The sequence below is a fragment of the Brevundimonas sp. Root1279 genome, assembly GCF_001425945.1.
Lineage (GTDB): Bacteria > Pseudomonadota > Alphaproteobacteria > Caulobacterales > Caulobacteraceae > Brevundimonas.
On record NZ_LMEB01000010.1, the window covers coordinates 169,287 to 226,957 of the forward strand.

At 68.4% G+C, this 57,671-nt stretch carries 51 protein-coding genes (1 of these 51 only partly in view); 23 read left to right on the forward strand and 28 right to left on the reverse strand.

Features of this window, described 5'->3' with window-relative positions; translation table 11 throughout:
• Positions 1-372 precede the first annotated feature (372 nt).
• The 5 genes from ASC65_RS16020 (at position 373) to ASC65_RS16040 (ending at position 11,550) form a co-directional block, all read left to right on the forward strand.
• The gene (locus ASC65_RS16020) at positions 373-3,963 is read left to right on the forward strand and encodes a beta strand repeat-containing protein (protein ID WP_056455518.1); all 3,591 of its coding nucleotides are present in this window, start codon (positions 373-375) and stop codon (positions 3,961-3,963) included.
• A gap of 167 nt (positions 3,964-4,130) precedes the next feature.
• Positions 4,131-4,919: a hypothetical protein gene (locus tag ASC65_RS16025; RefSeq protein WP_056455520.1), complete on the forward strand. Its 789-nt coding sequence runs from the start codon at positions 4,131-4,133 to the stop codon at positions 4,917-4,919.
• 110 nt (positions 4,920-5,029) lie between these two features.
• Complete coding sequence (locus ASC65_RS16030) at positions 5,030-7,360, forward strand: GH92 family glycosyl hydrolase (RefSeq protein ID WP_056455522.1); 2,331 nt, start codon at positions 5,030-5,032, stop codon at positions 7,358-7,360.
• Positions 7,361-7,449: 89 nt separating this feature from the next.
• Positions 7,450-9,795 (forward strand): arylsulfatase, encoded by a 2,346-nt coding sequence (locus tag ASC65_RS16035; RefSeq protein ID WP_056455524.1) that lies wholly within the window; start codon positions 7,450-7,452, stop codon positions 9,793-9,795.
• Between the two features lie 33 nt (positions 9,796-9,828).
• Complete coding sequence (locus ASC65_RS16040) at positions 9,829-11,550, forward strand: cytochrome c biogenesis protein DipZ (RefSeq protein ID WP_056455529.1); 1,722 nt, start codon at positions 9,829-9,831, stop codon at positions 11,548-11,550.
• 17 nt (positions 11,551-11,567) lie between these two features.
• Here the strand turns inward: ASC65_RS16040 and ASC65_RS16045 are convergent, their stop codons facing one another.
• From ASC65_RS16045 to ASC65_RS16065, 5 genes are all read right to left on the reverse strand, one after another.
• Positions 11,568-12,959 carry a glycoside hydrolase family 47 protein gene (locus ASC65_RS16045; RefSeq protein ID WP_056455531.1) on the reverse strand — a complete coding sequence of 464 codons (1,392 nt, stop codon included), beginning with the start codon at positions 12,957-12,959 and terminating at the stop codon, positions 11,568-11,570.
• Between the two features lie 35 nt (positions 12,960-12,994).
• Entirely contained in the window at positions 12,995-13,759 is a 765-nt protein-coding gene (locus ASC65_RS16050; RefSeq protein WP_056455533.1) for a hypothetical protein, read from the reverse strand.
• A gap of 73 nt (positions 13,760-13,832) precedes the next feature.
• Complete coding sequence (locus tag ASC65_RS16055; protein ID WP_056455535.1) at positions 13,833-14,660, reverse strand: transglutaminase family protein; 828 nt, start codon at positions 14,658-14,660, stop codon at positions 13,833-13,835.
• A gap of 3 nt (positions 14,661-14,663) precedes the next feature.
• Entirely contained in the window at positions 14,664-15,596 is a 933-nt protein-coding gene (locus tag ASC65_RS16060) for an alpha-E domain-containing protein (protein WP_056455537.1), read from the reverse strand.
• The gene (locus ASC65_RS16065) at positions 15,596-17,011 is read right to left on the reverse strand and encodes a circularly permuted type 2 ATP-grasp protein (protein WP_056455538.1); all 1,416 of its coding nucleotides are present in this window, start codon (positions 17,009-17,011) and stop codon (positions 15,596-15,598) included. Before ASC65_RS16065 ends, ASC65_RS16060 begins: the two co-directional genes overlap by 1 nt.
• Before the next feature lie 168 nt (positions 17,012-17,179).
• Here ASC65_RS16065 and ASC65_RS16070 point away from each other — a divergent pair, with 168 nt between their 5' ends.
• Positions 17,180-17,932, forward strand: a complete 753-nt coding sequence (locus tag ASC65_RS16070; RefSeq protein WP_056455540.1) for a hypothetical protein — start codon at positions 17,180-17,182, stop codon at positions 17,930-17,932.
• 79 nt (positions 17,933-18,011) lie between these two features.
• Here ASC65_RS16070 and ASC65_RS16075 read toward each other — a convergent pair whose 3' ends face one another.
• The 9 genes from ASC65_RS16075 to ASC65_RS16115 all read right to left on the reverse strand — a co-directional run bounded on the left by ASC65_RS16075 (position 18,012) and on the right by ASC65_RS16115 (position 28,516).
• A complete protein-coding gene (locus ASC65_RS16075) occupies positions 18,012-18,554 on the reverse strand; it encodes a hypothetical protein (protein WP_156459717.1) in 543 nt (180 codons plus the stop codon).
• 448 nt (positions 18,555-19,002) lie between these two features.
• A complete protein-coding gene (locus ASC65_RS16080; protein ID WP_056455544.1) occupies positions 19,003-21,438 on the reverse strand; it encodes an alpha/beta hydrolase family protein in 2,436 nt (811 codons plus the stop codon).
• Positions 21,439-21,506: 68 nt separating this feature from the next.
• Positions 21,507-22,319, reverse strand: a complete 813-nt coding sequence (locus ASC65_RS17275) for a hypothetical protein (protein WP_056455546.1) — start codon at positions 22,317-22,319, stop codon at positions 21,507-21,509.
• The gene (locus tag ASC65_RS16090; protein ID WP_056455549.1) at positions 22,316-23,563 is read right to left on the reverse strand and encodes a tyrosinase family protein; all 1,248 of its coding nucleotides are present in this window, start codon (positions 23,561-23,563) and stop codon (positions 22,316-22,318) included. Before ASC65_RS16090 ends, ASC65_RS17275 begins: the two co-directional genes overlap by 4 nt.
• A gap of 189 nt (positions 23,564-23,752) precedes the next feature.
• Entirely contained in the window at positions 23,753-24,682 is a 930-nt protein-coding gene (locus tag ASC65_RS16095; RefSeq protein WP_156459720.1) for a hypothetical protein, read from the reverse strand.
• Positions 24,683-24,831: 149 nt separating this feature from the next.
• Positions 24,832-25,323: a hypothetical protein gene (locus ASC65_RS16100; RefSeq protein ID WP_056455552.1), complete on the reverse strand. Its 492-nt coding sequence runs from the start codon at positions 25,321-25,323 to the stop codon at positions 24,832-24,834.
• A gap of 15 nt (positions 25,324-25,338) precedes the next feature.
• Complete coding sequence (locus ASC65_RS16105) at positions 25,339-26,754, reverse strand: MBOAT family O-acyltransferase (protein ID WP_056455554.1); 1,416 nt, start codon at positions 26,752-26,754, stop codon at positions 25,339-25,341.
• Positions 26,754-27,536: a GDSL-type esterase/lipase family protein gene (locus ASC65_RS16110; RefSeq protein ID WP_162245689.1), complete on the reverse strand. Its 783-nt coding sequence runs from the start codon at positions 27,534-27,536 to the stop codon at positions 26,754-26,756. The genes ASC65_RS16105 and ASC65_RS16110 overlap by 1 nt, the downstream gene beginning before the upstream one ends.
• Positions 27,537-27,634: 98 nt before the next feature.
• Positions 27,635-28,516, reverse strand: a complete 882-nt coding sequence (locus ASC65_RS16115; RefSeq protein WP_056455558.1) for an SGNH/GDSL hydrolase family protein — start codon at positions 28,514-28,516, stop codon at positions 27,635-27,637.
• 330 nt (positions 28,517-28,846) lie between these two features.
• Between ASC65_RS16115 and ASC65_RS16120 the strand changes: the two genes are divergently transcribed.
• The 3 genes from ASC65_RS16120 to ASC65_RS16130 all read left to right on the forward strand — a co-directional run bounded on the left by ASC65_RS16120 (position 28,847) and on the right by ASC65_RS16130 (position 31,148).
• Positions 28,847-29,551 carry a CoA transferase subunit A gene (locus ASC65_RS16120; RefSeq protein ID WP_056455560.1) on the forward strand — a complete coding sequence of 235 codons (705 nt, stop codon included), beginning with the start codon at positions 28,847-28,849 and terminating at the stop codon, positions 29,549-29,551.
• Entirely contained in the window at positions 29,551-30,204 is a 654-nt protein-coding gene (locus ASC65_RS16125) for a 3-oxoacid CoA-transferase subunit B (RefSeq protein ID WP_056455563.1), read from the forward strand. The genes ASC65_RS16120 and ASC65_RS16125 overlap by 1 nt, the downstream gene beginning before the upstream one ends.
• Positions 30,205-30,302: 98 nt before the next feature.
• Positions 30,303-31,148 (forward strand): hypothetical protein, encoded by an 846-nt coding sequence (locus ASC65_RS16130; RefSeq protein WP_056455565.1) that lies wholly within the window; start codon positions 30,303-30,305, stop codon positions 31,146-31,148.
• Here ASC65_RS16130 and ASC65_RS16135 read toward each other — a convergent pair.
• The 8 genes from ASC65_RS16135 to flgK all read right to left on the reverse strand — a co-directional run bounded on the left by ASC65_RS16135 (position 31,145) and on the right by flgK (position 40,504).
• On the reverse strand, positions 31,145-31,777 hold the full coding sequence (locus tag ASC65_RS16135) for an ABC-type transport auxiliary lipoprotein family protein (protein ID WP_056455568.1): 633 nt from the start codon (positions 31,775-31,777) through the stop codon (positions 31,145-31,147). The two genes, ASC65_RS16130 and ASC65_RS16135, sit on opposite strands and share 4 nt — an antisense overlap.
• Complete coding sequence (locus ASC65_RS16140; protein WP_056455570.1) at positions 31,774-32,712, reverse strand: MlaD family protein; 939 nt, start codon at positions 32,710-32,712, stop codon at positions 31,774-31,776. Before ASC65_RS16140 ends, ASC65_RS16135 begins: the two co-directional genes overlap by 4 nt.
• Positions 32,713-32,727: 15 nt before the next feature.
• The gene (locus ASC65_RS16145) at positions 32,728-33,498 is read right to left on the reverse strand and encodes an ABC transporter ATP-binding protein (RefSeq protein ID WP_056455572.1); all 771 of its coding nucleotides are present in this window, start codon (positions 33,496-33,498) and stop codon (positions 32,728-32,730) included.
• On the reverse strand, positions 33,498-34,613 hold the full coding sequence (locus ASC65_RS16150; protein WP_056455574.1) for an ABC transporter permease: 1,116 nt from the start codon (positions 34,611-34,613) through the stop codon (positions 33,498-33,500). Before ASC65_RS16150 ends, ASC65_RS16145 begins: the two co-directional genes overlap by 1 nt.
• A gap of 113 nt (positions 34,614-34,726) precedes the next feature.
• Positions 34,727-36,157 (reverse strand): UdgX family uracil-DNA binding protein, encoded by a 1,431-nt coding sequence (locus ASC65_RS16155; protein ID WP_056455576.1) that lies wholly within the window; start codon positions 36,155-36,157, stop codon positions 34,727-34,729.
• A complete protein-coding gene (locus tag ASC65_RS16160) occupies positions 36,157-37,398 on the reverse strand; it encodes a putative DNA modification/repair radical SAM protein (protein WP_056455578.1) in 1,242 nt (413 codons plus the stop codon). Before ASC65_RS16160 ends, ASC65_RS16155 begins: the two co-directional genes overlap by 1 nt.
• 65 nt (positions 37,399-37,463) lie before the next feature.
• Positions 37,464-38,390 (reverse strand): flagellin, encoded by a 927-nt coding sequence (locus ASC65_RS16165; RefSeq protein ID WP_056455580.1) that lies wholly within the window; start codon positions 38,388-38,390, stop codon positions 37,464-37,466.
• Positions 38,390-40,504 (reverse strand): flagellar hook-associated protein FlgK, encoded by a 2,115-nt coding sequence (flgK, locus tag ASC65_RS16170; protein WP_056455582.1) that lies wholly within the window; start codon positions 40,502-40,504, stop codon positions 38,390-38,392. The genes ASC65_RS16165 and flgK overlap by 1 nt, the downstream gene beginning before the upstream one ends.
• Between flgK and ASC65_RS17285 the strand changes: the two genes are divergently transcribed.
• The 9 genes from ASC65_RS17285 (at position 40,481) to ASC65_RS16210 (ending at position 50,334) form a co-directional block, all read left to right on the forward strand.
• Positions 40,481-40,747, forward strand: a complete 267-nt coding sequence (locus ASC65_RS17285) for a hypothetical protein (RefSeq protein WP_156459721.1) — start codon at positions 40,481-40,483, stop codon at positions 40,745-40,747. The genes flgK and ASC65_RS17285 overlap by 24 nt on opposite strands.
• Positions 40,748-40,921: 174 nt before the next feature.
• The gene (locus ASC65_RS17505; RefSeq protein ID WP_235561524.1) at positions 40,922-42,217 is read left to right on the forward strand and encodes a flagellar hook-length control protein FliK; all 1,296 of its coding nucleotides are present in this window, start codon (positions 40,922-40,924) and stop codon (positions 42,215-42,217) included.
• 3 nt (positions 42,218-42,220) lie between these two features.
• Positions 42,221-42,970 (forward strand): flagellar hook assembly protein FlgD, encoded by a 750-nt coding sequence (locus ASC65_RS16180; RefSeq protein WP_056455585.1) that lies wholly within the window; start codon positions 42,221-42,223, stop codon positions 42,968-42,970.
• Between the two features lie 12 nt (positions 42,971-42,982).
• Positions 42,983-44,437 (forward strand): flagellar hook protein FlgE, encoded by a 1,455-nt coding sequence (flgE, locus tag ASC65_RS16185; protein WP_056455587.1) that lies wholly within the window; start codon positions 42,983-42,985, stop codon positions 44,435-44,437.
• Between the two features lie 164 nt (positions 44,438-44,601).
• Entirely contained in the window at positions 44,602-44,886 is a 285-nt protein-coding gene (gene sciP / locus ASC65_RS16190; RefSeq protein WP_056455589.1) for a CtrA inhibitor SciP, read from the forward strand.
• 112 nt (positions 44,887-44,998) lie between these two features.
• Positions 44,999-46,219, forward strand: coding sequence for a tRNA 2-thiouridine(34) synthase MnmA (gene mnmA / locus ASC65_RS16195; RefSeq protein WP_056455590.1), 1,221 nt, complete (start codon positions 44,999-45,001; stop codon positions 46,217-46,219).
• On the forward strand, positions 46,212-46,787 hold the full coding sequence (locus ASC65_RS16200) for a hemerythrin domain-containing protein (protein ID WP_082526110.1): 576 nt from the start codon (positions 46,212-46,214) through the stop codon (positions 46,785-46,787). The genes mnmA and ASC65_RS16200 overlap by 8 nt, the downstream gene beginning before the upstream one ends.
• A gap of 116 nt (positions 46,788-46,903) precedes the next feature.
• Complete coding sequence (locus ASC65_RS16205) at positions 46,904-48,823, forward strand: S9 family peptidase (RefSeq protein WP_235561525.1); 1,920 nt, start codon at positions 46,904-46,906, stop codon at positions 48,821-48,823.
• Positions 48,824-49,113: 290 nt separating this feature from the next.
• Positions 49,114-50,334 (forward strand): RtcB family protein, encoded by a 1,221-nt coding sequence (locus ASC65_RS16210; protein WP_056455593.1) that lies wholly within the window; start codon positions 49,114-49,116, stop codon positions 50,332-50,334.
• 43 nt (positions 50,335-50,377) lie between these two features.
• Here ASC65_RS16210 and ASC65_RS16215 read toward each other — a convergent pair whose 3' ends face one another.
• A complete protein-coding gene (locus ASC65_RS16215) occupies positions 50,378-51,235 on the reverse strand; it encodes an acyl-CoA thioesterase (RefSeq protein WP_056455595.1) in 858 nt (285 codons plus the stop codon).
• 168 nt (positions 51,236-51,403) lie between these two features.
• On the opposite strand from ASC65_RS16215, the gene ASC65_RS16220 reads away from it, so the two are divergent.
• Entirely contained in the window at positions 51,404-51,907 is a 504-nt protein-coding gene (locus ASC65_RS16220; RefSeq protein WP_056455597.1) for a winged helix-turn-helix transcriptional regulator, read from the forward strand.
• A gap of 1 nt (position 51,908) precedes the next feature.
• Here ASC65_RS16220 and ASC65_RS16225 read toward each other — a convergent pair whose 3' ends face one another.
• Positions 51,909-52,412, reverse strand: coding sequence for a hypothetical protein (locus ASC65_RS16225; protein ID WP_056455599.1), 504 nt, complete (start codon positions 52,410-52,412; stop codon positions 51,909-51,911).
• Between the two features lie 75 nt (positions 52,413-52,487).
• On the opposite strand from ASC65_RS16225, the gene ASC65_RS16230 reads away from it, so the two are divergent.
• Positions 52,488-53,240, forward strand: coding sequence for a glutathione S-transferase family protein (locus tag ASC65_RS16230; protein ID WP_056455601.1), 753 nt, complete (start codon positions 52,488-52,490; stop codon positions 53,238-53,240).
• A gap of 74 nt (positions 53,241-53,314) precedes the next feature.
• Positions 53,315-54,496, forward strand: a complete 1,182-nt coding sequence (locus ASC65_RS16235) for a thiolase family protein (RefSeq protein ID WP_056455603.1) — start codon at positions 53,315-53,317, stop codon at positions 54,494-54,496.
• On the opposite strand, the gene ASC65_RS16240 is transcribed toward ASC65_RS16235, so the two are convergent.
• Entirely contained in the window at positions 54,493-54,981 is a 489-nt protein-coding gene (locus ASC65_RS16240) for an SRPBCC family protein (RefSeq protein ID WP_056455606.1), read from the reverse strand. The two genes, ASC65_RS16235 and ASC65_RS16240, sit on opposite strands and share 4 nt — an antisense overlap.
• 17 nt (positions 54,982-54,998) lie before the next feature.
• Entirely contained in the window at positions 54,999-55,352 is a 354-nt protein-coding gene (locus ASC65_RS16245; protein WP_056455608.1) for an ArsR/SmtB family transcription factor, read from the reverse strand.
• A gap of 107 nt (positions 55,353-55,459) precedes the next feature.
• Here ASC65_RS16245 and ASC65_RS16250 point away from each other — a divergent pair, with 107 nt between their 5' ends.
• Positions 55,460-56,434 (forward strand): alpha/beta hydrolase, encoded by a 975-nt coding sequence (locus tag ASC65_RS16250; RefSeq protein WP_056455610.1) that lies wholly within the window; start codon positions 55,460-55,462, stop codon positions 56,432-56,434.
• A gap of 83 nt (positions 56,435-56,517) precedes the next feature.
• The gene (locus tag ASC65_RS16950; RefSeq protein ID WP_162245690.1) at positions 56,518-57,036 is read left to right on the forward strand and encodes a barstar family protein; all 519 of its coding nucleotides are present in this window, start codon (positions 56,518-56,520) and stop codon (positions 57,034-57,036) included.
• 47 nt (positions 57,037-57,083) lie between these two features.
• Here ASC65_RS16950 and ASC65_RS16255 read toward each other — a convergent pair whose 3' ends face one another.
• Entirely contained in the window at positions 57,084-57,320 is a 237-nt protein-coding gene (locus tag ASC65_RS16255) for a helix-turn-helix domain-containing protein (protein WP_056455612.1), read from the reverse strand.
• A protein-coding gene (locus ASC65_RS16260; RefSeq protein WP_056455614.1) for a hypothetical protein crosses the window boundary here: on the reverse strand, positions 57,320-57,671 show its 3' portion. 146 nt of this gene lie beyond the right edge of the window; 352 of the gene's 498 nt are visible here — the last part of the coding sequence; the start codon falls outside the window, past its right edge; the stop codon is at positions 57,320-57,322. Before ASC65_RS16260 ends, ASC65_RS16255 begins: the two co-directional genes overlap by 1 nt.

Here is a 57,671-nt window from a genome sequence, read left to right on the forward strand (position 1 = left end):
CAATCCGGTAAAGACCCTAGGGACCCCGTGCTCTGGCCTGACGAGCGGTGGGTCAGGCGGGCGCAGGGGCGGGACGGGGACGGGTCGTGGAGCTCCAGGCAGCCTCGACGACATTCTCGTCACCGCGGACGACTGGCCAGGAATAGCCAAGCCTGCGGCGCCGCAGCCACAGGCTTGGCGGAAACGTCAATCGCGCAGAACGCGAAGGTTGAGGCGGGGCGGCCGTCAGGCAGTCGTCAGGCCCCAATCCTTGGTATGCGCCCTGCCCGCAACCCTCTGACACCTCTTGCGAAATAGGGATTCCAGTGATTTCTCAGGCGCGCGGCCGCGCCATGGGGGATGAGCGGACGACTCATCACGCAAGGATCTCGCATGGCCATCATCAACGGCACGTCCGGCGACGACGTTCTCGTCGACACTGACGGACAGGACACCCTCAACGGCGGTGACGGCAACGACACCATCACGGTGCATGGTCCAGCCTATGACAGCGCCGACGGCGGCCTCGGCGACGACCTGCTCATCGTCGACTTCGCCAACGCCACCGGCAATGTGGTCACCGGCCAGTTCTTCCCCTCCAGCGGCGACGTGACCGGCTACTTCTATGAAGTCCCGACCCGCCAGGTCGACTTCACCAATTTCGAGCGCTTCGACATCCGTACGGGCTCGGGCAACGACACCATCGTCACCGGCGGAGGCGCCGATATCGTCAGCACGGGCAGCGGCGACGACGACATCGACACCTGGCGCGGCAATGCGACGGTCAACGGCGGGGCCGGGATCGATCTCTGGCGCGCTGACTTCAGCAACAACGCGACCGGCATCTCCCTGGACCTGAACGCGGCGGCCGCCGGCGGCCCGATGAGCATCGGCAACGGCTCCAGCGTGACGGCGATCGAACGCCTGCTGCTGGTTCTGGGGACCGGGGCCGACACCGTCGTGGGGCGCACCGGCGCCTATAACGACACCATCGACACGGGCGACGGCGACGACTCCATCACCTTCACCGGCGGCAACGACGTCTATCAACTGGGTCTCGGCGTCGACACGCTGATCGCCGACTTCTCGGCTGAGACCGCGGCCGTCTTCCTGCAGATGCCCTACGACAACGAGTACGGCGTGCTGCGCAACGCGGGGAGCACCCAGCGGGTCAGCTTCAAGGGCGTCGAGAACTTCAACGTTCGCCTCGGCTCCGGGGACGACAACTTCACCACCGCCGACGGCAACGACACCGTGTTCGGCGGCGACGGCCGCGACTTCCTCAACACAAACGCCGGCGCGGCGGTCGTCGACGGCGGCGCAGGCGTCGACACCTGGTACGCCGACCTCACCTACTACACCGGCGGCATGACCCTGGACCTCAACGCCGGCGTCTCCGCGATCAGCGCCATCGGCGGCGGCTCTTCGGTGCGGAGCATCGAGCGCGCCGAGCTGACCTTCGGCTCGGGCAATGACGTCATCACCACCCTGTACGGGGCGAACAACACCGGCACGGACCAGCAGACCGGCGGCGTCGGCTATATGGACGTCATCCGCGCCGGCGACGGCGACGACGTCATCACCTCGGGCGGCGGCGGCTTCGGCGGCGGCCTCGGCGACGAGCTTTACGGCGACGCCGGCGTCGACACCCTGATCATCGAGATGAGCGACCGGACCGCGGCCCTGCATTCCAGCGAGTCGGCCACGCCGGGTTCGGGCATGTTCGGCAACAATCGCTTCTACGGCATGGAGAAGATGATCATCCGCAGCGGCTCGGGCGACGACGAGCTGCAGACCCTCAACGGGGCTTGGGAAGACACGGTCGACGGCGGCGCCGGCGACGACATGATCGTCACCTACCAGGGGATCGCCCACGTCAACGGCGGCACGGGTCTGGACCAGTGGAACGCCGACTTCAGCGACACCTCGACGGGCATCGAGCTGGACCTCAATGAGAGCGGGGTGCAGGCGCTCGGCAACGGCAGCGACGTCGTCGGCATCGAGCGGCTCTATCTCACCCTCGGCTCGGGCGACGACATCGTCACCACGCGGGTCGGGAACGCGAATGACGGCATCGGTGACAACGTCTGGGGCGGCGGCGGGAACGACGTCATCACGGTCGGCGGCGGACAGGACACGGTCGACGGCGGCGATGGCGAGGACATTCTCGTGGTCGACTGGTCGACCGAGACGGTCGGCATCCAGTCCTTCGGAGGCCTGTTCCGCGACGGCCCGTCGGGCAACACCACCGTCACCTATGCGAATTTCGAGCACCTGCACGTCACTGGCGGCTCGGGCGCCGACAACATCTTCGACCTGTACGGCGGCAACGACCGCTTCCGCGGCGGCGACGGGGCCGACTGGCTGAGCGGCGCGAACGGCGACGACTGGCTTGATGGCGGCGCGGGCGCCGACATCCTCGGCGGACTGAACGGCTACGACATCGGCAGCTACGTCTCGGCCGCCGTGGGGCTGACGCTGAACCTCGCCAACAACGCCGCCAGCACCGGCGACGCGGCCGGCGACCAGTACGTCGACATCGAGGCGTTCGAACTGTCGAACCACAACGACATCCTCGTCGGCTCAAGCGGAACCGACATCGTCTTCGGCATGGCTGGCGACGACACCCTCAACGGCGGCCTCGGCTCCGACGAGCTCGACGGCGGCGACGGCGTCGACACGGCCATCTTCTCAGGGAACTACGCTGACTATTCGATCAGCACCGTCGCCGGCGTCACCAGCGTCTCCGGCGCCGATGGCTCCGACATCCTGGTCAATGTCGAGCGGATGCAGTTCGCGGACCGCCTGGTCATCGCCGGGATCATCGTCAACGGCACGCCGAACGGCGAGATGCTGACTGGCACCGAGGGCGATGACACCCTCGACGGCATGGCCGGCAACGACAACCTGCGCGGCGGACAAGGCAACGACGCGCTGATCGGCGGCGACGATATCGACGTCGCCGACTACAGCCTGGCGGCGGGCGGCGTCATCGCCAACCTGACCACCGGCACGGCGGCCAACGACGGCGACGGCGGCCAGGATACGTTGGCGGATGTCGAGAACCTGTTCGGCTCGGCCTACAACGACAACCTGACCGGCAACGGCGCGAACAACGACCTGCGCGGCGGCGCGGGCGACGACATCGTGTCGGGCCTCGGCGCCGACGACTTCCTCCACGGCGTCACGGGCAATGACCAGCTCCTCGGCGGCGACGGCGCCGACGTCCTGCGCGGCGGCGCGGGCGTGGACGTGCTGAACGGCGGGAACGGGATCGACACGGCGGACTATTCCGCCGCTGCGGCTGCCGTCCGAGCCCAACTCAACGCGAACAGCTCGTCGAATGACGGCGACGGCGCGACAGATACGTTCGTCTCGATCGAGAACCTGACCGGCTCGGCCTTCAACGACACCCTGATCGGCGACGGCGCCGGCAACATCTTGCGCGGCGGCCTCGGGGCCGACACCATCCTCGGCCTGGCCGGCAACGACGTGATCTGGGGCGGCGCCGGCGTCGTGAACCAGGTCCAGGGCGGGCTCGGCGATGACTACTATGTGCTGGAAGCCAATGACTCCGTCGTGGAAGTCGCCGGCGAAGGTAACGACACCATCGAGGCCCGGATCAACACCTACGTCCTGGCCCTGAACGTCGAGAACCTGGTCTTCGCAGGGAACGGAAACTTCGCGGCCACCGGCAACGCCCAGAACAACACCATCACCGCCGGGAGCGGCAACGACAACCTGCGCGGCCGCGGCGGCGTGGACGTTCTGAACGGCGGCGGCGGGATCGACACGGTCGACTACACCCTGGCGGCGGCGGGAGTCACCGCACGCCTGGACACCAACCGCGCGACCAACGACGGCGACGGGGCCACCGACACCTTCACCGGCGTCGAGAACCTGACCGGCTCGGTCTACAACGACCTGCTGATCGGCAACGCCGGGAACAACGAACCGACACCTTCACCGGCGTCGAGAACCTGACCGGCTCGGTCTACAACGACCTGCTGATCGGCAACGCCGGGAACAACGTCCTGCACGGCGGCATCGGGACCGACACCCTGCTCGGCTTCGGCGGCGACGACATCCTGTGGGGCGGTTCCGGCGGCGGCAACAACCAGCTGCAGGGGGGGCAGGGGAACGATTATTACGTGCTGGACGCCTTCGGCGACGACATCCTGTGGGGCGGTTCCGGCGGCGGCAACAACCAGCTGCAGGGGGGGCAGGGGAACGATTATTACGTGCTGGACGCCTTCGACACCTGCGTGGAGCTGGCCGGCGAGGGGATCGACACCGTCGAGGCCCGCATCGGCAGCTACACCATGGGCGCCAATATCGAGAACCTGCTCTACGTCGGCGGGACCGGGACCTTCGTCGGCAACGGCAACACGCTGGACAACCACATCACCGGCGGGAACGGCAACGACATCCTGCGCGGGCGCGGCGGCAATGACATCATCGACGGCGGCCTCGGGGCCAAGGACGAGATCCAGATGCGCGGCCTGGCGGGCGAGTACACCGTCACGGCCGAGGGCGCCGGCTACCGCATCCTCGATAAGGTGGCGGGCCGCGACGGCTCGACCTTCGTCACCTCCATCGAGGTGATCCGCTGGTCGAACAACCAGACCCGCCTGCTCACCTATCCGTCGCCTGCGGCCTCGATCGGCGAGTCCGAAGGCAAGGGCGGCGCCGAGGTCAGCCCCCTGATGGCGGCCGACGCGGATCCCTTCGTGCTGCCGGCGCTGGCGGATGACGCCGCCCAGGTCCTGCCGAGCCTGACGTTCGCCGACGCCTTCGACGGCTTCGACGTGGCGTCGGGCCTCGCCGATCGGCTGTTCCTCGGGCTGGAAGCCCGGATGGCGCACCACGACGGCGGACTGTCCGGCTTCGACCACGGCGGCTTCGACGCCGGGGTGTCGAACGACGACTGGCTGTTCTGACGACCTCTGAATAGACCGGCGGGGCTGGGACCATTTTCTGGATTCGGGTCGATTCGACCTGATCCAAAAATGGTCTAGGGTCCCGCCGGTTCTGTCAGGGGGAAGAGTCGATGCGCCTGGGTCGGATGACGATGCTCGCGGCCTGGGCGGCCGTAGGTCTCTCGGGCTGCGCCACGGCGCAGGAGGCCGCGACCGCACCGCCCTCCCCGTTCGAGGCCGTCGATCCGTTCATCGGCACGGCCGGCAAGGGCCACACCTTCCCCGGCGCCGTGGCTCCGTTCGGCATGGTCCAGCTCAGCCCGGACACCGACTACAAGCTTCTGCGCGAGGGCTATGACTGGGCTTCGGGCTACCGCTACGACGACCCGACCATCCTCGGCTTCTCACACACCCATTTCTCGGGCACAGGCCACTCTGACCTCGGCGACCTGCTGCTGGTCCCGATCTCAGGCGAGGTGCGCTGGGACGCCGGCGCCGCCGACCAGCCCGGCTCGGGCTACCGCTCGCGCTATAACAAGGCCTCCGAGGTCGCCGAGCCTGGCTACTACGCCGTCAGCCTGACCGACTCGCGCGTCCGCGCCGAACTGACCGCCGGGACCCGCATCGGCGTCCATCGCTACAGCTTCCCGCGCAACGCCCCGGCCCGCGTCCTGCTCGACTTCCGGCCGTCGATCTACGACTACCCGGGCAAGGTGCTGTGGTCGCGCATCCGGGTGCATCCGGACGGCACCATCACCGGCTTCCGCGAGACCCGCGGCTGGGCCCCGGGGCGGCAGTTCTACTTCGCCATGCGCTTCTCCGCCCCGGTCGTCGGCTATGAGCTGCGCGATCGCGACGAGGCGATCCCCTACAAGGGTTTCCGCCAGCCCGGCCGCGCCATGAACGACCGCGCCCAGGTCCAGGGCCGCCAGCTGGAAGCCGCCTTCGACTTCGGCGAACTGGCCGGCCCGCTGCAGGTTCGCGTCGCCGTCTCGTCCGTCGACGAGGCCGGCGCCATCCGGAATCTCGAGGCCGAGCCGGGCGACTTCGACGCCGTCCGCGCCTCTTCCCGGACCGCTTGGGAGCAGGCCCTGGGCGCCGTCGACATCGAGGCCGATCCGGAGATGCGGGCCAGCCTCTACACCGCCCTCTATCACTCGCTGATCGCCCCCTCGGTCCACGGCGACGTCGACGGCCGCTGGCGCGGCCCGGACAATGCGGTGCACGACGCCGACTTCACCGTCCATTCGACCTTCAGCCTGTGGGACACCTTCCGCGCCCAGCACCCGCTGCTGACGCTGGTGCAGCCCGACAGCCGCAACGCCGACATGGTCAACTCCCTGATCGCGGCGCGCGAGGTCAGCCCCTACGGCATCCTGCCGGTCTGGTCGTTCGCGGGCCAGGAGACCTGGACCATGATCGGCTATCACGCCGTGCCGGTCATCGCCGACGCCTACCTGAAGGGCGTCCAGGGCATCGACGGGCCGCGCGCCCTCGCCGCCATGACGGCCAGCGCCACCTACCGGCCCTACGGGGGCCTGGGCGACTACATGGACCTGGGCTTCGTGCCGATCGACCGCGAGCCAGAGGCGGCCTCCAAGACCGTCGAGTACGCCTATGACGACTGGACCATCGCCCGCATGGCCGAGCGTCTCGGCCGCGCCGACGTCGCCGCACAGTACGACCGTCGCGCCGGCTTCTGGAAAAACACCTTCGACCCCGCCACCGGCTTCGTCCGCGCCCGCTTGGCTGACGGTTCGTTCCGCGAGCCCTTCGACCCGACCGCCATCAACTATGGTTCGGACTACACCGAGGGCAACGCCTGGCAGTATTCGTGGTTCGCGCCCCAGGACATGGGCGGCCTCATCGCGGCCATGGGCGGCGACGCCGCTGCGGTCGTCAAGCTCGACGCCATGTTCGACTACGACAACACCGGACTCGACTACTCCCACGCCGAGGACATCGCCGGCCTGATCGGCCAGTACATCCATGGCAACGAGCCCAGCCACCACTCGGCCTACGCCTATGTCCACGCCGGCGCGCCCTGGCGCACCCAGGCCCGGCTGAAGCAGATCATGGACAGCCAGTACAAGGCGACGCCGGACGGCCTGGCGGGCAATGACGACGTCGGCCAGATGTCGGCCTGGCTGATGTTCACCGCCATGGGCTTCTACCCCGTCACCCCTGGCTCGGGTCAGTACGTCATCGGTCGGCCTTTTACCGAGCGCACCACCCTGAACCTGCCCAACGGCCGTCGCTTCGTCATCTCGACAGAGGGTCTGGCGGACGAGCATCCCTACATTCAGGCGGTCACCCTCAACGGCCAGCCCCTCACCCGCAGCTGGATCGGCCACGCCGAGATCCAGGCCGGCGGCGAGCTGCATTTCGTGATGGGCGCCGAGCCGAACACGACTTGGGGCGCAGCGGCCGACAGCCGGCCCTACTCGATGAGCGCGCCCTAGGAGTCCCGACTGGCGGGCCTCGGGTTTCGCCCCATGCCTGCCGGCGGACCCGGTCGGCAGTATGACGCGCCCCGCCAAAGGAGTTCGTCATGGCCGATCTGCCGCGTCACATACTGCCCATTCCCGACCAGAAGACAGTCGGACTGACCACCTACGACGCCAAGGACCCGAACACGAAATATCCGCCGATCAAGGCGCTGCGGCCGCCGGAAGGCGCGCCCAACGTCCTGATCGTGTTGATCGACGACGTCGGCTTCGGCGCATCCAGCGCCTTCGGCGGTCCCTGCCACACCCCCAATTTCGAGCGCTTGGCGAAGAACGGGCTGAAGTACAACCGCTTCCACACCACCGCCCTGTGCTCCCCCAGCCGGCAGGCCCTGCTGACCGGCCGCAACCACCATTCGGTCGGCATGGGCGCCATCACCGAGATGGCCACTTCGGCCCCCGGCAACAACAGCATCCGGCCCAAGGAGAAGGCGGCCATAGCCGAGATCCTGCGGCTGAACGGCTACTCGACGGCCCAGTTCGGCAAATGCCACGAGGTGCCCCTGTGGGAGGTCACCCCGGTCGGGCCCTTCAACCAGTGGCCGACGGGCTCCGGCTTCGAGCATTTCTACGGCTTCGTCGGGGGCGAGGCGAACCAGTACTATCCGGGCCTGTACGAGGGCACCAAATCGGTCGAGCCGCCGCGCACGCCCGAGGAGGGCTACACCCTCACCGAGGACCTCGCGGACCGGGCCATCACCTGGGTCCGGCAACAGAAGGCCCTCATGTCGGACAAGCCGTTCTTCATGTATTTCGCGCCCGGCGCGACGCACGCGCCGCACCATGTCCCCAAGGCCTGGTCGGACAAGTACAAGGGCAAGTTCGACGCCGGCTGGGACAAGCTGCGGGAGGAGACTCTCGAACGGCAGAAGAAGCTCGGCGTCATCCCCAAGGACGCGGAACTGACCGTGCGTCACAAGGAGATCCCCGGCTGGGACGAGGTCGACGAGGCGCTGAAGCCCGTCTTCGCCCGGCAGATGGAGATCTACGCCGGCTTCCTGGAGCAGGCGGACCATGAGGTCGGTCGCCTGATCGATTCACTCGAGGACCTCGGCGTCCTCGACGACACCCTGATCTACGTCATCATCGGCGACAACGGCGCCTCGGCCGAAGGCACGCTGAACGGCTGCTTCAACGAGATGTGCACCCTGAACGGCATGCCGGGCATCGAGACGACCGAATTCCTGCTGAGCAAGATCGACGACTTCGGGACCCCCAAGGCCTACAACCACTACGCTGTCGGCTGGGCCCACGCCCTGTGCGCGCCCTACCAGTGGACCAAGCAGGTCGCTTCCCACTGGGGCGGCACGCGCAACGGCACGATCGTCCACTGGCCCAACGGCATCAAGGACAAGGGCGCGATCCGCAGCCAGTTCCACCACGTCATCGACGTGGCCAAGACCATCCTCGAGGTCTGCAAACTGCCCGAGCCGGCCATCGTCAACAGCATCGCCCAGGCCCCGTTCGAAGGCGTCAGCATGGCCCCGACCTTCAGTGATGCGAAGGCTCCCGAGACCCACCTGGTCCAGTATTTCGAGATGATGGGCAACCGCGGCATCTATCACGACGGCTGGACCGCCTGCACCAAGCACCGCACGCCGTGGAGCGCCGATACCCCCTGCGCCTTCGACGACGACGTCTGGGAGCTTTACGCGCCGGACGACTGGACCCAGGCTCGCAACATCGCCAAGGAGAACCCCGCCAAACTGGCCGAGCTCCAGCGCCTGTGGCTGATCGAGGCGACCAAATACAACGTCGTGCCGCTCGACGACCGCGGCTTCGAACGGGTCAATCCGGACATCGCCGGCCGGCCGCAGGTCATCAGCGGCAACAGCCAGCTGCTGTTCCCCGGCATGCGCGTGGCCGAGGCCTGCGTCCTGACCCTGAAGAACAAGTCCTACTCGGTCACCGCCGACGTCACCGTGCCGGAGGGCGGCGCCGAGGGCGTGATCATCAACCAGGGCGGCGAGGCCGGCGGCTGGGTGCTCTACTGCAAGGACGGCAAGCTGAAGTATTGCTACAACTTCTTTGGCATCGACTACTTCATCATCGAGGCTGAGAAGCCGGCGCCGGCCGGCAAGCATCAACTCCGCATGGAGTTCAAATATGACGGCGGCGGCCTGGCCAAGGGCGGCGACGTGACCCTGTTCTATGACGGCAAGGCGGTCGGGAAGGGCCGGGTCGAGAAGACCCAGCCGATGGGCTATTCCGCGGACGAAGCCTGCGACGTCGGCAACGACACCGGCTCTCCGGCGTCCCCGGAATACGGCCCGACAAACAACGCCTTCAACGGTCAGCTAGACTGGGTCCAGATCGACATCGGCGATGACGACCACAGCCATCTGATCAAGCCCGAGGACCGGCTCAAGCTGGCCATGGCGCGACAGTAGGCGTCAGGCCTCCGGGCGGCGTAAGCTCGCAGCATGTTGCTGCTCTTCGTCGCCTATCTCGCCGGCGCCCTGACGATCGTCAGCCCGTGCATCCTGCCGGTGCTGCCGTTCGTGTTCGCGCGGGCGGGCCAGCCTTTCGTGCGCAGCGGCCTGCCGCTGCTGGCCGGCATGGCGATCACCTTCGCGGCGGTGGCGACCTTGGCGGCCGTCGGCGGCGGCTGGGCGGTTCAGGCTAATCTGATCGGGCGTTGGGCGGCCCTGGCCCTGCTGGCGGTGCTGGGACTGACGTTGCTGTTTCCGACCCTGGCCGACCGCCTGACCCGCCCCCTCGTCGCCATGGGCGCCCGACTGACCGAAGGCGCGTCGGAGCAGACCCGTCGCACCGGCGCCAGCGTCGGTCCGTCCTTCGTGCTGGGCATCGCCACCGGCCTGCTCTGGGCGCCCTGCGCGGGACCGGTGCTGGGCCTCATCCTGACCGGGGCGGCGCTGCAGGGGGCGAGCGCCTCGACGACCCTGCTGCTGGTCGCCTACGCGCTCGGCGCCGCGACCTCCCTGGCCCTCGCCCTTCTGGTCGGCGGGCGGGTGTTCAAGGCGATGAAGGCCTCGCTGGGTGTCGGCGAATGGGTCCGGCGCGGCCTCGGCGCCCTGGTGCTGGTCGGCGTGGCCGCCATCGCGCTGGGCCTCGACACCGGCCTGCTGACGCGGCTGTCGGCCGGCGGGACCAATCGGATCGAGCAGGGCCTGCTGGCCCGCGCCGGCGCCGGCGCCCCAGAGGCGCGTCGGGTCGATGTGATGAACCTGCCGGACTTCGGCCCCATGCCGGGCTTCGAGGGCGGCGGCCCATGGCTGAACGCGTCGCCCCTCACGCCTCAGGACCTCCAGGGCAAGGTCGTGGTCGTCGACTTCTGGACCTACTCCTGCATCAACTGCGTGCGCACCTTCCCCTACGTCCGCGCCTGGGCCGAACGCTACAAGGACGCCGGCCTGGTCGTGATCGGGGTCCATACGCCCGAGTTCGCCTTCGAGAAGGATCCCGCCAACGTCCGCGACGCCGTGCGCCGCTTCGACCTCACCTACCCCGTGGTGATGGACAACGACTTCGCCATCTGGCGGGCCTATTCGAACCGGTATTGGCCGGCCCACTACTTCATCGACGCCCGGGGTCACGTCCGCCACCTGCATTTCGGCGAGGGCGACTACGACCAGTCGGAGCAGATCATCCGCCAGTTGCTGCGGGAGGCGGGCCGCGATCCGGGCCCCGCCCTGTCCCGCGCCGCCGGCGAAGGGGCCGAGGCCGCGTCCAGCCGCGCCGATGACTCGCCCGAGACCTATGTCGGCTACGCCCGCGCCCGCAGCTTCGCCTCGCCCGAGCCCGTGCTCAGGGACGCCGCCCGGCTCTATTCGGCCCCCGCGCTGACCCTCAACCAGTGGGCCCTGTCCGGTTCGTGGATCGTCCGCGCCGAGCAAGCCGAGGCGGTCCAGGCCGGCGGCAGGCTCCGTTTCCGCTTCAAGGCCCGCGACCTGCACCTGGTGCTGGGCTCGGCCGGCGATCGGCCGGTGCGGTTCCGGGTCACCCTGGACGGCCGGCCGCCCGGACCCGACGCGGGCGCGGACATCGACGCCCAGGGCTTCGGCCGCATCGATGGACAGCGGCTCTACCAGCTGATCCGCCGCTCCGAGGGCGCGGGCGAACACCTGTTCGAGATCGAATTCCTCGACCCCGGCGCCCAGGCCTTCGCCTTCACCTTCGGCTAGGCCCAACCGCTCAGGCTCTAGGGCCTGACGAAACCCCGCAGCACGCAGGCCTCGGTGCTCAGCACCAGCTTGCTGAGGTCGACCCGCTTCGGCTCAGCGAACATCAGGTAGTAGTATTTGGTCTGCTCCGACCACCAGTAGCCGGGGCAGTTGTCGCCCTGGGTCATCGGCCGGGTCGTGATGTCGGCCAGCGACGTGTAGCCGTAGGCCGCCTTCGAGGTGGCCTTCATGTTGCGATAGTGCTGGGCCGTCAGCACGCGGTAACGCTCGTCGCGGTCGCCCAGCCACAGGTTCAGGCAGGCGTCGGCGAATTCGGGGCGCAGGCCGGTCCGCTTGGTTCGGGCGACGCCGGCGGTGACGTCGATCGACTCCGGGATGATGACGTACTTGTCCTGCATGGCCTCGTAGCTGGCCAGGAAGTCGTCACCCTCGGCCTTGAAGCCCGCCTGCCCCAGCAGCCCCGCCAGGTAGCCGCCCAGCACCGTCTGCGAGGTCCCGGTCACCGCCCCGGTCTGATAGTCGACCATCGGGAACCACAGCCGCCCCTCGTACCGCTTGCCCTGGTGGGCGATCATGGCGGCGAGGCATTCCTGGGCCCAGCCCTTCATCTCGGCGTCGCCGAACAGGTCCCAGCTGTCCCAGAGGTATTCGTAGAAGCTGTCCGCATAGACATCGATCGAGGCGTTGCGGCTGGTGAACTCGCCCGTCTCGGCATGGATGTTGGCGGCCATCAGGCCAAGGTCGGAGCGCTTGTCCAGCGCATGCTTCATGGCTCGCTTGGCGGCGGCGTAGTAGCGGTCGTCGCCGGTCAGCTGACCCAGCAGGCCGAACTCGGTGGCGTAGGTGCCGATTTCAGCCAGGTTGGTCTCCGGGTCGCGCACCGCCCCCGTCTTCAGGTTCACATAGCGAAACGGCAGGCCGTGCGGCGAGGCGTCGAAGGCCTTCATCAGCCGGTCGGCGAGGTCCTTTGCCTTGGCCAGCAGCACCGGATCGCCGCAGGCCAGATGCGCCGCCAGCAGGCCGCCGACCAGACGGATGTTGGTCTCGAACACCTGCGAATAGCCGTCGATGTCGAAGTTCAGGCTCGACTTGACCCAGTCGACGCCCTGCTGGAACTCGGTGTCCAGCTCCATGATCCAGAGGGTGGCCAGCGCCTCGACCAGCGACAGGCCCAGATCATGACCGTCGATGAAGAAGGACCGCGAAGTCCCCGACACCGGGTTGATCTCGTCCTTGCCCCAGGCGCGGTCGACGTAATGATCCCAGGCCCATTTGAACTCGGCTTTCACGTCGGCGCCGAGCGCGGCCCAGTCCTCGGAGCGGGCGTAGGCGGGCGCGCCGGCGAGGCCGGCGAAGGCGGAGCCGCCCATCAGGGCGAGGGCGGAGCGGCGATTCAGGGACAGGGTCATGCGTCACCGTATCCCGGCCACGCCTGCCCGCAAGTCTAGCCGTTCTGGGCCGCCAGCCTCGGGCCGATCATCCACGGCGGCTCGGGCATGGCCCGGCGGGCGTGGACCTGCGCGCGGGTCCACTGGTCGTGCAGGTCGACGAAATAGGGGTCGTCAGCCTCGATCCGCCGTTCGTCGCCGACGATGGCGTCGCGGCGCAGGGTGAGCATGTCGAAGGGCGCCCCGACGCCCACGTTCGAGCGCATGGTCGTCGAGAAGGAGATCAGTCCCAGCTTCACCGCCTCCGACAGGCTTGAATCGTATTCCAGCCCGCTCTCCAGGATCGGCTTGCCGTATTTCAGCTCGCCGATCTGCAGATACGGCGTGTCGCGGCCGACCTCGATGAAATTGCCTTGGCTGTAGATCAGGTAGAGCCCCATCTCGCCGCCGGCGAGTTGGCCGCCCAGCAGCATGGAGGCCGAGGTGTTGAGGCTGTCCGCCTGCAGGCCCGGCGCGATCGCCATGCGCACGCTGCGCAGAGCATGGCCCAGCAGTTGGGCGCAACGAAACAGGGACGGCGCGGTCTCCAGCGTCTCGGCCGGTTCGCCGACGTTTAGGTGCACGCCCTCGCGCACCATGGCCAGGGCGGTCTGGGTGACCGACAGATTGCCCGCCGTGCAGACCCCGAGCACCCGCTCGCCGACCTTCTCGAAGATATGCATTTTCCGATAGGACGAGATGTTGTCGACACCCGCATTCGTGCGCGTGTCCGCGATCATCGCCAGGCCTTCCTCGACCAGCATGCCAACGCAATAGGTCATCGGGCGCGCCAACTCCGGTGCACATCGGTCATGGGCCGACGGTAGCTGATTCCCGCGGCGGCCATGTCGCAGTTTACGCCTGTTGTTGCCCCTGTTGCACCTCTGCATCACGAACATTGAGCCGAACGGCCAGTTGCTCGCCCCCGCCGCCATAGCTGGCGCCCCGCACGGGAGCCGCGCCGAGGTAGTCCAGGCCAGTCGCCACCCGCACATAGCGGTCGGTCGGACAGATGCCGTTGGCGGCGTCGAAACCGACCCAACCCAGGCCCTCGACCCAGGCTTCAGCCCAGGCGTGGGCGGCCTCTTGCTGATCCTGTCCGTCCAGCCGCAACAGGTGGCCGGAGACGTAACGCGCGGGCACGCCCATTTGTCGGGCGCAGGCGATGAAGACGTGGGCGTGGTCCTGGCAGACCCCCCGCCCCAGGGCCAACACCTCGGCCGCGGTGTGGGTCGGCGTGGTCACCCCGACCTCGAAGGCCACCGACCCGTGAATGGCCGCCATCAGCCGGTGCATCCGGTCCAGCGGCGGATGGGCCAGGAACTCCGAGGCGAAAACCGAGATCAGCTGGTCGCGCTTGGTCAGCTCGGTGTCGCGCAGGAAGACCAGCGGCGACAGCGTCTCCTGGTCGGCTGGCACGACGCCATGGGTGTCCGTGGTCGCCACCTCGCCCGACACCCGCACTGACAGGCTACGCGTCGGCTGCTCGGTGTAGAGGGTATGGACGATGTTGCCGAAGGCGTCCTCGGTCCGTCGCAGCCGGGCGTCGACATCGGTCTCGACGCGCCAGTGCCGCACCTGCTGCGCCTCGCTGGAGCGCGGCGTCATGCGCAGCACCTGGATGATGAACCGCGCGGCGCGGTGGTAGTCGTAGGTGGTGAGGTGGTCGATGCTGATGAGCATGGGTCAGGCCAGATACTGGTCGTGGATGGCCTGACCCAGGCGGCCGTTCTCGCCCAGGAACTCCTGGATGTACTCGTGCAGGCCGGACTGGAAGATGGCCTCGATGCGCGAGTGGTCGAACTGGCGCATCCGCTCGGCCGCCAGCCGCTGCGCCGGCCCGCGTCGGCCGTAGTCAGTGGCCAACCGCTCGAGGTAGCGGACGATCGAGGCCTGGCAGCTGGCCAGCGAGCGGGGCATCTGCCGGTTCAGCACCAGCAGATCAGCCACCAGCCATGGCTTGACGCTATCGCGGTAGACCCAGCGATAGGCCGTCAGGGCCGACACCTCGCGCAACAGGGTCGTCCACTGGAAATAGTCCAGCTGCCCGCCCACGCGCTCGCCCTCGGGCAGCAGCAGATTGTACTTCACGTCCAGCAGCCGGGCGGTGTTGTCGGCCCGCTCGATCGCCGCGCCCAGACGCAGGAAATAGTAGGCGTCATTACGCAGCATGGTCCGCGAGGTCGCGCCCTCGATGGCCAGGGTTGTGTTCTTGACCCATTCCAGGAAGCGGCCGAAGTCATCCCGGCGTGTCGGCTGCCCCTGCTCCGTTAGACCGTTCCAGGCCCCGTTCAGGGCCTCCCAGACCTCGACGGTCAGGGCGGTGCGCACCGAGCGCGCATTGGTCCGGGCGCGGGTGATGCAGGCGGTGATCGAGGACGGATTGTCCGGCGAGAAGGCCAGGTATTCGCGCACCGACTTCTCGGTCGGCGAGCGGCCGAGCGCGCGGGGCGCCCCGGCCGAGGCCAGGGCGCTGGCCCAGACCGTCTCGGCGTCGCCGTCGCCGCGCGTGGGGATGGCCGCCAGGCGGATCGTCGCCTCGAGGATGCGGGCGAGGAAGTCCGCCCGCTCCATGTAGCGGCCGGTCCAGTACAGGCTGTCTGCGGTACGGCTAAGCATCAGACGTCCAGCACCCAGGTGTCCTTGGTTCCGCCGCCCTGGCTGGAGTTGACCACCAGCGAACCGGGCTTCAGCGCCACGCGCGTCAGGCCGCCCGGGGCCACCTTCACCCCGTCGGGGCTGGACAGCACAAAGGGTCGCAGGTCGACGTGGCGCGACGCCAGCTGTCCCTTGTCCAGGGTCGGCGCGGTCGACAGTTGCAGCGTCGGCTGGGCGATAAAGGCTTCAGGGTCGGCGATCAGCTTCTTGCGGAAGGTCTCGATCTCGGTCTTCGACGCAGCCGGTCCGACCAGCATGCCGTAGCCGCCCGAGCCGCCGACCTCCTTGACCACCAGCTCGCCGAGGTTGGCCAGCACATATTTCAGCGCCTCCGGCTCGCGGCAGCGCCAAGTCGGGACGTTCTTCAGGATCGGCTCCTCGCCGGTGAAGAAGCGGATGATCTCGGGCATGTAGGTGTAGACGGCCTTGTCGTCCGCCACGCCGGTGCCGACCGCATTGGCCAGGGTCACCGTCCCCTCCTGATAGGCCGTCATCAGCCCCGGCACGCCGAGGGTCGAGTCCGGCCGGAAGGTCAACGGATCCAGGTAGTCGTCGTCGATGCGCCGGTAGATGACGTCGATCTGCTGGCGCCCCTCGGTCGTGCGCATGAAGACCTTGCCGTCGTCGACGAACAGGTCGCGGCCCTCGACCAGTTCGACCCCCAGCTTGTCTGCCAGGAAGCTGTGCTCATAGTAGGCCGAGTTGAACGGCCCCGGCGTCAGCACGACGATGGTCGGATCGCCCCCCGCCGCCTCGGGCGCGCAGGCCCGCAAGGACGCCAGCAGCATGTCGGCGTAGGTCTCGACGGGCCGCACCGGATAGTCGGCGAACAGGTCCGGGAAGAGCCGCATCATCATCTCGCGGTTCTCGAGCATGTAGCTGACCCCGCTCGGCGTGCGGGCGTTGTCCTCAAGGACGTAGAAACCGTCCTCGCCGGTGCGCACCAGGTCGACGCCGGCGATGTGGGTCCATACCCCGCGCGGCGGCCGGCGGCCCTGCATCTCCGGCACATAGTGGGGGTTGGTCAGGACCAGTTCGGCCGGGACGACGCCCGCCTTCAGACATTCCTGCCGGTCGTACACGTCGGCCAGGAACAGGTTCATGGCGGTGACCCGTTGGACCAGCCCGGCCTCCAGCGTCGCCCATTCCGCCGCGCCGATGATGCGCGGCACCACGTCGAACGGGATCAGCCGCTCGCTGGAGTCGGCGTCGCCATAGACGGCGAAGGTGATGCCCATGCGGCGGAAGAACAGCTCGGCCTGTCGTGAGCGCGCCTGCAGCAGGCCGTCTGGCGCGTCCGCCAGCCATTTGGCCAGGCCGCGATAGCTCCGACGGACCGCGCCCGTCCCGTCACCTGACATCTCGTCGAAGGCCATGCCGCTCCCTTGTCGGTAATGGATCACCGTGGCCCGGATGGCGGCGCCCGCGCAACTGCTATGTGTCGGATTCGCAAAGGCCGCTGACACCTTCGTGAGATCGCGTGAGATCAGGAACCGGCTCGGCGTCGGCCTGTTTTTCGGACCCCAACCCGTGGAGGCCGATCAATGCAGAACCCCTTCCGACACCAAGGTCCGGACGACCATCAGCGCGAAACCGACGAACGCCGCTGGGAAGCCCGCGACCAACGCTTCGACGAGAACCGGAGCTGGGGCTACGGCGGCGGCGACGGCGGCCGGACCGCCGAAGCCTATGGCCGTCACCAGGCCCAGGACCAGGAACGCTATCGCGCCCAGGCCCGCGGCGAGTGGTCGCCCGGCGGCCGGGAGCGCGACTTTGGCCGCGGCCAGCCGACCTATTCGGCCGACTACGGCTCGCAGCGCGACGACTGGTACGGTCAGGCCAGCCCGCGTCATGACGTCCGCGACCGCGAAATGAGCCGCCGCGACTTCGCCCAGAACGACTTCGGCTACCGCCAAGGCGGCGACTATGGCCGCTCCCAAGGCTACGGCCGCAGCGACTATCGCGGCTATTCCAGCCAGGGCTACACCCCCGGCGCCGACATCTGGCGCGGCGGCGGCCGGGACGTCGAGGGCCGCGGCCGCTCGCTCCACTCGCAGCACGACTTCGAGCCGGACTACCTGCACTGGCGCGAGCAGCAGCTGCAGAACCTCGACCGCGACTATGACGAATGGCGCCATGAGCGGCGGCAGAAGTTCTCCGCCGATTTCGACACCTGGCGGCAAAGTCGGCCGCGCACCGAAGCCTCCGGCGAGCCTCGAACGCCCGCCGACAACCCCATTGTCGGCGACGTCTCTGACGGCGGCGTCGGCAGTCAGCACGACGCCAAGAAACGCTGACCCCTCCCCCAGCGCCTTGACGTGACGAAAGGGCCCGGTGTTCGCACCGGGCCCTTTTTTACCGCGTCAAAGTCCTCGGCTAGTCCGCGTGGCCATCCGGAAGTCCATCCACCACCAGCATGCCGCCGGTATATCGCACGTCGTCGGTGACCTCCCGGACGGCGAACTCGGGCATCGGGTAGCGTTCCATGGCTTCGAGAGTCTCGAACTCGGCCTCGGCCATGATCAGGCCGCTCAACGCCCCCTCGAACACGTCCACGAAAACGTCCGCGCCATCGATTTTGCCGAGCGAGTGACGGGTCTTCTGCAGCGTGCGCCCCGGCAGGGTTGAGAGGAGCCGGTACTCCTGAGGCGAAAGGTAGATCGACGTCAGCAAGCGAACGGCCGGGGTGACATCCGCCTTCCGACCAAGGCGGAGCATCCGGGCGCCGCCGCCGACCGCGACGGCTTCGCGCAACCGGAGCTGTGTGCCCTCCACATACAAGTCTGTGTAAACCTCGGCGCTTACGACCCGCTCGAACGGCACGCTCTTGCAGAGCCAGCGTCTCTCGCGCTCCACCCATGCATATTTTGATTTGGGCCAACCCAGGGCGGCGGCCGTCGCTTGATCGATCTCGGACACAGGCATCCTCGTTGATAAGGTCAAGCCTAGAGGACGATAGACCCGCGTTCCATCCTCGGAGATCCGCCGGGGCATGGGCGACCCGGCGATAAGCCCTAGTTGCGCCGGTGGTGGAGCGCCCCCCCGTTCGTATTGGGTCATCCCTCTGCAAGCGCTCGACGAGGGCACGGGTAGGCAGCCTGCCCGGAGTTGCGACGTCTCAGGCAGGCTGCCGGACCCCCGGATATGCTCAGGCGGTCAGCGGCGGCCTCGGTTGGGGGGTCAGCCTTCCGCTGAGACCAGCTTCCCGGATAGGTGGTCCAGGGACAAGGCAGCCAAAGGTCCTAGTACCCCTGGCCGCGATCCCGCACTGCGTCCAAGCAAGGTCGTAGCTGGCGAACGCTCCTCTGTTGCGCCCGCCTTCTTGGCTGGACGTCGAGTCCGACGCCGCCATTCCACGACTTTTGCCTCACTCCCGCGGCGGAGCGTTCTTCACATAGGTGTCCAGCCAGCGGGTCATCTCCCACAGGGTGTGGCCCACCGACTCGCGCGCCCGATAGCCGTGGGCCTCGAGCGGCAGGACGACGTAGCGGACCTGCGCCCCATTGCCCTTCAACGCCGCATAGAACCGCTCCGACTGCACCGGGAAGGTGCCCGAGTTGTCGTCCGCCTCGCCGTGGATCAGCAGGATGGGCTCGTTGACCTTGTTGGCGTAGGTGAAGGGCGACATCTCCGTATAGGTCTCGGTCGCCTCCCAGTAGCTGCGCTGCTCGGCCTGGAAGCCGAATGGGGTCAGGGTGCGGTTGTAGGCGCCCGACCGGGCGATGCCGGTGCGGAAAAGATCGGTGTGAGCCAGCAGGTTGGCGGTCATGAAGGCGCCGTAGCTGTGCCCGCCGACGGCGATCCGGTCGCGGTCCGCCACGCCCATGCCGACCACCGCGTCGACCGCCGCCTGGGCGCTGGCCGACAGCTGCTCGATATAGGTGTCGTTCGGCTCGACCCCGTTGGCGCCGACGATCGGCATCGACGGGTCGTCCAGCACCGCATAGCCCTGGGTCAGCAGGAACAGGTGGCTGGAGCCGCCCGGGCGCACGAAGCGGTTGGCCGTATCGACCACCTGCCCGGCCACGGCGGCGTCCGTGAACTCGGCCGGATAGGCCCACATCACCAGCGGCAGCGGCCCATCACGGTCCTTGTCGTAGCCGGCGGGCAGATACAGCGTGCCGGACAGTTGGACCCCGTCGTTGCGGGTGTAGGTGATCAGCTGGCGCGTCACCCCGGCCAGTTGCGGGGCCGGGTCCGGGAAGGCGGTCAGGGCCGTCGCCTGGCCGTCCAGGTCGCGCACCTGCAGGTTCGGCGGCGCGTCGCGGGTCTCCCGGCGGGTGACCAGCTTGCGGGCGCCGTCGTCCAGCACGCCGACGATGCTCTCGTACTCGCCGGTGGCCGAGGTCCACAGCCGCTCCGACTGGCCGGTCTCCAGGTCCATGGCGGCCAGGAAGGGATACTCGCCCTCGCGCGTCGCCCCCGGTCCGCTCATCAGCACCCGGCCGTCGGCGGCGAAGCGCACCACCGGGAAGCCGGCCGCGTTGGGCTCGGTCACCGGGAAACCGGGGTCGTTGTAGCGGTCCTGATAGTTGCGCTCGATCAGCACCCGGCCCTGCCCCGGATGCGACGGGTCGACGACGTAGCGGGTCTCGTGGCGGTTGTTGAACCAGCGGCTGGTGACCAGTGCGGTGTCGGCGTCGCCCCACGACACCCCCGCATAGCGTTCCTTCAGGTCGACCAGCGGGGTCGGGGCGGCCGTGAACGGCGCCGCCTGCAGGAAGACGCGGTCGCGCACCTCGGCCGGGGTGCGCGGATCGCCGCCGTCCTGGGCCTCGGCCCAGACCAGGGTCGCCGGAGCGTCGGCCCGCCACTGCACCGAGCGCGGGCCGGCGGCCACGGCGTCGAACGGCGTCGGGATGTCGTCGCGCAGCGGCAGGTCGGCGATCCGCTTCACCTCGCGGCCCTGCAGGTCGACGACCGAGACCTCGGCCGGGAACAGCGCCGCCGGCACGACATAGGAGTACGGCCGCTTGGCCTTGGTGGTCAGGACATAGCGCCCGTCCGGGGACACGCCTGCGCCCAGGTAGACGCCCGGCGCGCCCAGCGTCCGCGCCCGGCCGTTCAGCGGCACATGGGTCAGCTGCGAGGTGAAGTAGTGGTCGAACAGGGCCTCGTCGCCGGCGTCCGCCAGCAGGTCCTGATAGGTCCGCACCGGCGCCGAGCGGCCCATGCTCTCGGCCACGGTCGGTCCGGTCGGCGGGCGGGTCACGTCCGGCGCGGCGCCGCGGCCCTCAGGCACCATCCGCACCACCAGCCCGGCGCTGTCCGGGGTCCAGTCATAGCCGGCGCCGGTCGTCGCGTTGACGCGGGCGTCGGTCAGCTTGCGCGCCCGGGCGGTGGCGACGTCGACCACCCACAGCTCCAGCCCGGTCGGGGCGTCCATCAGCAGGGCCAGCGACTTGCCGTCCGGCGACCAGCTGGTCGAGGTGAAGCGCGCGCCGGCCGGCAGTTGCACCGCCCGCGCCGGACCGCCCGCCACCGGCTGGAAGCTGAGCCCGGTCAGCCAGGCGACGCGGCTGTTGGCCTGGCCGTTGTTGCGCGGATTGATGCGATAGCCGCCCAGCCGCAGCATCGGCTCGGCCAGCTCGGCGATCGGCGGCAGGTTGGCGCGGTCGTACAGCGCCAGCGTCCCACGGTCGGGGCTCAGGCTGGCGGTCGGCGTCGGCTTGGCGTCCAGAATGTCCGCGATCGGCGCCGGCGGCTGCTGGTAGGTCGTTCCCTCCTGCGCCAGCACGGGGCCCCCCAGGGCGGCCAGAAGCACGAAGGCGGGCAGGGCCCGGCCGAGCAGACGATGACGCATGAGTTTCGATCCCCGATGACTCGCCCCCGATGGAGCGCGGGCACGCTAGGGGCCCAGCTTGACCGGGGTCAAGGACGCGAAGGCCGCACCGTCGTCGCGCCGGTCAGCGCATAGCAGCTGGCCCGCGTCGGCCGCCGCCCCTGAGGATCCCCATAGGCCGCCCGCACCGAACAGATATCCGCCACGCTCAGCTCGCCTTTCCAGCGCGCGGGGTTGCAGTAGTTCATGATCGAGGCCGCGTCGTAATAGGTCTCGTCCGCGACCACGGCCTCAGGCGTCCGCATCCGCGCCACGCACTCCGGCGCACGCGGGCTGACGTGGTCGTGGCTGAAGCCGAGAGCGTGGCCCAGCTCGTGCACCGCGTCGGCCTGGAAGCAGCCGTCCCGCCCGATGGTCCCGCGGCGCCCGCAGATGCGGTTGGTGACCAGGTATTCGGCGTTCAGGGTGATGGTCCCCCCGCGCACCAGATTGACACCCAGGTGGGTCGATGAGGCGAACAGCTCCGGATCATGGACGATGCGGATCGGGATGCGGCGGTTCGGCCCCGTGGTCGGGCTGTCCGCGCAGTCCAGGCGGATGTCGAAATCGACCTTCGCCACCGCTTCCCAGGTCGCGGCGGCGGCCATCACCTTGTCCCGCGCCCAGGCGTCATCCTCGGTCGGCGACGCGAAGCACATCGGCACCAGTCCGCCCGGCCAGACGTCGGCCTCGTCCGGCGGCGGAGCCAGCGGCGGCGGCGGCGGCGGCGGCGGTGGAGGGGGCGGCGGTGGAGGCGGCGGCACGTAGACGGGCGGCGGCTCCTGGAACAGCGAACAGGCCGCCATCGGCGCGGCGGCCCCGAGCACGGCGAGCAGGACGAGCAGGATCCGGATCAGCTTCATGCCCAGCGGGTCTCCGTAAGGGTCAGCTCCAGCTCCAGCCAGGCCGCCTGGGCCTCCGGACGACCGGCTTCGGGCGCCAGGTCCTCGGCCGAGACCGCGATGGTCGCCGCCCCGCCCTCATAGGCCAGCAGGTTCAGCACCTCCTCGCCGAAGCGGAAGGGCGCGATGTAGTCGCCACGATGGTGATGATGCTCGCCCGGTTCGGCCACGTGCACGAACGTCGGGGTCGAGCCCAGCGACCGCTCCCGCGCGCCCGCCGCCAGCCGGATCTCCAGCGAGCGGTCCGCCAGGTTCTCGCTGCGGGCGTAGGCGGCCTGCCCGATCCCGGCGATCATCAGGGTGTCGTCCGCTTCGCGCATGCGCGCCACGGCCTCCTCGGGCAGGGTCAGCCGCAACCGTCCCTCCCCCGGCGCGGCCTCGGCGCGAACCCGATACACCGTCTCCCCCAGCGGCTCGCGCCGGGTCGCCCCGGGCGGCCCCATCTCGGGGGCGTTGAACACCGGGAAGGGATAGAGCCGCTCGAAGCCGAAGCCGAGCGCCGCAATATCAAGCGTCGAGCTCACCGCCTGCGCCGCCGCCGGCTTCCCTTCGGTGTCGACATAGCCGGTCAGCGGCGTCGCCAGCCATTCGGCCGGATAGACCGACCGGTCCCGCATCGCCTGCCAGGTCGCCCAGACGCGGTCGATGTTGCAGTGGTGCAGCCAAAACATCGGGTCCGCCGTCGCCGTGGCCGGGTTCTTCATCAGCCCGCCGACGAGCTGATGGATGTGGTTGTGGGCATAGGCGTCGACCATGCCCGCGCCCTCCGGCAACCGGCCGCAGAAGGTCGTGAAGTCGTCCGACGCCAGATTGGCCGAGTACTCGGACGTGGCCCATCGCGCCGTGGCGAAGTCCAGCTCAGCCACCCCCTTCGCCCGGTTGCGCTCATACAGCGGCGAGGCGCTGTCGGTGATCCACGACGGCAGGAAACGATCCTCCTGCCAGTCCCAATAGGGCATGGCGAACGTCTCATGCCCGGTCAGATTGGCGATGATCTGCTCGAGGTGGAGAAGCTGCAGCCGGTGCCAGGGCAGGAAGAGGGCGTTGCCGTGCTGGGCCTCGCTGGCGTGCAGGCGGAACTGGCGCTGCCACGACAGGCCGTCCGAGCGGCGCTTCATGGCCCGCACGCCCTCGCCGAAGGCGACCACGTCGTCGCTGGTCGCGGTCAGGCTGGATACGCCGCGCCGCACGCGCTTGCCGGCCAAGGGAGAACTCTGGGCCGAGACCCCGCCTGCCGCCGCTGCTGCCAGCAAGGCTGCGCCGCACGCGAGCGCCGATCGCCGATCCAGTCTCATGCCCCTCAAGCCCCTCAGCCTTCGGCCGAACCCTTCACGACTCCGTCGGCGGTGTCGAGCCCGGGTCCTGCCCGCTGAACCGCGCCTTGCGCGCCGCCATCAGCGGAAGACCGTCCCCACCTTAAGAACGGCGAGAGCGTCCTCAAAGGCTGGCGGCACGGTACCTCCCAGAGGTAGCTTGGCGATCTCGGACTGGCTCATTCTCCTCGCCTTCACCACGAAGCTCTCGCCGGGTTCCGGTAAAGGACTTGCGGCGGGCCAAAGTACGAGCAGGTTCTCGTGCGGCGGTGGCATTGGGTAACGTGTTGCCAAGAATAGGTGGGTTCCGCCGTCGTCCGACCTAGTCCCTAAGATTTCATCCCCCACCCTCGTGAGTTCGAGCGGCGCAAGATCCACCAACGGGTCCAACATTTCCAAGTTCGACGTGGCCAACAAGCGAGCATCCTGTCGATCCTTGGCCTCATAGATCGTCACCGGCGGTTCATCGCGGATCTGAATCTCCACGCGCGAAACGCCTTTGGTGATAGCGGCGCTCATCAGCGCTTCAATTGCATGAGTAATGTTGCCATCCCTGAGCGCGCTGGCGCCGACCGAAATCTGAGTCGCGCTAAAACCCGGATTGTCAGCAACCAATCTCTGGACCTCGAGTGGTGAGGTACCGATTTTGCGGCGGAACATGTCAACCAACGCATACTTTCCACCAAAGATGATCGTGAAGATGTCGACCGCTGAGCCGATCAGATCACTTTCATTAATGAGCATTGAGCGAAGGTTTCCCAACGCCGCCTGGGCGATTGGAAGAACACTTTGCGCGGAAATCGCGTGGTGCAGTACGATCTCTAAGCTGACCTTTCGGGGAGCTACAACAAAGTAGAACTCAACCCTAGCGTTTAGCCCGATCTCGTTAGCAAACCACCGAAAACAATCGGACATAGCACTGGTGATCGCAGCGACTTTGGCCGGCGCGACATCTGGCACAGCGCCCGGGTGAGCGCCATGAAATCTGATTATCGTCAGTTCGTTCTTCAAGTTTAATCCTCGCCGTAACAGTCGCTTAGCCGCCTCCAGCGCAGCATTCGCCTGTACAGGTGCCTGGTGATTGTTCGTGCCAGACCACCCCTGATTCACAGAAGCCCGCAAGAGCGAGGGGCCGGGCCAGGTATCAAATCCGCCGGGCACTAGGTTGCGGGTGCCGCAGCTTCCTGACCGACAAAGCGAGCCTCGCGCGCCGCCTGCCACAGCTCGCGCGTCCCCTGCCGCGGCTGGTCGACGCCGAACACCGCCAGTTGGTCGACCCACACCTCCGACAGCTGCCGCACCGTGTCCGGGACCCAGCCCGCCGGCTGTTGCCGCGACCAGTTCAGCGGCGACACCGCATTGAACACCAGCAGAAACACCGTCGCTGTCAGGATGGTCCAGCTGGTCCAGCGCCGCTCGCGCGCCGCCACCCCCTCGTCGTCCAGCGGCGGGGCCGGCGGAAAGGCGAAGCGGCCCAGCGCCACCAGAGCGTTGTCGCGCGTCGGCAGGTCGTGGGCGTTGGCCGTCTCCATCCAGTCGCTGGGCGGATCGGCGGGCGTCTCCATTTCGAGCCCCAGCGGCGGGAACGGCGAGTCCCCGTTGTGGACCGGGAAGGGCCCGGGCGGTTCGTGATTGTCCCTGTCGTCGGTCATCGCGGGTCCAACGTCCTAGAACTGGAAATAGATGAAGGGGGCCACGCCCTCGGGCCGCACCGCCTCGACCAGCAGGATGGCCGCCCCGATCAGCAGGCCCAGGGTGATCGCCGGCGCGGTCTTCAGCCGTTCGGCCAGCCCCTCGACCGCCCGCGGCGGCAGCCAGTGCATGGCCAGTCCGGCGATGATCAGGCCGAGCAACAGCGGCGTCAGCATCTGCACCGGCCCGGCCCGCGTCAGCCCCTCCAGCATGGCCATGGCCAGCTCGAAACTCTCGGCCCGGAACAGGATCCAGCCCAGGCAGACGATGTGGAAGGTGACCAGCACCCCGATGGCCGGGTGGATCACGCGCCGGCCGCCGAACGCCTCGCGCCCCAGCCGCTCAATCACTTGCACTCCGCCGTGCAGCGCGCCCCAGGCCAGGAAGGTCAGGGCCGCCCCGTGCCACAGCCCGCCCAGCACCATGGTGATGAAGACGTTGACGCAGGAAGCGATCAGCCCCTTCCGTCCCCCGCCCAGCGGCACATACAGGTAGTCGCGCAGCCAGCTGGACAGGCTGATGTGCCAGCGCCGCCAGAACTGCTGCATCGAGCTGGCCCGGTACGGCTGGTCGAAATTGCGCGGGAAGGAGTAGCCCAGCAGGGCCGCCACCCCGATGGCGATGTCCGAATAGGCCGAGAAGTCGCAGTAGATCTGGATGGCGTAGCCATAGACTGCCGCGGCCACGTCGATCGCGCTGTAGGCGGACGGATCGAAGAACACCGGGTCGACCAGGTGGATCGACAGCTCCGAGGCGATCACCGTCTTCTTGAACAGGCCCCAGACGATCAGCAGCAGGCCGTGGGTGGCCATCTCGCGCGTCAGGCGCGGCGTCCGGTCGAATTGGGGCAGCAGATCCGAGGCCCGCACGATCGGTCCCGCCACCAGGTGCGGGAAGAAGCTCATCAGCAGCATGACGTCGAGCAGGCTCTTGGCCGGCGGCGTCTTTCCGCGGTGCACGTCGACGACGTAGCTGATGCCCTGGAAGGTGAAGAACGAAATCCCGACCGGCAGGACGATCTGCAGCAGCGGCAGGTCCCGCTCCCAACCGAACCGGGCCAGCAGCTCCCCGGCCTCCTGCACGAAGAAGCCGTAGTATTTGAAGAAGCCGAGGATCAGCAGATTGACCGCGACGCCCAGTCCGACCAGCCAGGCCCGCCGGGCCTCTGCCCCCTCCCGCTCCATCTTGCGCGCGATCAGGGCCGCGATGGCCCAGTTCAGCACCGCCGAGGCGATCAGCAGTCCGACGAAGCGCCAATCCCACTGGGCGTAGAAGAACCAACTGGCCAGCAGCAGGAACAGCTTGCGCCGCCCGTTCTCGCGATCCAGCGACCAGGCGACGAAATAGACGAACAGGAAGAAGACGCCGAAGGCGAGCGTGGGGAACAGCACTAGCGGATGCTCCCAGGGCCCTGGCTCGCCTTCCACGCGTCATAGGCCGCCAGCAGATCGTCGGCGAGGACGCCGCCGATCCAGTCGGCGCCGGCGGCGGTGAAATGCACCCGATCGCCGCGCATGAAGGGGTCGGCCCTCAAAGCCAGCCGGTCCGCCGAACAATCCCCGCCCATACGCCCGTGCCAGTCCCAGAACGCCACACCCAGCTCGGCGGCGACCCGGCGCTGCACGTCCCGCACCACCGCCAGATTGGCGGGCGGCGCGCGCAGGCCGTCGGCGGAACAGCCACCGCCGGACCCGGTGCGCAAGGCGTCCGGCGCGCCGAGGATCAGCACCGCCGCCCCATCCTTGCGCAGGCCCTCGACCTGATTGCGCAGCAGGGCCTCGAACACGACCGGGTCCAGCCCGTCGTCGAACCCGTCGTTGGTGCCGAAGGCGAGGATAGTCAGCACGGCGGACCCCGCGGACGGCAGGGCCGGCTTGCCGGTCGCAAAGCCGGTCAGGGTGGCCCCGACCTCGCCGGCCTCGATCAGGCGCACGCCCGGTGCGTCGATCGGCTCGGGGGCGTCCGCCGTCAGCATCGCGCCGTAGCCGAAACGCATCTGCAGCCGCGCGCGCAGCTTGCCGGAGATCTTGCCGCCCGCCGTGTGGCTGTCGCCCGCCTGCAGGATCAGCACCGGCGTCTTGCGCTCGCCGGCCTCGGTCGCCGCCAGGGCCTCGAACAGAGGCGTCAGCCCCGCTGAGCCGCACATGCCGCCCGGACAGATCGAAGTCCCCACCGGCCCGCGATCAAGGTCCGCATAGGCGACTTCTTGCGCCGCCGCGCCCGTTGCGGTCAGAACCCCCGCGAAAATGAGCGCCCCCGCCCGGTTCATCCTCAGACGGCCGGCGCCGCCGGACCGTCCAGTCCCGCATCGCGTTTCAGCCGGTCGGCGACCGGGCGGCTGATCCGCAGATAGCCGGCCATCGACATGTGGATGCCGTCGTTGGCCCGCATTAGGGTGCGGCGCCCCTCGTCGTTGGCCAGATAGGCCTCATACTCGCCGTTGCCGTTCGAGGTCGCCGATAAGGTCTCGATGAAGGGCACGTTCAGCGCCTTCATCCGCGCCTCGACCACCTCGTTGATCAGGCCCATGCGCGCATCGAAGCGCTCGCCCTTCATCCGCGGCAGGCCGACCCAGTAGACGGCCACATCGCGGCTGCGCAGCAGGGTCACCAGGTCGTCGATCCGCTTGCCGTAGGCGGCCTTCCAGCCGTCGCTCCCGAAGACGTGGATGGTCCCTTCCAGATTGATGCCCTGGGCGTCGTTGGTCCCGAACAGGATCACCGCCACGTCGATCGGCTGCTCGTCCAGCTGGCGGCGGGTCTTGGCCTGGATGTCCACGTAGTCGTAGCGCGACAGGCCGGTCGACACCTCGGAGAATTTACTGACGGTCACCTTCGGCTGATCGCGCAGGTCGCGGTACAGGCCCGCATACAGGCCGTCGGCCATGGAGTCGCCGAACACGCCGACACGCAGCCCGCCCTTAGCCAGCCGGTCGGGCAGCGGCGTCACCGCAGCCAGTACGGGCGCAGGGCTGGCGATCGGAACCGGGGCAGAGGCCGGGGCTCCCGACGCGGGCTGGACCGAGGCGTTGGCCTCGCCGCCCAGCATCACCGTCGGATTGCGCAGCCAGTGACGGCCGTCAGGGGTCAGGGCCAAGCCCGCGGCCACCCCGATCACGAAGACAAGCGTCAGTGCATTGATGCCGGCGCGCAACTCGCCCCCCAATGGCGAAGGTTAACCAGCTCGACCTTTTACCCTATCGGCGGTCTCTGGCTACCGCCCGCGCGCGCCAGGCGAAGAAAAAGGTTAACGGAGCTTGGCCGTTACGACCGATCCTGGCGCGGGGTGCCGCTACAGGCAGGCCGACGTCACGAGGCCGTCCGGCCGATTTCAGACGATTCAGACTATTCAGACTCTCTTTTTGCTCGGCAGGAGTCTGAACCCGTCGCTCGGCGCCGCGGGACTTGCCCCCGCCCTCCTCGCGCGTTACGGACGGGCAAGGCCGCTGATATTCATCAGACGGTGAAAAAACATGAGGAAGCGATGCGGAAGATCTTCCCCGACGCGAACGCCGCGCTGGAGGGCCTGACCTTCGACGGCATGACCGTCATGTCCGGCGGCTTCGGCCTGTGCGGCATCCCCGAGAAGCTGATCGCCGCCCTGCGCGACAGCGGCGCCAAGGGGATCACCGTCATCTCCAACAACGCGGGCGTCGACGGCTTCGGCCTCGGCCAGCTGCTGGAGACCAAGCAGATCGCCAAGATGATCTCGTCCTACGTCGGCGAAAACAAGGAGTTCGAGCGGCAGTACCTGGCCGGCGAGCTCCAGCTGGAGTTCAACCCGCAGGGCACTCTGGCCGAGCGCATCCGCGCCGGCGGCGCCGGCATCCCGGCCTTCTTCACCGCCACCGGCGTCGGCACCCTCGTCGCCGAGGGCAAGGAGGTCCGCAATTTCGGCGGCCGCGACTACGTCATGGAAACCGGCCTCGTCGCCGACCTGGCGATCGTCAAGGCCTGGAAGGCCGACGAGCGCGGCAACCTGGTCTTCCGCAAGACCGCCCGCAACTTCAATCCGATGATGGCCACGGCCGGCAAGGTCACCGTCGTCGAGGTCGAGGAGATCGTCCCCGTCGGCTCGATCGACCCCGACCAGATCCACACGCCGGGCATCTACGTCGACCGCATCGTCAAGACCGTGTCCGAAAAGCGCATCGAACAGCGCACGATCCGCACCCGGGAGACCGCATAATGGCCCGCACCCGCGAACAACTGGCCGAGCGCGCCGCCAAGGAGCTCCAGGACGGGTTCTATGTGAACCTGGGCATCGGCATCCCGACCCTGGTCGCCAACTACATCCCCGCCGGGATGGAAGTGACCCTGCAGTCCGAGAACGGCATGCTCGGCATGGGCCCCTTCCCCTACGATGAGGACGTCGACGCCGACCTGATCAACGCCGGCAAGCAGACCATCACCGAGATCCCCGAGAGCAGCTATTTCAGCTCCTCGGACAGCTTCGCCATGATCCGCGGCGGCCATATCAACCTGTCCATCCTGGGCGCCATGGAAGTGGCCGAGAACGGCGACATCGCCAACTGGATGATCCCGGGCAAGCTGGTGAAGGGCATGGGCGGCGCCATGGACCTGGTCGCCGGCGTCAAGCGCGTGGTCGTGGTCATGGATCACGCCAACAAGCACGGCCAGTCCAAGGTCCTGAAAGCCTGCACCCTGCCCCTGACCGGCACGGGCGTGGTCAGCCGCATCATCACCGACCTGTGCGTCTTTGACGTCAAGCCGAACGGCGCGGGCCTGGAGCTGATCGAACTGGCCGACGGCGTCACCCTGGACGAGGTCGCCGCCAAGACCGAGGCGACCTACACCGTCAGCCCGGCCCTGGCCGCCTAGGCTTTTCGCGCGGCGAGAGCTGCACCGTTGCCGACACGCTGAAGTCGTAGTCATACTCGCCCCGCCGGTCGCAGAACCGGGCGGGGTGGAGTGGGGTGATGGCTGACGGAGCCTACCGCTGGCAGGGCGTCGTGCCCGAGGCGGACGCGGCGCGAATCGAGGCGATCGACGCCGCCTTCGACGAGGCCCAGGCGGCTTCGTTCGCCGAACCGGCCCGCGCCTCCGTGGTCGAGAAGATCGAACGCGCCCTGGCCGCCGCCCGCACCGGCGACCTGACCGAGGCCGCGGCCCAGTTGACCCACGCCCGCGCCGTCCTCGGTGACCTGGACCCCGCCCTCCTGGAGCCCCGCCGGGGCCTAGCGGGGCTGTTCGACAGTCGTGGCGGCCGCCTGAAGGCCTTCCGCGAGGCCTACGCCCGCGGCTCCGCCTCTCTCGCCGACGTGGCCGCCGATCTGACGGGGCGCGTCGACGGCGCCGGCCGCCGCTCGGGCTCGCTGGACAGCCTGTGGGTCGAGATCCGCGACGCTGTCGTCGACCTGGACGCCTACACCGCCGCCGCCGTCCGCCGCCTGACTGGCCATTCGCCGCTGGGCGAGGACGCCGCCTATGCGCTGGACGGGCGCAAGGCTGCGCTGGACGCCTGCCGCGCCGCCGCCATTGGAACCCTGCCCCTGATCCGCGGCGCCCAGAACGCTGACGCCCGCGCCGTCGACACGCTCAAGGCCTGCGCCGACGGCGTCGCCGCCTGGCGGGATGACTGGAAGGACGCCCTCGGCCTCGCCGGCAAGCGGCCGAAGAAGGTCCGCCCCGAACGCGAGCGCATGCTGAAGCTCCGCGACGACCTGGTGAAGCGCATCGACCGGGCCCTAACCGAACTCAAGGCCTCCCGCGCCCGTCATGCCGAGGTCGAAAGCCGGCTGACCGGCCTGCGTCGCCCGCTCTAGCTCGCCGCCGGTACCGCCTGCGCGTGCTGGTCGGTCCAGCTCACGATCTGGGTGTTCAGGTCCCGCGTGGCCACGTCGAAGGCCTCGACAATGGCCGAGACGCGGTTCGCCGACGCCGGCTGCTCGACCACGAACACCCGCTCCGCCGTGACTGACCGCTCCTGAGCGTTCAGGAGCCGCACCCGGGCCACGATGGTCACCGTCGGCGCCGCGCCCGGGGCCGGGTACCGGGCCTCAAAGGTGCGCACGTCGATGTCCAACGCCTGGCTCGATCGGGTCAGCTCGCGCGGCCCGATCAGCCGCACCCGCTGCGCCTGGGAGGCGAAGGCCGACTCCAGGGCGTCGCTGTAGAGCACATTGGCCGGGCTGACCCAGCGCGCGCCGGCGATGTACGCGGCTTCGGAGCCAGTGACGCCCAGGATGCGATCCTCACGCGCCGCCTGCACGAACTCCGGCCGGCGCATGGCCACCTGAACCTGCGACGCCGGGGCGACAGCTTCGCCTCCGGCCGCCGGCGAGGTCCCGAAGCGATAGAGCGCTACCGGATCCGGGCTCGACAGGAGGGCGCAGCCGCCCAGCGAGGCGACGGCGGCGACCGCCACGAGAGTCTTGCTCAGGGCTCGGATCACGGTTCGACCTCCATTTCCACGGACGGTGGGCGTTGGATGAACTCGCGCGGGCTGGCCCGCACGTCGTCAATCAGGGACTGCAGCGACCGCGTCGCCTCATCCAGTTGCTGGATCGACGTCTGCAGCTGAGGCAGGCCCGTCGACGCGAAGTCGTTCAACGGCCGCTCCAGATTGGTCGCCGATCGATTGATCGAGGCCACGGCTGAGCGCGCCTCTTCCGCGGCGGCGTTGATGTTGGCGACCGCTCTCTGCCCGTCACCCTCGACGATGCGACGGCTGCTGATCGCCAGAGCCTCGTATTCGGCCACGGCGGAGTTGGCGCGGGTCAGGGTCTGCTCGAGCTGTTCCAGCATGCGCTTGCGGGCTTCCAGCTCGGTCGTCAGGGCCTCGACGTTCTTCAGGCTGGTCGAGAACGAACGGACGTTGTCGTCGGACAGCACCCGATTGATCCGGTTCAGCGCATCCACCGTCTGGGCCAGCACCGTGCCTGAGCCGGACAACAGCTCGGCGATCGGCGACGGCTGGCTCTGGATCACCGGCACGACGTTGTCGGGATACTGGGTCTTGAGGATGTCGCTGTTCGGGTTGCCGGCGGTGATCTGGATGTAGTTCAGGCCGGTGATGCCCTGCGGCTCCAGCTGGGCGCGCGAGGTCACCCGGATCGGCGTGGTGGCGTCCACCCGGATCCGCGCGATCACCTGATCGCCCTTCTTCGGATCAAGATTCAGGTCCGTCACCTCGCCGACGCGGATGCCGTTGAAATGCACCTCGCCGCCCTCCGACAGCCCACGCACGGGGCCGTAGAAGACGATGTCATAGACGTCGTAGTCGTTGTTGAACTGCAGTCGGGCCAGCCAAATGGCGAACACCGCCAGGGCCGCCAGCAAGGCGACTGTGGCGATGCCGACGGCGGCGTAATGAGCGTCTCGTTCCATCGTGTCCGCTCTCCCTCAGGCGGCCTGTTTGCCGGCGCGTCCGCGCGGGCCCAGGAAATATTCCCTGATCCAGGGATGGTCCGAATGTTCCAGCTCCCGGACCGGAGCCTTGGCGACCACGTGCTTGTCGGCCAGCACCGCCACCTTGTCGGTGATGGCGTAAAGGCTGTCGAGGTCGTGGGTGATCATGAAAACCGTGAGCCCGAGGTCGTCGGACAACTGCCGGATCAGGTCGTCGAAGGCCGCTGCGCCGATCGGGTCCAGGCCCGCCGTCGGCTCATCCAGAAACAGCAGCTCCGGATCCAATGCCAGCGCGCGCGCCAACCCGACCCGCTTGCGCATGCCGCCCGACAGCTCCGCCGGCTTGAGATGGTGCGCTTCGGGCTTGAGCCCGACCATGGCGATCTTCATCTCGGCCAGTTCGCGGATCACGTCGCGCGACAGATGGGTATGCTCGACCAGCGGCGAGGCGACGTTGTCGATCACGCTCAGGGCCGAGAACAGCGCCCCCTGCTGGAACAGGATGCCGGTCCGGCGCTCGAAGTCGGCCTCCTGGGCCGGGGTCATGTCGGTCCGGTCGTGGCCCAGCACCTTGATCGTGCCGCCCTCGGGCTCCTTGAGCCCGATGATGCTGTTCAGCAGCACTGTCTTGCCGGTGCCCGAGCCGCCGACGACGCCCAGCACTTCGCCGCGCTCGACGTCGAGGTCGAGGTTCTCGTGGATGACGCGGTCGCCGAACTGGCTCAGCAACCCGCGCACTTCGATGAGGCGTTCCGGAGCGGCCATCACATATTCAGTTCCAGGAAGATCATCGCGAAAACAGCGTCGAGGAAGATGATCGCAAAGATGGCCTGGACCACCGCCGCGGTGACCCGGCGACCCAGGCTTTCGACATCGCCCGCGACAGCCATGCCCTGCCGGCAGCCGATGGCGGCGATAACCACCGCGAACACAGGCGCCTTCACCATGCCCACCAGCAGGTGGGTGCTCATGGCCGGGTCTTCGGCGATGCGCTGAATGAAGAAGGACGGACCGAAGCTCAGCTGGCTCCAGGTCACCAGCAGGCCGCCGAGCAGGCCGGCGACGATGCCGACGAAGGTCAGGACCGGCAGCATGACGACCATCGCCACCAAGCGCGGGATGACCAGCGCCTGGAAGGGGTTCACGCCCATGACCTGCATGGCGTCGACCTCCTGGTTCATCCGCATCGAACCGATCTCGGCGGCGAAGGAGGAGGATGATCGCCCCGCCAGCAGCACGGACGTGATGACGACTGCAAACTCGCGCAACACCGACACTGCGACCAGCTGCACGGTGAACACGCCGGCCCCGAACTGGGTGAGCATGTTCGCGCCGAGGAAGGCGATCACCGCCCCGATGAAAAAGTTGGTCACGGCGATGATCGGGATGGCGTCCAGCCCCGACCGCTCGCCCTGGCTGAACCAGGCCGCCCACCGGATTCGCCGGGGATGCTTTAGCGCAGTGCCGACCGAGGTGATCAGCCGCCCAAGGAAGGCCATCGACAGAGTGGCCTCTTCGACGATGTCCTCGACCCCGCGACCGATCTTGGCGAAGCCGCGCACCCAGCCGGACGACCGCTTGGGCGGCCCGGCGCTCTCGCGCTCCAGCTTCTCGACCATGGCGTAGGTCCGCCCCGCCTCGGGACGCTGCCCCCAGGCCTGGGCGGGCAGCACGCAGTGGCTGGCCTGGACGATGGCCAAGGCTCCCGCGGTGTCGAACTTGCCCAACCCCGCGAGGTCGACCGCCTCGAGCTTCCGGTTCTCCAACGCCTCGTCGAGCCGCGTCGAGATGCGGCCGAGCTGGGTCGCGGTCCAGTCGCCGGTGAGCCGAAGCGTCACCGGTCCTTCGCCGTCCTCGATCTCGAAATCCGCTGCGGCCATGCCCCTACCTAAAATGCCCCGGCCGTTTTGCCTACGGTTCGCCACGGCAAAGCTGGGACACAGCCAAAGAACGTCCGCGAAGCGTAATCGTTCAGACACGCTTTGCTGGAATTTCAGAGCAGTGCGCGGACCTTCTTGAGGTCGGCGACGAAGCGCTCGCGCTCCTCGGCGGCCTCGACGCGGTCAGGGATACGCAACAAGTATGACGGGTGCACGGTCAGCAGCGCCCGGGCGTCAGGCAGATCGATCGGCCGGCCGCGCTCCTGGGTCACCACCGGCTTGCGTCCCAGCACGCCCAAGGCGGCGGTTGCGCCGAGGGTGACGATGACCTTCGGCTTCACCAAATGCCGCTCCGCGTCCAGCCACCAACGGCAGGCGCTCACTTCACTGGTGTTCGGCGTCCGATGCAGGCGCCGTTTGCCGCGCGGCTCGTGCTTGAAATGCTTGACCGCATTGGTGACGAAGGCGTCGTCTCGATCGATGCCGGCTTCGTCCAACGCTGCGTCCAGCACCTGGCCCGCGGGGCCGACGAAGGGATGGCCGGCTAGGTCCTCCTGGTCGCCCGGCTGCTCGCCGACGATCATCAGCTTCGCCTTCTTCGGCCCCTCTCCGCACACCCCTTGGGTCGCGTCGCGCCACAGCGGGCAGCGGCGGCACGCCTGCACGGCTTGATCCAGCTCCTGCAGGGTCGAGGGGACGAAGCCCTCGTCAAAGGCCGCGTCCCGATTGATCCGCGACAGGGTCTTGGCGAGACGGGCGTTGGGTTCCGGGGCGGGCGCGGCGACCATGGCGTCGGTCCGAACCGTCGCCATCGCCACCAGTTCCGGGATCAGCGCCGCCTCCGGCAGGTTCTTCCAGTACCGCTTGGGCATCTCGCCCTGCATGGTCCGGGTCTTCAACCGCGCCGGGTTGAAGGTCGAGGCGTAGTAGGTCTTCCAGAACGCCTCGATCTCATCCTCGGCCGGGGCCATGTCGCGCGTCGCAGGCGGACCGAAGCTGAGCGAATCTCCGTCCCAGAATGCCGTGCCGTCCGGCGTCAGGATCGACCAGCGCATGCTGGTGAAGCGACGCTGGAAGAAGGGCGCAGTCCTTTCCAGCACGCGGTGCGCCGGCTCAAACCAGGCGACCCAGGCCTCGCCGCGATCGTCCTGCACCTGCCGAAAGCGCACGAAGGCCTTCATCTTGTGGCTGGCCCGGCTGACGTTCTTGGCCCTCTCCATGGCGTCGGCGACGTCCGGGTCGCTGACCACCTTGATCAGGTCCGGCTCGTCGCCCAACCGCCAGAGAAGCCGGTACAGCAGGTCGAACCGGTCAGCGGAGCGGTGCAGGATCACTGCCTGCGCCAGGTCCACGAAAGCCCTGGGCGCAGTGAACTGGGCGTTCGCCTCAGGCGCAGGCGGCGGCCCCTCATCGAACAGGCCGCCCTCCCCCGCCCCGACCCGAAAGCCCGCATCCGACGGCCTGACGTTCCCCAGACGAAAGGCCCGCGCCGCCCTGCGCCAGCCGTCGAAGTCCGTCTCGCTGTCCAGATGAGCGACCCGCATCAGAACAGGCTCATCTGCACGGGCGCCGGGTCCGGGGATATCCGGGCGCGGAGGTCGACCGCGTCGGTCAATCCGCCCGGGGTCCAGTCAAGCGCCGTGATGAAGGGGCGCACCTTGTCGATGCCCCGGCATAGCCGCGCCACGTCCTCCAGACGCAGGGTCCGGTAGCGGCGCACCGAGATCATCCGGTCGACCGACTTCACCCCCAAGCCCGGCACGCGCAGCAGCATCTCCCGCGGGGCGGTGTTCACATCGACCGGGAACTGCTCGCGCCGGTTCAGCGCCCAGGCCAGCTTGGGATCGATGGCGAGGTCGAGCATGCCGTCATTGGCCGCTTCGCCGATCTCAGCGGGCGCGAAGCCGTAGAACCGCATCAGCCAGTCGGCCTGGTAGAGCCGGTGCTCTCGCATCAGAGGCGGCTTCGTCAGAGGCAGGATGCTCGAGGAGTCCGGGATCGGGCTGAAGGCCGAATAATAGACCCGACGCAGGCCGTACCCTCCGTACAGCGACGCCGATCGGTCGATGATCTCCGTATCCGGCGCCCCGTCTGCGCCGACGATCAGTTGGGTCGACTGGCCCGCCGGGGCGAATTTCGGGGGCTTGATCCGATCGCGCTTGCCCGGTTTCGCCGCCTCGACGCCCAGCCGCACCTGGCTCATCGCCTTCTTGATCACCCCGACGCTCTTCTGCGGCGCAAGGCGCTCAAGCGCCTCGTCGCGCGGCAGTTCGATATTGGCCGACAGCCGGTCGGCGTAGAGGCCGGCCTCCTCGACCAGCCTGGGGTCGGCCTCGGGGATCAGCTTCAGGTGGATGTAGCCGCGGAAGTCGTGCTCGGTGCGCAACTTCTTCGCCACCAGCACCAGCTGCTCCATCGTGTAGTCGCCCGAGCGGATGATGCCGGACGACAGGAACAGGCCCTCGATATAGTTCCGCTTGTAGAAGTTGAGCGTCAGCGCGACGACCTCGTCGACGCTGAACCGCGCCCGGGGCACGTTCGAGCTCGCCCGGTTGATGCAGTAGACGCAGTCGTAGATGCAGAAATTCGTCAGCAGGATCTTGAGGAGCGACACGCACCGCCCATCCGGCGTGTAGGCGTGGCAGATCCCCATCCCCTCCGTCGAGCCGACTCCCTTGCCGCCGACCGAGTCCCGCTTGGACGTGCCCGAGGATGCGCACGAGGCGTCGTATTTCGCTGCATCCGCGAGGATGGACAGCTTCTTCCGGAGATCGATCTGAGCCATTTGTTCGCACTATGTTCTCTTCGAGAACGTGCGTCCAGCGTGGCCGTTACGGGCGTTTTGTCGCGTCAGCTCAGATAGTTGAGCAAAGAGACCGTTCTGAGCTGCGACACGACCTGCGCCGACGCCTGGATGGCCACCTGCGACAACTGCAGATCGGTCAGCGCCGCCGCCATGTCGGCGTCGGTGCGGTTCGAGACCAGCTCCTCCAGAGAGTTCAGCTGGGCCGTGTGGCTCTTGGTGATGGACTCGACCTGGTTGGCCATCGAACCGGTCTTGGCCATCTTGTCGGTTACGCCGGTCGCCGCCTGCTCCAGACGCTGGAACTGGGTGGTCAGGAAGGCCTTCTGGGCCTCGCTCATCTTGCCCGTCAGCGGACCGCTGGCGCTCTGATGATACAGCTGGATGTCACGCAGGATCTCGAACACCTCCGTGCCGAGCTCATCAGCGAGGAAGCCGGTCTCCAGCGTCGTGCCCTCGGCCACGCGGCTGGCGGTCTTCAGGGTGTCGTTGTCGAACACCGAGGCCACCGTCGGCGCCGCGGCCAGTTCGCCGAGGGTGTCGATGTTCACGGGCGTCTTGCCCGTCGACGCGCCCGAAAACAGATAGCCGCCCTGGTGACGCATGGTCAGCCCGCCGCGGATGCTCTGGAAGTAGCCGTCGAGGTCCTGCATCAGCGATATCGCGGAGTCGGTCGCCAGCACATTGCCGACGGCTTCGCGCAGTCCAGCGACGCCGTCGCTGATCTGGCCCATGGCCAGGTCCTGGGTCGTCAGGCGGGCGGAGACCGCCTCGGCCGTGTCGATGAAACCCTGGATGCGGCTCTGCGACCCCTTGAGCGCCGTCAGCGTCTCCGACTGCCGGCCGAAGCCGGTCAGGTCCGTGGCGTTCTTCTGGGTCGAGACGCGTTCCTGCGCCTCGGCCGCCCGGGTCTGGGCCTTCATCAGGTCCAGGAGAGCCGACTCGTAGTTTCCGAAAGTCGCGACGCGGGTCATCAGATCATCCCCAGAAGCGTGTCGTACATGTCCTTGGCCGCCTGGATCAGGCGCGCCGAGGCGTTGAAAGCCTGCTGATAGGTCGTCATCAGCACCAGCTCCTCATCGAGGTTCACTCCCTCGTAGGCGGTCTTGCGGGCCGTGGTCTCGGTGTAGAGGGCCTGCGCCGCCTCCTTGCGGTTCTTCGAGGCCGCCGCCTTGCCGCCGATGTCGCCCGACAGCTCCGAGGCGTAGCGCGACACCGAGATTGCGCCGCCCGAGGCCCCGCCGGCGGCCTGGAAATTGGAGGTCCGCTCGCCGGCGTCGGCGAGAAGCAGCCCGCCGCGACCGTCGCCGTTGCTGAGCGCCGAGGCGCCGGCGGCTGCGCCCAGGTTCAGCTGCGCGAGGGCCAGCTTGCCGGGGCTCTGTCGGATGTCGCCGCGCACCGTGAAGCCGTCAGCGCGCGAGGAGCGAACCCCGCCCGCGATGCCGAACAGCTCGGTCACCGACACGCCCGACGGAACCTGGATGGTGCGGTCCTCGAGCACGCTCATGGTCGGCGGCGGGTTGCCGAAGCCGGTGAAGCTCAGCGAGCCGTCGGCGCCCAGGGCGAAGGAGCCGAAGCGACCGACGCCGGTCGCCGGATCATTGAGCGCGGTCAACAGGTCGCCAAGGGTTCCGCCCGCCGGCACCGCCACCTGAATGTCGCGCAGCTTCGAGCCGCTCTCTCCGGTGAAGCGGAAGCTGAGGGTCTCGCCGGCGGTGAAGCCGTGCGGCGAGGCCGCGGACATGCCCGTATCGTAGAAGGTGGGCCGATCCGTTGAGATCAGGTCGTTGAGGCCGAAATAGTGGGAGAAGCCGCGCCCGGCCTTGTTCGAGGGCGAAGTCGCGTCGTCGGCCACAGCCACGCCGTTGCCGCCCGTGGCTGCAATGCTCAGCTTGCCGTCGACGAAGCTTGCCGTGGCCGCGCCGCCCAGTTGGGCGTTCAGCACGGTCAGGAAATTGGCGGGCGTCGCCGCCACGCCGTTGATCGTCATCGTCGAGCCGCTGAAGACGATGTTCGCGCGCGTGGAGATGACCCCCGTCGGCGTGGTGATGGCGATCGTGCTCTGGCCGGTGAACCCGGCGATGGCGCTCTCGAAGGTCTGGCCGACGTTGCGGCCGGTGAGGCTGGTCGGCGCCGGAACGCTGCTGTTTGCGTTGTGGGCGCGGTTCAGCTCGTCGGCGACGTGGGCCACCAGTTCGGCCAGACGCTCCGCCGCGGCCGGAGCCTCGACGTCGCGCAGCTCGACCAGGCCCTTGATCTCACCCGAGGTGACGTTGTCCAGCAGCGACTTCTTCTGGCCGCCCGGTTCGGTGATCCAGATCTCGTTGAAGGCGGTCTCGCCGGTGATCGTGCCTGCGCGCGTGTAGGAGAGCGTCGCCGCCCCCTCCCCGGCCAGCAGCGAACCGCTGGAGGTGCGGATCGAGACGCCGCCCACCGGCCGCACCGAGACCCGGATGTCCATCAGCTCCGCCAGTTGCCCGATCAGGGCCGACTGGGCGGTTTCAGCGCCCGAGGCGTCGCCGTTGACCACGGTGGCGCGGGCGATCTCGAGGTTCAGCCCCTCGATCTGGGTCAGCAGGCTGTTGGCCTTTTCGACGGCGCTCTGGATGCGCCCGTCGGCGTCTTCGCGGACCGCCTGGATCTGCTTGCCGATGCGTCCGGCCTCATCGAACAGGGCCTGGGTCTTGAACAGCGCCTCCTGTCGGCGCGGCGACGAGGTCGCGTCCTCGCCGCTCGCGGCGAAGGCGGAGAACACGCCGTCGACCTGCGAGAAGAAGCCGCTGTCGCCGCCGGGATCGCCGAACAGCGACTGAATCCGGTCGTACAGTTCATAACGCACGCCCTGGCGCGCAGCCTCGGCGCCGGCGTTCAGACTGGCCGCCTGCAGGAAACGGTCGGTGGCCAGGCGAATCCGCGCCACCTCGACGCCCGAGCCGATGCCTTGGCCCGTCAAGGTGACCTGATCGCCGATCTTGCGGACGTATCCGGGCGTGTTGACGTTCGAAACGTTGTCCGAGACGATCCGCAGCTGGGTCTGGGCGGCGGCGAGACCCGAGGTCGCCGTATGCATGATCGCGTTAAGCGACATCAGAAGGCCTCCTTACGCACGGCGCCCGGCAAGGCCTTCCAGCCTGCGCGCGCTTTTTGCCCGGCGGCGGTTGCAGGCCGCCCGGACAAGTCACTGATTTTCCGCGAGTTCGCGTTTTGCGCCTGGGTCATGCCGGGCAAGGAGCGCAAACACCGGGCCATTTGGATCGGCCCGCCCGGGCGGCGCCCGGCGCCGGGCAAGAAACGACCTCACGCGGCAAGTTTCGACATCAGCGGCGCCTGACGCGCACCGGCGCGTCGGGAACTTAGTCGTTATATTTCCAGCAGTTGCTCGGATCAACGCAAGTGGCCCGCGACTTGCGCCAGGGGTTTCGAATGTTCGGCGCAGCAGGCGCCCCAGTCCCCATCGCCTCGGCGACACCCCCTCTGGACCATGTCCGCGCAAGCCGTGCTCTCCATGATCGCATCCGCCGTCCCGGCGATCCCGCAAGGATCGACCGAGGTCGTCGACGCGTCCGGCTTCGAAGGCATCCTGGCCGGCATGATGACGAGCGGCGCCGCCAAGGCTGACGCGCTGGCCGACAAGGTCCAGACCGACGCCGGCGACGAGATCGATGTCGCCCTCGTGCCGCCGGGCTTCCTGATCGCTCCGGTCACCCTGCCGCTGCCCCTGCCGCCGGAGACGACATCCGGCGCTGATGCTTCGGCCGCCCAGCCTGCCCCGAACGGCGGCGCCGCCGCCCCTGAGCTTCCCGCATCTTCCGTGATCGCCCCGCCCGTCGAGGCCGCCGTCGCCGCCGGCCCGCCTGCCGCCAAGGCCGACCCGACCACCGCGCCCCAGGTTCTGCCGGACGAGGCCGCGCCCGCCGTCGCTACGCCGCCCCCGGCCGCCGAGCCCGTCGCGGAGGGCGATCCGGCCGTGGTCACCGCGGCTGCCGTCGCCACGACCACCAAGGCCGCCACCGAGGCCCTCGTGGCCCCGACGCCGCCGCCCGCCAAGCCCGAGCCCGCGCCACTGCGTCCGCTGACCGAGCGCGCCTCCAAGGTCGTCGACACCAACGCCCTGACCGCGGAGCCTGCCGCGCCCGGCGACGCCCGCGGCGCCCAGGCCGCCGCGCAGCCCTCTGCCGCCCCGGCTCACGCCCCGGCGAACGATCAGCCGACCAAGGCCGCCGAGGCCGCACCGGCCGTCGCCGCTGCAGCAACCGAGCAGCCCCCCGCCGACACGGCGGAACCCCTCGTCGGCTCGAGCGAACCGTCCGCCAGCCAGACCGCCGCGACGGTCCGCGAGGCCGCCACCGCCCCCACGTCCCTGTCGCGCGTGACCATCGACGCCACGGCCCAGATCGCCGCCCAGATCATCCGCAAGCTGGACGCCCGCTCGACCCGCTTCGAGATGGCCCTGCTGCCCGAGGAGCTCGGCCGCGTCGACGTCAAGCTCGACATCGATTCCGAGGGCCGCCTGCAGGCGCGCCTCGCCTTCGACAACCCCGCCGCCGCCACGGACCTGAAGGGCCGCGCCGACGAGCTGCGCCGTCAGCTTGAGCAGCAGGGCTTCCACCTTGCTGAGGACGCCTTCGAGTTCGCCGACCGCGACAGCGGCTCCAGCGCCTTCGACCGCGGCCAGGACGCCCGTCAGAACCAGGGTCGCGCCTTCGCCGCCGCCGCCCGACTGAACAACGACACCGACGTCGTCCAGCCGCGCTGGATGTCGCTCTCACTCGCGCCCACGGGCGTGGACATGAAGGTCTGACCGATGGTTGACGCCGTCACCACAACCAATAATGCGACCGCCCGCATCAATTCCGGGACGGGCATGCTGGCCTCGAATTTCGAGACTTTCCTGACCCTGCTGACTTCGCAGCTGAAGAACCAGGACCCGCTGTCCCCCGTCGACTCCAACCAGTTCACCGCCCAGCTGACCCAGATGGCCGGGGTCGAGCAGCAACTGCTCACCAACGACCTGCTCAAGAGCCTCGTCTCCGCCCAGGGCGGCGGCGGCCTGGCCGGCGCGGCCAACTACATCGGCAAGGAAGCCACCGCGGCCTGGGCGGCGACCAAGTTCACGGACGGCGAGGCGACCTGGAGCTACGAGCTGGCCTCCAACGCCGCGTCGGCGGAACTGCAGGTGCTCGACGGCTCGGGCAAGGTCGTCTGGTCGGGCCCCGCGCCGGACAAGACCACCGGCCTGCACGACTTCAAGTGGGACGGCGTCACCACCACCGGCGCCAACGCCCAGGACGGCTCGGTCTATTCGCTGAAGGTCGTGGCCAAGGACGCCGCCGGCCAGGCCATCGACAGCCAGGTCCTCACCCGGGGCCGCATCACCGGCGTCGAGATGTACGACGGCGAGGCCTACCTGACCGTGGGCAACTCCATTCTGCCGCTCTCCAGCGTGATCGCGCTGGAGGAGGCCCGCACGGCGGCGACGCCGCCCCCCGCTAACGACGACGAGAGCCTGATGGACTCGCTCGCCGCCCTCAACCCCATGAAATTGTTCTCGTAAGGAGCTCCTGCCATGAGCATCAACAGCGCCCTTCTGGCCGGCGTCTCCGGCCTGACCGCCAACTCGGCCGCCCTCGCCGCCATCTCGCAGAACATCGCGAACGTGAACACGGTCGGCTACAAGCGCAGCGCCGCCGAGTTCCAGACCGTCATCAACAGCCAGGTCACCGGCGCGGGCTATTCGGCCGGCGGCGTGCTCTCCAGCGCCCGCCACTACGTCAGCCAGGCGGGCCAGCTGCAGCGCACCACCTCGGGCACTGATCTGGGCATCGCCGGCCAGGGCTTCTTCGTCGTCACCGAGAAGGCCGAGAACCTCCAGGTCACCGACGCTCGCCTGTTCACCCGCGCCGGCGCCTTCCGTGTCGACAACCTGGGCTATCTGAAGAACACCGCCGGCCTCTACCTGCAGGGCTGGCCGGTCGACGCCGACGGCAACATCACCACCGATCCGTCGGACCTGAACCGCCTGCGCACCATCAACGTCGGTTCCGTCGGCGGCACCGCCGAGCCGACCACCCGCGTCCAGCTGAACGCCAACCTCAAGTCCAGCCAGACCCTGTCGGCCGAGGCCATCGACGCCACCGCCACCCCGGTCGGCGCCAACGCCTACAACGCCGCCACCAACTCCATGGCCATGTGGGATCCGGAGACCGGCGCCGGCGTGAAGCCCGACTTCGAGCTGACCATCCCGGTCTCGGACTCCAAGGGCGGCCAGCGCACCGTGGCCCTGTCCTTCCTGAAGAGCACCGTGCCGAACCAATGGTACGCCGAAATCCGCGCCATCCCGGCCGGCGACGTCATCACCGGCGCGGGCCTGACCAACGGCCAACTGAAGACTGGCCTGGTGGCCTTCACCCAGGACGGCCGCCTCGACGTCGACGCCATGGCCGCCATGGGCGCCTCGGCCCTGTTCGCCGATCCGGCCGCCGCCACCCTGAACTTCGGCGCGTCCGACACCGCCGCTCCGGGCGCCGGCGCCTTCAACTGGGCCCCGGGTCTCGGCATCGATGACCAGGTTCTGACCTTCGACCTGACTGCGGCCGCAGGCGGCCTGACCCAGTACGACAGCGCCTCGGTCGTTCAGGCCGTGCTGACCAACGGCACCGCCTTCGGCAACCTGGCCGAGGTCAAGATCGACGACACCGGCTTCGTCACCGCCATCTTCGACAACGGCGTCACCCGCCGCATCGCCCAGATCGCCCTGGCCACCTTCCCGAGCCCGGACGCCCTGCTGGAGTCGACCGGCAACGCCTACCGCGTCAGCCAGGGGTCGGGCACCTACAACCTGAAGACTGCCGGCACGGGCGGCGCGGGCACCATCGGGTCGTCCCAGCTCGAGGCCTCGACGGTCGACCTGTCGGCCGAGTTCACCGGCCTGATCACCACCCAGCGCGCCTATTCCGCCTCTTCGAAGATCATCACCACGGCTGACGAGATGCTGGCCGAACTGATCAGCATCAAACGTTGATCTTTCAGTAAGGGCTCATAAACCTCGATGAATCCTTTGTTGAATATTGGACGTGTGGACGGAGGGCATTTTAGCCTTTCCTTCACCACGACGCTTAAACGGCCCTTAGCCGCCCACCGCTACGGTTCTGTCCATAGTGATGGTGGTCAATGAGGCATAAGCCCATGTTGCAAGAGCGACGCCTTAACACACGAGGCGAAGAATATGTGGTCGGGCCGACGGGGACTCCCCTCACGCTCCATGACCTGCCCCCGGCCAATACGGACCGCTGGGTGATCCGCCGCAAGGCGGAGGTTGTGGCCGCCGTGCGCGGCGGACTGATCAGCCTCGATGACGCCCTGGCGCGTTACCGACTGACCGCCGAGGAGTTCCTCGCGTGGCAGAAGGCGATCGACAAATGGGGCATGCAGGGCCTGCGGACGACGCGGATCCAGCACTACGGTCGTTAAGACCCAGCCTTCCTCGAAAGATCCAGACGGCCGCTCCGGGACACCGGGGCGGCCGTCGCCGTTTTCGCCGTTATCTGCGACCGGCCTCGAAATCGTACGCCTTTCGCACTAAATGGCGGCGATGACGGTCACCGAGCCCCTTTGCCCGATCCCCGATATCGCCCCCATGGCGTCGCAAGCCGACATGGATGCGGCGATCGAGGCCGCGCGCCTGGCGGTCGGCCTGCCGGTCGGCTCTCGCGTGGTGGCGGCCATGTCCGGCGGGGTGGATTCCACCGTCGTCGCCGGCCTGCTGCACAAGGCGGGCTATGACGTCGTCGGCGTGACCCTGCAGCTCTACGATCACGGCGCCGCGCTGAAGAAGAAGGGCGCCTGCTGCGCCGGCCAGGACATCCACGACGCCCGGCTGGCGGCCGAGACCCTCGGCATCCCGCACTACGTGCTCGACTACGAAAGCCGCTTCCGCGACGCCGTCATCGACCAGTTCGCCGACAGCTACCTGCGCGGCCAGACGCCGGTGCCGTGCATCCGCTGCAACCAGACGGTCAAATTCCGCGACCTGCTCGACGTCGCCCGCGACCTCGGCGCCGAGGCCATGGCCACCGGCCACTACGTGCGCCGCGCGGTCGTCGGCGGACGCACCCAGATGCGCAAGGCGATCGACCACTCGCGCGACCAGTCCTACTTCCTGTTCGCCACCACGCGCGAGCAGCTCGACTATCTGCGCTTCCCGCTCGCCGACCTGGAGAAGCCCCAGGTGCGCGGCGTGGCGCTGGAGCTCGGCCTGCGCATCGCCGCCAAGCCGGACAGCCAGGACATCTGCTTCGTGCCCAACGGCGACTACCGCACCCTGATCGACAAGCTGCGTCCGGAAGGCCGCGCGGCCGGCGAGATCGTGCACATGGACGGCCGCGTGCTGGGCGCCCACCACGGCATCACCGACTACACCATCGGCCAGCGCCGCGGCCTCAACGTCGCCGTCGGCGAGCCCCTGTTCGTGACCAAGCTGGATCCTGAGAAGCGCCACGTCATCGTCGGTCCGCGCGAAGCCCTGCTGACCGCCGCCCTGACCCTGGACGAGACCAACTGGCTCGGCGACGAACCCTCGATCGAGGCGGCGGCCGAGGCCGGCGCCCCGGTGCTGGCCCGCGTCCGCTCGACCCGTCCCCCCTCGCCGGCCCGCCTGTCCATGGTCGACGGCGCGGTGTCGGTGGCCTTCGCCGCGGGCGAGGAAGGCGTCGCCCCCGGTCAGGCCTGCGCCCTCTACGACCCGGCTGATCCGGATCGCCTGCTGGGCGGCGGCTTCATCAAGACGACCACCGCCGTTGCCTGATCACAGCGACGACGCAGGCCTGGCGCTCGCCGTCCGCTCCGGCCTCCCGGCCGAAATGCTCTATCTGCGCGACGCGCACCCCCGCGACCGCTGGACCACCGGCCTCGACGAGACCGCCGCCTTCTGGCTGCAGATGCACGGCGGCTTTCGTCAGCACCAGACGCACATGGCCGGCCTGGTCGACGCCTGGCGCGGCGGCGGCGAGCTGTCGGCCCTGCATCGCCAGCTGGTCCCCGCGCTGCAAGCCTTCCTGCAGCACCTCGACGGCCACCACCGCATCGAGAGCGGCCAGTATTTTCCGATGATGCGCCGGATCGAGCCGCGCATCGGCCACGGCCTCGACTTGCTGGATCGCGACCACGACGTCATCCACGCCGAGCTGGAGGCCCTGTTCCAGGGCGGCCTCGACTTCCATCGCGCCGTCCAGTCCAACGCCGTCGACGCCGCTGACCGCGCCGAGCGCCTGTCCGACGTGCTCGCGAGGGCCCAGCCGCTGCTGCTGCGTCATCTCGAGGACGAGGAGGACATCGTCATTCCCCTGATCCAGCTGCGCGGCCTTCCGCACTGATCAGAGAACGCGGTTTCATTAATACGGCGACAGGTTGCATCCAAAATGCTCAGCTCGCCCCTCAGGTGTGCATCATCCGTCTTGAGGGGCTACCCATGCGATCCACCACCGCCGGAATGGCGACCGCGCTCATTCTCGTTCTCGCCGCGCCGCTCGCGCCGTCTGTCGCCTGGGCCGAGCCTGCAGCTGCGACCTCCGAGGCCCCGAGGCCTCCGGTGAAGACCTATAGCGCCGCCCAGTTCTTCGAGACGACCAGCTACGGCATGCCCCATCCGTCCGGCCTGGCCTTCTCGCCGGACGGCCGCTCATTGCTGGTCTCGTCGGACGCCAGCGGCGTGTTCAATGCCTACGCCCTGCCGCTGGACGGCGGCGCCGCCACCCAGCTCAGCGCCTCGACCGGACCCGCCACCGCCGGCGCGACCTACTTCCCCAACGACGGCCGCATCCTGCTGACCGCCGACGGCGGCGGAGACGAGCTGACCCATGTCTTCGTGCGAGAGCTGGACGGCGCGGTCCGCGACCTGACCCCGGGGGACAAGGTGAAAGCCGAATTCCTCGGCTTCAGCGGCGATCGCAAAACCTTCTGGGTCACCTCCAACGCCCGCGATCCGGAGGTCTTCGACCTCTACGCCTACGACGCCGCCACCTACGAAAGCCGGATGATCTTCGAGAACCCGGGGATGTTCATCTCCGCCGTCTCGCCGGACGGCCGCTGGCTGGCCATGGCCAAGCCGATCACCAGCGCCAACTCCGACGTCTACCTCGCCGACCTGGCCAACGGCGGCCAGCCGGTCCTGATCACCGAGCATACGGGCGACATCGCCTATGACGTCTACGACTTCACCCCCGACAGCAAGGCGGTGATCCTGGCCACCAACGAGCACGGCGAGTGGAACCAGGCCTGGACGCACGACCTGACCACCGGCGCCCGCGGGCCCCTGGTCCAGGGCGACTGGGACGTCTCCTACGTCATGTACTCGCCCTCGGGCCGCTACCGGGTCTCGGCCCTGAACGCCGACGCCTCGACCCGGCTGACCATCCTCGACACCACGACCAACCAGCCCGTCCGCCTGACCGGCCTGCCGGACGGCGACATCGGCGGCGTCCGTTTCAGTGAGGACGAGGGCCGCATGGCCTTCACGGTCGCCTCGGACACTTCGCCGAGCGACATCTTCGTCGCCGACCTCGCGGCCGGTACGACCAAGCGCCTGACCACCGCCCTGAACCCGGCCATCGCCGAGTCCGACCTCGTCGAGGCGACCATCGTCCGCTACCCCGGCGAAGGCGGGGTGATGATCCCGGGCGTCCTGTACAAGCCGCGGAACGCCTCGGCCGCCAACCCCGGCCCGGCGGTCGTGTTCGTCCACGGCGGCCCCGGCGGCCAGAGCCGGCGCGGCTACTCGGCCATGATCCAGCACCTGGTGAACCACGGCTACACGGTGCTGGCCGCCAATAACCGGGGCTCGTCGGGCTACGGCAAGACCTTCTTCCACATGGACGACAAGGCCCATGGCGAGGCCGACCTGCGCGACATCGTCGCCGGGGGCGAGTGGCTGCGCCGGCAGGATTGGGTCGCCGACGACCAGGTCGCCGTCATGGGCGGGTCCTACGGCGGCTACATGACCGCCGCCGCCCTGGCCTTCCACCCGGAGGCCTTCGAGGCCGGGGTCAACATCTTCGGCGTCACCAACTGGGTGCGCACCCTGGAGTCCATCCCGCCCTGGTGGGGCGCCCAGCGCGACGCCCTGTTCGACGAGATGGGCGATCCGGCCACCGACGCCGAGCGCCACCGCCGCATCTCGCCCCTGTTCCACGCCTCGAACATCCAGCGCCCCATGCTGGTCGTCCAGGGCGCCAACGACCCGCGCGTACTGCAGGTCGAGAGCGACGAGCTGGTCGCCGCCGTCCGCGCCAACAACGTGCCGGTCGAATACGTCCTCTTCCCCGACGAAGGCCACGGCTTCCAACGCCGCGACAACCGCATCACCGCCCAGGAAGCCTATCTGGCCTTCCTCGACAAATACGTGCGCGACTAAATCGGATCGGGAGGGGGCTGGCCAACCGGCGACGCTTCGCGTATCAGCGCCCTCCCGAAAACGAGACGACCCATGTTCGCCTATTGCATCACCTCGCAGCTGCCCATGCAGCTCGACCGCCAGCCGGTCGAGGGCAAGGCGGCGTGCGCGGAGGGTGTGTAGGGAACGACAGGGCCGGATCGGCTTCGGTTTTCAAGCAACCCCTCCCGCCAACCGGCCGGAGGGGTTTCTTGTATGCGCAAGAGCCTCCCCCGCCGGTCCGGAAGGATCAGAAAGGAAGGAGAGACGACATGCGCGATTACGATGTGATCGACAGTCCGGACCACGTGCCGATCAAGACGTGGACCCGGGGCGTGCCCATCGAGGACGCCGCACTGAAGCAGCTGAAGAACGTGGCCTCGCTCCCGTTCATCCATAAGCACGTGGCTGTCATGCCGGACGTGCACTGGGGGATGGGCGCGACCGTGGGCTCGGTGATCCCGACCGTGGGGGCCATCATCCCGGCCGCCGTGGGCGTGGACATCGGCTGCGGCATGATGGCGGTGCGCACCTCGATCCGCGCCGAGCACCTGCCGGACGACCTGTCGGGCATCCGCTCCGCAATCGAGGCGGCCGTTCCGCACGGCCGCACCGACAACGGCGGGCGTAACGACAAGGGCGCCTGGGCCTCTGAGCCCCCGGCTGCGGCGGTGACCCGCTGGGCCGACCTCAAGGCCGGCTACGACGCCGTGGTCGACAAGCACCCCAAGGCGGCGCACCCGCGCGGCTTCGGCCACCTGGGCACGCTCGGCACCGGCAACCACTTCATCGAGCTCTGCCTCGACGAGGCGGGCGACGTGTGGGTGATGCTGCACTCCGGCTCGCGCGGGGTGGGCAACCGCTTCGGGACCTACTTCATCGAGCGGGCCAAGCACGAGATGCGGCGCTGGTTCATCAACCTGCCGGATCAGGACCTGGCCTACTTCGCGGAAGGGTCCGAGGGCTTCATCGACTACGTCCGGGCGGTGTCCTGGGCGCAGAAGTACGCCCGCGCCAACCGCGAGGTGATGATGGACAGCGTCCTGAACGTGCTGCGCGCGTTCTGGCCGGATCTGGAGACGACGCAGGAGGCGGTGAACTGCCACCACAACTACGTCTCGAAGGAGCGCCACTTCGGCAAGGACGTGTTCCTGACCCGCAAGGGCGCGGTGTCGGCCAAGGACGGTGAACTGGGCATCATCCCCGGCTCGATGGGGGCCAAGTCCTTCATCGTCCGCGGCAAGGGCAACCCGGAGTCGTTCTGCACCTGCTCCCACGGGGCGGGACGCGCGATGAGCCGGAACGAAGCCAAGCGGCGCTTCACGGTGGAGGACCACGTCCGCGCCACCCAAGGCGTCGAGTGCCGCAAGGACGCCGAGGTGATCGACGAAACGCCGATGGCCTACAAGGACATCGACGCGGTCATCGCGGCCCAGTCCGAACTGATCGAGGTGGTTCACACCCTGCGTCAGGTGGTGTGCGTAAAGGGATGACGGGAGCCGGTCGTGCAGCGATGCGCGGCCGGCTTTCGTCGTCTCAGGCTCCGCGCATCGGCACGATCTTCCGCCGCTGACGCACCAGGGCCAGCGGCGTGCCGTCGGGTGCCCAGGCGACGCCGTCCTCGACCGCCCAGCCGCCGCCGACGTCGCGGCTCTTGAAGTGGAAATAGGCCCAGCCCTCGGGCGAGACGTCCGGTGTCAGGTCCGCCAGAAGGTCGGCGCGCAGGTCGACGCTGGCCGAGATCGCCGGCGGCGCCGGCAGGGCCGTCCAGTAGGTCGGATACAGCCCATCCAGCAGGAACAGCAGCCGCGCCTCGTCCAGCGGCGCGCCGTCCGTCGTGCGCATCCAGCAACCCAGTTCGGGCGACTGGCCGGCGTTCTGGCCGAAAAGCTTGGGTCCGGCGACGAAGCGGTGCTCGATGTAGCGGGTGAACCAGGGCCCGTAGAGCGGGTCCAGCGGCGAGGATTCCAGCGCGTCTACCGGGGTCGGCTTGACGTCCAGCGGCTTCAGCACCGGCCCGGCCACGTCGCGGCCAAAGGTGCCCAGCGCCTGCACCGCCATGCGGTCGCCCTGCCCGCCGATGACGCTGGCGTAGGAGACGTTGCGGCCGCCGCGGGCCATCGCCGGCTTGAAGTTGGCGGCTTCGAAACGCGCCGCCGCCAGATACTGCACGGTCAGGGTCTGCAGAGGCGTCTCGATCCCCAGCCCTTGGCGCATCGCTCCCCCGGCCAACGCCGCCATCAGCCCGCCGAAGGGCGCGCCCTTGGCCGGCTCCAGCGACATCGGCGCATTGGAGAAGTCGCCGCTGAGCCGGACATCCAGCCCGCCCTCCCCATCGTCGGTGAGGGTCAGGGCTTCGGCGAGCGTCTGCTGGAAGGTCATTCTCTGGTGCATATCGATCAAGAAAGACGGGCGGAAGACGGGGGGCCTTCCGCCCGAGTTCGAGGGATCTAGATACGTCGCGGCTCGCCGCTACGTGTCAGTAGCGAAAAAATACTGACCTAGTCCGTTCAGATTGGCAACCCTCTTGCCAAATGGCTGACGCGACGTCACCTTCCCTGCATGGGACGCACCGCCGACTATTCTCGCCAGAGCTGTTCGATCGCCGCCACCCTGGAGGTGATCGGAGATCCGTGGACCCTTCTGGTCATCCGCGACGCCTTCAACGGCGTCAGCCGCTTCGAGCAGTGGCAGGAGAACCTCGGCGTCGCGAGGAACGTCCTGGCCGCCCGGCTCAAGAGCCTGGTGCAGCACGGCGTGCTCGAGCCCCGCCTCTATTCCGAGCGTCCGCCGCGCAACGAGTACGTCCTGACCGCCAAAGGCAAGGACCTGTACGGCGTGCTGGTCACCCTGCACGGCTGGGGCGCCAAACACGTCTACGGCGACGCCGACTCGGGCATCGCCATGGTCCACAAGACGTGCGGCCATGATCTCTCGCCCCGCATCGCCTGCGGCCATTGCAACGAGATCGTCAAACCGCGCGACATCCAGCTGACCCGCGCCGAGAACTGCGCCACCGTCGGCGACATGATGCCCCGCGAAAAGGCGGACGAGGAAGCGGCTTGAGCTAGGGCGCCTTGATGACGTTGATCGTCATGACCACGCCATCGGTCGCCTGAGCGAGATTAGTGGTGCGCCAAACTGCAACGCACACTTCACCTTCCATCTTGGAGGTGCCCCCGCACCAGAGGTCGGAAAGCGAGCCGTCTGGCGACCAGACGTTCCGCTGCTGCTCGCCCCATCCGATTGCGGTCATCTCATCGAGGAGGTCATTCGCGGTCCCGACCGCACCAGAGATGGCGATCTGGCAAACGCCCGGTTCCGGATTCCAGGACAAGGCGAGCGATGTACCGCCACGGATGAGCGCATACCATTTCCCTTCGTGCTCACGAAGGTTGATGCCGGTGGCGACTTCGCGAACGCGGTCTTCCGTTACCGCTCCACCTTCAAACAAGGGCAGGCAGCCATTGTGGAGGATGTACTCGGCAGCCTTGGCCGCTGAAGCCTCTTCGGCTTTGGCCGGGCCCGCAAAGGCGCAGGCGACGGCGGCGAATGCAGCAACAGACTTCATGACGCGACCCCAAAAAACGCGCGGCGCATACAACGCCGGCGACCACCGACCAAGCGTTGCAAGAGATAATCTAGAATGTTCCAGCCCGTCACCCTGATCGGCAGCCCCGTCTCGCCGTATGTCCGCAAGGTCCTCGCCGTCTGCGCGATCAAGGGGATCGAGGTCGAGCTCGATCCGATCACGCCCTTCATGGGTAATGACGATTTCGAGACCGTCAGCCCGCTCCGCCGCATTCCGGTCTGGATCGAGGGCGACGTCACGCTCTGCGACTCCAGCATCATCGTCCAGTACATCGAGGAGACCCGGCCCGGCCCGGCCCTGTGGCCGGCCGATCCGGTGCAGCGAGCCAAGGCGCGCTTCATTGAGGAGTTCGCGGACACCCGCCTGTTCGACGTCCTGGGCTGGAAGCTGTTCTTCCAGCTGGCCCTGAAGCCGCTCTTCTTTGGCGGCGAGGCCGATCAGGCCCTGGTCGACCAGGCGCGCGACGCCGACCTGCCGGCCCTGCTCGACTGGCTCGAGACCCAGACGCCCGAGACCGGCTTCCTGTTCGGCGACCTGTCCATCGCCGACCTCAGCCTCGCCCCGGCCTTCTTCAACGCCCGCGCGGTCAAGGTCGAGGTCGAGCCGGAACGCTGGCCCAAGGTTGCGGCCTGGCTCCAACGCATGACCGACGAGACCCCGCTGGGCTCGCTCAACAAGCTGGCCCGCGCCCTGCTGCGGACCCCGATCGAGCACCACCGCGAGCGCCTGACCGAGTTCGGCCTGACGCCCGCCGCCCGCAGCTGGGGCGGCAGTGTGCCGCGCCGCGGTCCGATGACTCCTCGCTGATCGACGGCTTGCACTCCGCCGCCGACCGGCTCATTCACGCGTCCAAAATCACAAGACTCGCTCAGGTTAGCTCCATGTCCGATCCCGTCGTCATCTGCTCCTTCGCCCGCACCCCGATGGGCGGCTTCCAGGGCGCCCTGTCGGGCGTGAAGGCCACCGAACTGGGCGCCGCCGCGGTCAAGGCCGCCGTCGAGCGCGCCGGCGTCGACGCGGCGAAGGTCGACCAGATCTACATGGGCTGCGTCCTGCCCGCCGGCCTCGGCCAAGCCCCGGCTCGCCAGGCCGCCATCGGCGCCGGCCTCGGCCAGCACGTCGAGGCGACCACGGTGAACAAGATGTGCGGCTCGGGCCTCCAGGCGGCCATGATGGCGCACGACGCCCTGCTGGCCGGCACGGCCGACGTCATCGTCGCGGGCGGCATGGAGTCGATGACCGGCGCCCCCTACGTCATGGCCAAGCACCGTTCGGGCGCCCGCATCGGCCACGACGTCATCTCGGACAGCATGTACCTGGACGGGCTGGAGGACGCCTACACCCCCGGCAAGCTGATGGGCGCCTTCGCCGAGGACTCGGCCGGGACCTACCAGTTCACCCGCGAGCAGCAGGACGAATACGCCATCGAGAGCCTCAACCGGGCGCTCAAGGCCATTGAGAGCGGAGCCTTCGACAAGGAGATCGTCCCGGTCGAGGTGAAGACCCGCAAGGGCGTGGAGACCGTCAGCCGCGACGAACAACCCGGCAAGGCCATGCCGGAGAAGATCCCGACCCTGAAGCCGGCCTTCTCCAAGGACGGCACCATCACCGCCGCCAACGCCAGCTCGATCTCGGATGGCGCTGCCGCCCTGGTCATGACCCGCGAGAGCGTCGCCAAGGCCATGGGCCTGCCGATCGTCGCCCGCGTCGTCAGCCACGCCGCCCACGCCCACGAACCGGGCCTGTTCACCACCGCCCCGGTCCCGGCCATGCAGAAGGCGCTCAAGAAGGCCGGCTGGTCGGTCGAGGACGTCGACCTGTGGGAGGTCAACGAGGCCTTCGCCGTCGTCGCCATGATCGCCATGCAGGAACTCGGCATCGACCGCGCCAAGCTGAACGTCAACGGCGGCGCCACGGCGCTGGGTCACCCGATCGGCGCCTCGGGCGCCCGCGTCCTGACCACCCTGCTCGCCGCCCTGGAAGCCCGCGGCGGCAAGAAGGGCGTCGCCAGCCTCTGCATCGGCGGCGGCGAGGCCGTGGCGATGGCGGTGGAACTGGTCTAGGCCGCCACCGCGTCCTGCGCGAACATCCCATCCAGTCGGGCGTAGCCGGCCTCCATGCCGCTGGTCATGCCCGACATCTTGGCCCCATCACGGGCCTCCTGCGACGCATAGAGGATGTGCGTCCGCAGCACAGTGCCGCCGTCGACCTCGTGCAGGGTCTGGGTGACCAGGGTCTCTCCGCCGGTCCAGTCCTCGTCAAAGAGTTCGGTGGCCACCATCCGCTCGTCGGGGACCAACTCCTTGAACACGCTGGTCAGACCCATGGTGCGGCCGTCCTCATTGGCCCATTCAACCCGCAGCGCCCCGCCGACACGCAGGTCGACCGTGCACACGGGCATCGACCAGCCCGGCGGGCCCAACATCCAGCGCTTCATCAGTTCGGCCTCGCTGATCGCCCGCCACACCTGGGCGCGGCTGGCGTCGAAGCGGCGCTCGATCAGGATCTCGCGGTCGCCGGGCGTGGTCATCTTCAGCGGTTCTGGCATCGGTCGTCTCCTCTCCATCACTGACCGGGCGTCTTCGCCCCGGTCGTCTTGAGTTCTTCCAGCACCGCGTCGAGCGCCGCATAGCGGGCCTCGAACAGGGTGCGCAGTTCGATCAGAAAATCATTTGCGATCACGAGAGCCTCCGGCTCCAGCTTGCGGGGACGGCGCTGGGCGTCCTGCCCCGTCGAGATCAGCCCGGCCCGCTCCAGCACCTTCAGATGCCGCGAGATGGCCGGCTGGCTCATGTCGAACGGCGCCGCCAGTTCGCTGACCGAGGCCTCGCCCTGGGCCAGCCGCTTGAGGATGGCCCGCCGGGTCGGGTCCGCCAGGGCGGCGAAGGTCTCGTCCAGCTTGAGTGCGGTCGCGGCCATTCCATAACCTCGCTGTTGTATAACGTATACGTTATGCATCAAGCAGAGTCAACGCTCTTGTCCGATCCGGGCGCGCCGGCCTAGCCTCGCGTCTTCGGGAGACTTCCATGACCGTGAACCGAAGAGCCGCCCTGGGCCTCGCCGCCCTGGCCGCCGCGCCGCTGCCGGCACGCGCCGTGACACCGGTGTCGCAGGCGACCGCGCCGCCCGATCCGACCGAGACCATCCGGCTCTGGCCCGGCGCTGCGCCCGGCGGCGAGAGGGTGACGGTCACGCCCAAGGTGGTCGAGCGCTCGACCGACCCGAGCTTCCACGACCGCTTCGCTCAGTACACGACCGATCCGATCCTGACCGTGCTGCGGCCCGAACGGCCCAACGGCGCCTCCCTGCTGCTGATCCCGGGCGGCGGCTACAAATGGGCCGTGGTCGACAAGGAGGGGCTGGACGTCGCCCGCGTCTTCGCCGCCGCGGGCGTCACCTGCTACGTGCTGCGCTACCGCCTGCCCGGCGACGGTTGGGCGGCCGGCCCTGACGCGCCGCTGCAAGACGCCCAACGCGCCCTGCGCCTGGTCCGCGCTCGCGCCGCCGCGGACGGCCTGGACCCCGCCCGCGTCGCCGTCCTCGGCGCCTCGGCCGGCGGCCATCTGGCCGGTATGCTCACCGCGCGCGCCGACGTGACCTACGCCCCCGTCGACGAGGCCGACGCCGCCCCCTTCCGTCCCGACCTGTCGATCCTACTCTATCCGGTCGCGACAATGGCCGACCCGTACGTCCACGCCGGCTCCAGCAAGGAGATGCTGGGCGAGTCGCCGTCTCCCGAGGCCATCGCCCGCTATTCCCTTGAGCGGATGACCTGGAGCGGCCGCCCGCCGGTTTTCCTGCTGCACGCCATCGATGACGCCGCCGTGCCGGTCGAGAACAGCCTGCAGCTTCTGTCAGCCCTCCGCACCGCCCAGGTCCCCGCCGAAGTTCACCTGTTCCAGGAGGGTGGCCATGGGTTCGGCATCCGCCTCATCGGGGGCAAGCCGGCGTCGGCGTGGCCGGAGCTGGCAATGGCTTGGGCCGCGCGGCACGGATGGTGAATGGAGCGCGCGATGGCTCCGGAGCAGACCTCGGCGATGGCAGCTATGGGTGGAAAGCGGACATTGCACAGGTTAGCCTCCGAATGATGTTCACAAGCGAAGCTGATTTTGAGCGAGCTGACTGGCCACTCCTCCAAAATGGCGCCGTCAATCTGTTCTGGAAGCCTGAAATCCTTGCCGATGCCCGGGGAGAATTGGCTGGCTTGGATTATGAGATTTCGGAGGTTTCGTGCGGCGCTGAAGTCCCAAGCTTCGAGGTCCAATTATCTAACGCACTTAAATGGCAAGAGCAGTTCGGCTATGAGCCTTGGACCGGCAATCTCGACGCTCTAAACGATGGCCTGAGATACTACCCGTTCGGTCCGTCCGGGCGGAGCGCGTTGGTACTAACAGGTTTTCATCACCTGGTTGCCGCCGACAGCGAGCGCGCTCACGTCATTCTCGACATTATAGAAACGGCAGCCCGCGACCATTTGTTGAACGCGAAGTTGCTCATCGCTTTGGTGCAGACCGATGATCCCGGCTACTCCTGCCCGGATATTGGCGGTCGCAACGCGAGCTGGAACGGCCGCGAATGGTTGAACGCTAATCGCGGCTTGTAGCGGCCAACGTCCGCAACGGGTCGAATGCGGACTTCAGCATTCGAAACCTACTCCTCCGCCGCCCCCTCCAGATCGGCGGCGTCGAAGTCGTAGTCCAGCAAATCCCCCGGCCGGCAGTCCAGCGCCGCGCACAGCTTGGCCAGGGTGCGGAAGCGTATGCCCTTCACCTTGCCCGAACGGAACAGCGACAGCTGGGTCTCGCTCAAGCCCACCTCAGCGGCGAGATCCCGCGCCTTGAGGCCCTTCTTGACGATGAGATGGTCAAGGGTGACGCGGATCGGCATCAGATCATCTCGTCCAGCTCGGCCTGGACCTTGCCCGCCTGCTCGGCCACGCCGCCCAGGAGGTACAGCGCGCCCCCGATCATGCCCAGCGTCATGCCCGGCACGTCGAAATGGGCGAAGCCGCCCTCGATGGCGCCGATCAGGCGCAGCAGGTTGGTGACCACGAAGACGCTCAGCACCCCGCCGACGCCGAGCGCCAGCCCGACCCGCCGCAGTGCATGCGCCAGGGTCGGCTGGATCAGCCGCCCCTTGGCCAACTCGCCCAGGGCGCTGCCGATAGACCAGACGCCGAACAGGTAGCAGGCCGGCGGCAAGCCGGAGATCATCGAGGCCCACAACGTGGTCGGATAG

Coding starts and splice junctions, on each gene's coding strand:
- ASC65_RS16020 (WP_056455518.1), top strand. CDS start 373: ATGGCCATCATCAACGGCACGTCCGGCGACGACGTTCTCGTCGACACT.
- ASC65_RS16030 (WP_056455522.1), top strand. CDS start 5,030: ATGCGCCTGGGTCGGATGACGATGCTCGCGGCCTGGGCGGCCGTAGGT.
- ASC65_RS16035 (WP_056455524.1), top strand. CDS start 7,450: ATGGCCGATCTGCCGCGTCACATACTGCCCATTCCCGACCAGAAGACA.
- ASC65_RS16040 (WP_056455529.1), top strand. CDS start 9,829: ATGTTGCTGCTCTTCGTCGCCTATCTCGCCGGCGCCCTGACGATCGTC.
- ASC65_RS16045 (WP_056455531.1), bottom strand. CDS start 12,959: ATGACCCTGTCCCTGAATCGCCGCTCCGCCCTCGCCCTGATGGGCGGC.
- ASC65_RS16050 (WP_056455533.1), bottom strand. CDS start 13,759: ATGACCTATTGCGTTGGCATGCTGGTCGAGGAAGGCCTGGCGATGATC.
- ASC65_RS16055 (WP_056455535.1), bottom strand. CDS start 14,660: ATGCTCATCAGCATCGACCACCTCACCACCTACGACTACCACCGCGCC.
- ASC65_RS16060 (WP_056455537.1), bottom strand. CDS start 15,596: ATGCTTAGCCGTACCGCAGACAGCCTGTACTGGACCGGCCGCTACATG.
- ASC65_RS16065 (WP_056455538.1), bottom strand. CDS start 17,011: ATGGCCTTCGACGAGATGTCAGGTGACGGGACGGGCGCGGTCCGTCGG.
- ASC65_RS16070 (WP_056455540.1), top strand. CDS start 17,180: ATGCAGAACCCCTTCCGACACCAAGGTCCGGACGACCATCAGCGCGAA.
- ASC65_RS16080 (WP_056455544.1), bottom strand. CDS start 21,438: ATGCGTCATCGTCTGCTCGGCCGGGCCCTGCCCGCCTTCGTGCTTCTG.
- ASC65_RS17275 (WP_056455546.1), bottom strand. CDS start 22,319: ATGAAGCTGATCCGGATCCTGCTCGTCCTGCTCGCCGTGCTCGGGGCC.
- ASC65_RS16100 (WP_056455552.1), bottom strand. CDS start 25,323: ATGACCGACGACAGGGACAATCACGAACCGCCCGGGCCCTTCCCGGTC.
- ASC65_RS16120 (WP_056455560.1), top strand. CDS start 28,847: ATGCGGAAGATCTTCCCCGACGCGAACGCCGCGCTGGAGGGCCTGACC.
- ASC65_RS16125 (WP_056455563.1), top strand. CDS start 29,551: ATGGCCCGCACCCGCGAACAACTGGCCGAGCGCGCCGCCAAGGAGCTC.
- ASC65_RS16130 (WP_056455565.1), top strand. CDS start 30,303: ATGGCTGACGGAGCCTACCGCTGGCAGGGCGTCGTGCCCGAGGCGGAC.
- ASC65_RS16140 (WP_056455570.1), bottom strand. CDS start 32,712: ATGGAACGAGACGCTCATTACGCCGCCGTCGGCATCGCCACAGTCGCC.
- ASC65_RS16145 (WP_056455572.1), bottom strand. CDS start 33,498: ATGGCCGCTCCGGAACGCCTCATCGAAGTGCGCGGGTTGCTGAGCCAG.
- ASC65_RS16150 (WP_056455574.1), bottom strand. CDS start 34,613: ATGGCCGCAGCGGATTTCGAGATCGAGGACGGCGAAGGACCGGTGACG.
- ASC65_RS16155 (WP_056455576.1), bottom strand. CDS start 36,157: ATGCGGGTCGCTCATCTGGACAGCGAGACGGACTTCGACGGCTGGCGC.
- ASC65_RS16160 (WP_056455578.1), bottom strand. CDS start 37,398: ATGGCTCAGATCGATCTCCGGAAGAAGCTGTCCATCCTCGCGGATGCA.
- ASC65_RS16165 (WP_056455580.1), bottom strand. CDS start 38,390: ATGACCCGCGTCGCGACTTTCGGAAACTACGAGTCGGCTCTCCTGGAC.
- ASC65_RS17285 (WP_156459721.1), top strand. CDS start 40,481: ATGCATGATCGCGTTAAGCGACATCAGAAGGCCTCCTTACGCACGGCG.
- flgK (WP_056455582.1), bottom strand. CDS start 40,504: ATGTCGCTTAACGCGATCATGCATACGGCGACCTCGGGTCTCGCCGCC.
- ASC65_RS17505 (WP_235561524.1), top strand. CDS start 40,922: ATGATCGCATCCGCCGTCCCGGCGATCCCGCAAGGATCGACCGAGGTC.
- ASC65_RS16180 (WP_056455585.1), top strand. CDS start 42,221: ATGGTTGACGCCGTCACCACAACCAATAATGCGACCGCCCGCATCAAT.
- flgE (WP_056455587.1), top strand. CDS start 42,983: ATGAGCATCAACAGCGCCCTTCTGGCCGGCGTCTCCGGCCTGACCGCC.
- sciP (WP_056455589.1), top strand. CDS start 44,602: ATGTTGCAAGAGCGACGCCTTAACACACGAGGCGAAGAATATGTGGTC.
- mnmA (WP_056455590.1), top strand. CDS start 44,999: ATGGCGGCGATGACGGTCACCGAGCCCCTTTGCCCGATCCCCGATATC.
- ASC65_RS16205 (WP_235561525.1), top strand. CDS start 46,904: ATGGCGACCGCGCTCATTCTCGTTCTCGCCGCGCCGCTCGCGCCGTCT.
- ASC65_RS16210 (WP_056455593.1), top strand. CDS start 49,114: ATGCGCGATTACGATGTGATCGACAGTCCGGACCACGTGCCGATCAAG.
- ASC65_RS16215 (WP_056455595.1), bottom strand. CDS start 51,235: ATGCACCAGAGAATGACCTTCCAGCAGACGCTCGCCGAAGCCCTGACC.
- ASC65_RS16220 (WP_056455597.1), top strand. CDS start 51,404: ATGGGACGCACCGCCGACTATTCTCGCCAGAGCTGTTCGATCGCCGCC.
- ASC65_RS16225 (WP_056455599.1), bottom strand. CDS start 52,412: ATGAAGTCTGTTGCTGCATTCGCCGCCGTCGCCTGCGCCTTTGCGGGC.
- ASC65_RS16230 (WP_056455601.1), top strand. CDS start 52,488: ATGTTCCAGCCCGTCACCCTGATCGGCAGCCCCGTCTCGCCGTATGTC.
- ASC65_RS16235 (WP_056455603.1), top strand. CDS start 53,315: ATGTCCGATCCCGTCGTCATCTGCTCCTTCGCCCGCACCCCGATGGGC.
- ASC65_RS16240 (WP_056455606.1), bottom strand. CDS start 54,981: ATGCCAGAACCGCTGAAGATGACCACGCCCGGCGACCGCGAGATCCTG.
- ASC65_RS16245 (WP_056455608.1), bottom strand. CDS start 55,352: ATGGCCGCGACCGCACTCAAGCTGGACGAGACCTTCGCCGCCCTGGCG.
- ASC65_RS16250 (WP_056455610.1), top strand. CDS start 55,460: ATGACCGTGAACCGAAGAGCCGCCCTGGGCCTCGCCGCCCTGGCCGCC.
- ASC65_RS16950 (WP_162245690.1), top strand. CDS start 56,518: ATGATGTTCACAAGCGAAGCTGATTTTGAGCGAGCTGACTGGCCACTC.
- ASC65_RS16255 (WP_056455612.1), bottom strand. CDS start 57,320: ATGCCGATCCGCGTCACCCTTGACCATCTCATCGTCAAGAAGGGCCTC.